At 58.9% G+C, this 55700-nt stretch carries 57 protein-coding genes (2 of these 57 running past the window's edge); 22 read left to right on the top strand and 35 right to left on the bottom strand.

Annotated features, from left to right (window positions below; translation table 11 throughout):
* From B3M52_RS14325 to B3M52_RS14295, 7 genes are all read right to left on the bottom strand, one after another.
* On the bottom strand, positions 1-345 hold the beginning of the coding sequence (locus tag B3M52_RS14325) for an alpha/beta fold hydrolase (protein ID WP_075194218.1). 537 nt of this gene lie to the left of the window's left edge; only the first 345 of its 882 coding nucleotides appear in the window; its start codon is at positions 343-345; its stop codon lies off the left edge, out of view.
* Positions 346-441: 96 nt separating this feature from the next.
* A complete protein-coding gene (modC, locus tag B3M52_RS14320) occupies positions 442-1518 on the bottom strand; it encodes a molybdenum ABC transporter ATP-binding protein (RefSeq protein ID WP_075194219.1) in 1077 nt (358 codons plus the stop codon).
* Positions 1515-2195 carry a molybdate ABC transporter permease subunit gene (gene modB / locus B3M52_RS14315; RefSeq protein ID WP_041332518.1) on the bottom strand — a complete coding sequence of 227 codons (681 nt, stop codon included), beginning with the start codon at positions 2193-2195 and terminating at the stop codon, positions 1515-1517. The genes modC and modB overlap by 4 nt, the downstream gene beginning before the upstream one ends.
* Positions 2195-2995, bottom strand: coding sequence for a molybdate ABC transporter substrate-binding protein (modA, locus tag B3M52_RS14310; protein WP_075194220.1), 801 nt, complete (start codon positions 2993-2995; stop codon positions 2195-2197). The genes modB and modA overlap by 1 nt, the downstream gene beginning before the upstream one ends.
* 23 nt (positions 2996-3018) lie before the next feature.
* Positions 3019-3816 carry an SDR family oxidoreductase gene (locus tag B3M52_RS14305; RefSeq protein ID WP_036210911.1) on the bottom strand — a complete coding sequence of 266 codons (798 nt, stop codon included), beginning with the start codon at positions 3814-3816 and terminating at the stop codon, positions 3019-3021.
* Positions 3817-3880: 64 nt separating this feature from the next.
* Complete coding sequence (locus B3M52_RS14300; RefSeq protein WP_075194221.1) at positions 3881-4798, bottom strand: alpha/beta fold hydrolase; 918 nt, start codon at positions 4796-4798, stop codon at positions 3881-3883.
* A 98-nt stretch (positions 4799-4896) separates the two neighbouring features.
* Positions 4897-5820: a sterol desaturase family protein gene (locus B3M52_RS14295; protein ID WP_075194222.1), complete on the bottom strand. Its 924-nt coding sequence runs from the start codon at positions 5818-5820 to the stop codon at positions 4897-4899.
* Between the two features lie 134 nt (positions 5821-5954).
* Between B3M52_RS14295 and B3M52_RS14290 the strand changes: the two genes are divergently transcribed.
* A complete protein-coding gene (locus B3M52_RS14290) occupies positions 5955-6968 on the top strand; it encodes a helix-turn-helix domain-containing protein (RefSeq protein ID WP_041332521.1) in 1014 nt (337 codons plus the stop codon).
* Here B3M52_RS14290 and B3M52_RS14285 read toward each other — a convergent pair.
* Positions 6958-7695, bottom strand: coding sequence for a glutathione S-transferase family protein (locus tag B3M52_RS14285; RefSeq protein ID WP_075194223.1), 738 nt, complete (start codon positions 7693-7695; stop codon positions 6958-6960). The genes B3M52_RS14290 and B3M52_RS14285 overlap by 11 nt on opposite strands.
* 139 nt (positions 7696-7834) lie before the next feature.
* On the opposite strand from B3M52_RS14285, the gene B3M52_RS14280 reads away from it, so the two are divergent.
* A complete protein-coding gene (locus B3M52_RS14280) occupies positions 7835-8611 on the top strand; it encodes an META domain-containing protein (RefSeq protein ID WP_083637115.1) in 777 nt (258 codons plus the stop codon).
* Here B3M52_RS14280 and B3M52_RS14275 read toward each other — a convergent pair.
* The 4 genes from B3M52_RS14275 to B3M52_RS14260 all read right to left on the bottom strand — a co-directional run bounded on the left by B3M52_RS14275 (position 8586) and on the right by B3M52_RS14260 (position 12734).
* Entirely contained in the window at positions 8586-9452 is an 867-nt protein-coding gene (locus tag B3M52_RS14275; protein WP_036210927.1) for a substrate-binding periplasmic protein, read from the bottom strand. The genes B3M52_RS14280 and B3M52_RS14275 overlap by 26 nt on opposite strands.
* A 104-nt stretch (positions 9453-9556) precedes the next feature.
* The gene (locus tag B3M52_RS14270) at positions 9557-10615 is read right to left on the bottom strand and encodes a betaine/proline/choline family ABC transporter ATP-binding protein (protein WP_036210930.1); all 1059 of its coding nucleotides are present in this window, start codon (positions 10613-10615) and stop codon (positions 9557-9559) included.
* An 11-nt stretch (positions 10616-10626) separates the two neighbouring features.
* Positions 10627-11661: an ABC transporter permease gene (locus B3M52_RS14265; protein WP_075194224.1), complete on the bottom strand. Its 1035-nt coding sequence runs from the start codon at positions 11659-11661 to the stop codon at positions 10627-10629.
* A gap of 104 nt (positions 11662-11765) precedes the next feature.
* Positions 11766-12734 (bottom strand): ABC transporter substrate-binding protein, encoded by a 969-nt coding sequence (locus B3M52_RS14260; protein WP_075194225.1) that lies wholly within the window; start codon positions 12732-12734, stop codon positions 11766-11768.
* A gap of 298 nt (positions 12735-13032) precedes the next feature.
* Between B3M52_RS14260 and B3M52_RS14255 the strand changes: the two genes are divergently transcribed.
* From B3M52_RS14255 to B3M52_RS14240, 4 genes are all read left to right on the top strand, one after another.
* Positions 13033-14133: a M14 family zinc carboxypeptidase gene (locus tag B3M52_RS14255; RefSeq protein ID WP_036210939.1), complete on the top strand. Its 1101-nt coding sequence runs from the start codon at positions 13033-13035 to the stop codon at positions 14131-14133.
* A gap of 2 nt (positions 14134-14135) precedes the next feature.
* Entirely contained in the window at positions 14136-14870 is a 735-nt protein-coding gene (locus tag B3M52_RS14250; protein WP_036210941.1) for an alpha/beta fold hydrolase, read from the top strand.
* A 96-nt stretch (positions 14871-14966) separates the two neighbouring features.
* On the top strand, positions 14967-15584 hold the full coding sequence (locus B3M52_RS14245; protein ID WP_036210943.1) for a glutathione S-transferase family protein: 618 nt from the start codon (positions 14967-14969) through the stop codon (positions 15582-15584).
* A gap of 4 nt (positions 15585-15588) precedes the next feature.
* A complete protein-coding gene (locus B3M52_RS14240; protein WP_075194226.1) occupies positions 15589-16197 on the top strand; it encodes a DUF4202 domain-containing protein in 609 nt (202 codons plus the stop codon).
* A gap of 51 nt (positions 16198-16248) precedes the next feature.
* On the opposite strand, the gene trpC is transcribed toward B3M52_RS14240, so the two are convergent.
* The 6 genes from trpC to rpe all read right to left on the bottom strand — a co-directional run bounded on the left by trpC (position 16249) and on the right by rpe (position 21749).
* Complete coding sequence (trpC, locus tag B3M52_RS14235) at positions 16249-17061, bottom strand: indole-3-glycerol phosphate synthase TrpC (RefSeq protein ID WP_075194227.1); 813 nt, start codon at positions 17059-17061, stop codon at positions 16249-16251.
* A gap of 13 nt (positions 17062-17074) precedes the next feature.
* Positions 17075-18103 (bottom strand): anthranilate phosphoribosyltransferase, encoded by a 1029-nt coding sequence (gene trpD, locus B3M52_RS14230; protein ID WP_075194228.1) that lies wholly within the window; start codon positions 18101-18103, stop codon positions 17075-17077.
* An 11-nt stretch (positions 18104-18114) separates the two neighbouring features.
* Complete coding sequence (locus B3M52_RS14225) at positions 18115-18696, bottom strand: aminodeoxychorismate/anthranilate synthase component II (protein WP_036210957.1); 582 nt, start codon at positions 18694-18696, stop codon at positions 18115-18117.
* A gap of 16 nt (positions 18697-18712) precedes the next feature.
* Complete coding sequence (gene trpE, locus B3M52_RS14220; RefSeq protein ID WP_041332532.1) at positions 18713-20200, bottom strand: anthranilate synthase component I; 1488 nt, start codon at positions 20198-20200, stop codon at positions 18713-18715.
* A 176-nt stretch (positions 20201-20376) separates the two neighbouring features.
* A complete protein-coding gene (locus B3M52_RS14215) occupies positions 20377-21066 on the bottom strand; it encodes a phosphoglycolate phosphatase (RefSeq protein WP_036210963.1) in 690 nt (229 codons plus the stop codon).
* Entirely contained in the window at positions 21063-21749 is a 687-nt protein-coding gene (rpe, locus tag B3M52_RS14210) for a ribulose-phosphate 3-epimerase (RefSeq protein WP_036210966.1), read from the bottom strand. Before rpe ends, B3M52_RS14215 begins: the two co-directional genes overlap by 4 nt.
* A 167-nt stretch (positions 21750-21916) precedes the next feature.
* On the opposite strand from rpe, the gene B3M52_RS14205 reads away from it, so the two are divergent.
* Entirely contained in the window at positions 21917-22936 is a 1020-nt protein-coding gene (locus B3M52_RS14205; RefSeq protein WP_075194229.1) for a DUF3530 family protein, read from the top strand.
* A 7-nt stretch (positions 22937-22943) separates the two neighbouring features.
* Here B3M52_RS14205 and B3M52_RS14200 read toward each other — a convergent pair whose 3' ends face one another.
* The 4 genes from B3M52_RS14200 to B3M52_RS14185 all read right to left on the bottom strand — a co-directional run bounded on the left by B3M52_RS14200 (position 22944) and on the right by B3M52_RS14185 (position 25843).
* Positions 22944-23231 (bottom strand): type VI secretion system PAAR protein, encoded by a 288-nt coding sequence (locus tag B3M52_RS14200; protein WP_007155253.1) that lies wholly within the window; start codon positions 23229-23231, stop codon positions 22944-22946.
* 138 nt (positions 23232-23369) lie between these two features.
* On the bottom strand, positions 23370-24125 hold the full coding sequence (locus tag B3M52_RS14195; protein ID WP_075194230.1) for a DnaJ domain-containing protein: 756 nt from the start codon (positions 24123-24125) through the stop codon (positions 23370-23372).
* A 3-nt stretch (positions 24126-24128) separates the two neighbouring features.
* A complete protein-coding gene (gene murU / locus B3M52_RS14190; protein ID WP_075194231.1) occupies positions 24129-24809 on the bottom strand; it encodes an N-acetylmuramate alpha-1-phosphate uridylyltransferase MurU in 681 nt (226 codons plus the stop codon).
* Entirely contained in the window at positions 24806-25843 is a 1038-nt protein-coding gene (locus B3M52_RS14185; RefSeq protein WP_036210976.1) for an aminoglycoside phosphotransferase family protein, read from the bottom strand. The genes murU and B3M52_RS14185 overlap by 4 nt, the downstream gene beginning before the upstream one ends.
* Before the next feature lie 341 nt (positions 25844-26184).
* On the opposite strand from B3M52_RS14185, the gene B3M52_RS14180 reads away from it, so the two are divergent.
* The 9 genes from B3M52_RS14180 (at position 26185) to slmA (ending at position 34735) form a co-directional block, all read left to right on the top strand.
* On the top strand, positions 26185-28485 hold the full coding sequence (locus B3M52_RS14180; RefSeq protein ID WP_075194470.1) for an LPS-assembly protein LptD: 2301 nt from the start codon (positions 26185-26187) through the stop codon (positions 28483-28485).
* A 64-nt stretch (positions 28486-28549) separates the two neighbouring features.
* A complete protein-coding gene (locus B3M52_RS14175) occupies positions 28550-29872 on the top strand; it encodes a peptidylprolyl isomerase (RefSeq protein WP_036210979.1) in 1323 nt (440 codons plus the stop codon).
* Entirely contained in the window at positions 29869-30873 is a 1005-nt protein-coding gene (gene pdxA, locus B3M52_RS14170) for a 4-hydroxythreonine-4-phosphate dehydrogenase PdxA (protein ID WP_075194232.1), read from the top strand. The genes B3M52_RS14175 and pdxA overlap by 4 nt, the downstream gene beginning before the upstream one ends.
* Entirely contained in the window at positions 30866-31696 is an 831-nt protein-coding gene (rsmA, locus tag B3M52_RS14165) for a 16S rRNA (adenine(1518)-N(6)/adenine(1519)-N(6))-dimethyltransferase RsmA (RefSeq protein ID WP_036210985.1), read from the top strand. The genes pdxA and rsmA overlap by 8 nt, the downstream gene beginning before the upstream one ends.
* Positions 31689-32489, top strand: a complete 801-nt coding sequence (locus B3M52_RS14160) for a symmetrical bis(5'-nucleosyl)-tetraphosphatase (RefSeq protein ID WP_036210987.1) — start codon at positions 31689-31691, stop codon at positions 32487-32489. Before rsmA ends, B3M52_RS14160 begins: the two co-directional genes overlap by 8 nt.
* A 61-nt stretch (positions 32490-32550) precedes the next feature.
* Positions 32551-32871, top strand: coding sequence for a DUF423 domain-containing protein (locus tag B3M52_RS14155; protein WP_226910030.1), 321 nt, complete (start codon positions 32551-32553; stop codon positions 32869-32871).
* Positions 32872-32898: 27 nt separating this feature from the next.
* On the top strand, positions 32899-33099 hold the full coding sequence (gene thiS / locus B3M52_RS14150) for a sulfur carrier protein ThiS (protein ID WP_075194233.1): 201 nt from the start codon (positions 32899-32901) through the stop codon (positions 33097-33099).
* A gap of 55 nt (positions 33100-33154) precedes the next feature.
* Complete coding sequence (locus tag B3M52_RS14145; RefSeq protein WP_036210990.1) at positions 33155-33964, top strand: thiazole synthase; 810 nt, start codon at positions 33155-33157, stop codon at positions 33962-33964.
* A gap of 174 nt (positions 33965-34138) precedes the next feature.
* Positions 34139-34735 (top strand): nucleoid occlusion factor SlmA, encoded by a 597-nt coding sequence (slmA, locus tag B3M52_RS14140; RefSeq protein WP_075194234.1) that lies wholly within the window; start codon positions 34139-34141, stop codon positions 34733-34735.
* Here slmA and B3M52_RS14135 read toward each other — a convergent pair.
* The 3 genes from B3M52_RS14135 to B3M52_RS14125 all read right to left on the bottom strand — a co-directional run bounded on the left by B3M52_RS14135 (position 34726) and on the right by B3M52_RS14125 (position 37728).
* Positions 34726-35550 (bottom strand): inositol monophosphatase family protein, encoded by an 825-nt coding sequence (locus B3M52_RS14135; protein WP_041336399.1) that lies wholly within the window; start codon positions 35548-35550, stop codon positions 34726-34728. The two genes, slmA and B3M52_RS14135, sit on opposite strands and share 10 nt — an antisense overlap.
* 49 nt (positions 35551-35599) lie before the next feature.
* The gene (locus B3M52_RS14130) at positions 35600-36895 is read right to left on the bottom strand and encodes a pyridoxal phosphate-dependent aminotransferase (protein WP_036210999.1); all 1296 of its coding nucleotides are present in this window, start codon (positions 36893-36895) and stop codon (positions 35600-35602) included.
* Between the two features lie 92 nt (positions 36896-36987).
* Complete coding sequence (locus B3M52_RS14125) at positions 36988-37728, bottom strand: substrate-binding periplasmic protein (protein WP_075194235.1); 741 nt, start codon at positions 37726-37728, stop codon at positions 36988-36990.
* Between the two features lie 186 nt (positions 37729-37914).
* On the opposite strand from B3M52_RS14125, the gene B3M52_RS14120 reads away from it, so the two are divergent.
* The gene (locus tag B3M52_RS14120; RefSeq protein ID WP_083637116.1) at positions 37915-38577 is read left to right on the top strand and encodes a response regulator; all 663 of its coding nucleotides are present in this window, start codon (positions 37915-37917) and stop codon (positions 38575-38577) included.
* Positions 38578-38582: 5 nt separating this feature from the next.
* Here the strand turns inward: B3M52_RS14120 and B3M52_RS14115 are convergent, their stop codons facing one another.
* From B3M52_RS14115 to B3M52_RS14090, 6 genes are all read right to left on the bottom strand, one after another.
* The gene (locus tag B3M52_RS14115; RefSeq protein ID WP_075194236.1) at positions 38583-40325 is read right to left on the bottom strand and encodes a hybrid sensor histidine kinase/response regulator; all 1743 of its coding nucleotides are present in this window, start codon (positions 40323-40325) and stop codon (positions 38583-38585) included.
* Between the two features lie 76 nt (positions 40326-40401).
* On the bottom strand, positions 40402-41496 hold the full coding sequence (locus tag B3M52_RS14110; RefSeq protein ID WP_075194237.1) for a lipase secretion chaperone: 1095 nt from the start codon (positions 41494-41496) through the stop codon (positions 40402-40404).
* 86 nt (positions 41497-41582) lie between these two features.
* A complete protein-coding gene (locus B3M52_RS14105) occupies positions 41583-42509 on the bottom strand; it encodes an esterase/lipase family protein (RefSeq protein ID WP_036211008.1) in 927 nt (308 codons plus the stop codon).
* 154 nt (positions 42510-42663) lie between these two features.
* Complete coding sequence (locus tag B3M52_RS14100; protein ID WP_007155520.1) at positions 42664-42987, bottom strand: DUF3301 domain-containing protein; 324 nt, start codon at positions 42985-42987, stop codon at positions 42664-42666.
* A complete protein-coding gene (locus B3M52_RS14095) occupies positions 42984-46067 on the bottom strand; it encodes an efflux RND transporter permease subunit (protein ID WP_075194238.1) in 3084 nt (1027 codons plus the stop codon). Before B3M52_RS14095 ends, B3M52_RS14100 begins: the two co-directional genes overlap by 4 nt.
* Complete coding sequence (locus B3M52_RS14090) at positions 46067-47167, bottom strand: efflux RND transporter periplasmic adaptor subunit (protein WP_036211014.1); 1101 nt, start codon at positions 47165-47167, stop codon at positions 46067-46069. Before B3M52_RS14090 ends, B3M52_RS14095 begins: the two co-directional genes overlap by 1 nt.
* 314 nt (positions 47168-47481) lie before the next feature.
* Here B3M52_RS14090 and B3M52_RS14085 point away from each other — a divergent pair, with 314 nt between their 5' ends.
* Entirely contained in the window at positions 47482-47994 is a 513-nt protein-coding gene (locus B3M52_RS14085; protein WP_075194239.1) for a DnaJ domain-containing protein, read from the top strand.
* A gap of 6 nt (positions 47995-48000) precedes the next feature.
* Here the strand turns inward: B3M52_RS14085 and B3M52_RS14080 are convergent, their stop codons facing one another.
* On the bottom strand, positions 48001-48786 hold the full coding sequence (locus B3M52_RS14080) for a secretin N-terminal domain-containing protein (RefSeq protein WP_036211020.1): 786 nt from the start codon (positions 48784-48786) through the stop codon (positions 48001-48003).
* 361 nt (positions 48787-49147) lie between these two features.
* Here B3M52_RS14080 and B3M52_RS14075 point away from each other — a divergent pair, with 361 nt between their 5' ends.
* Positions 49148-50206 (top strand): 3-deoxy-7-phosphoheptulonate synthase, encoded by a 1059-nt coding sequence (locus B3M52_RS14075; protein ID WP_036211023.1) that lies wholly within the window; start codon positions 49148-49150, stop codon positions 50204-50206.
* Positions 50207-50354: 148 nt separating this feature from the next.
* On the opposite strand, the gene B3M52_RS14070 is transcribed toward B3M52_RS14075, so the two are convergent.
* On the bottom strand, positions 50355-51020 hold the full coding sequence (locus B3M52_RS14070; RefSeq protein WP_036211026.1) for a LysE family translocator: 666 nt from the start codon (positions 51018-51020) through the stop codon (positions 50355-50357).
* Positions 51021-51194: 174 nt separating this feature from the next.
* Here B3M52_RS14070 and B3M52_RS14065 point away from each other — a divergent pair, with 174 nt between their 5' ends.
* A complete protein-coding gene (locus B3M52_RS14065) occupies positions 51195-52637 on the top strand; it encodes a dihydrolipoyl dehydrogenase (protein ID WP_036211029.1) in 1443 nt (480 codons plus the stop codon).
* A gap of 20 nt (positions 52638-52657) precedes the next feature.
* Here B3M52_RS14065 and B3M52_RS14060 read toward each other — a convergent pair whose 3' ends face one another.
* A complete protein-coding gene (locus B3M52_RS14060; protein WP_051947074.1) occupies positions 52658-52933 on the bottom strand; it encodes a DUF2061 domain-containing protein in 276 nt (91 codons plus the stop codon).
* A gap of 227 nt (positions 52934-53160) precedes the next feature.
* Between B3M52_RS14060 and B3M52_RS14055 the strand changes: the two genes are divergently transcribed.
* Together B3M52_RS14055 and B3M52_RS14050 are read left to right on the top strand one after the other, a co-directional pair.
* Positions 53161-53634 (top strand): Dps family protein, encoded by a 474-nt coding sequence (locus B3M52_RS14055; RefSeq protein ID WP_036211032.1) that lies wholly within the window; start codon positions 53161-53163, stop codon positions 53632-53634.
* A 181-nt stretch (positions 53635-53815) separates the two neighbouring features.
* The gene (locus B3M52_RS14050) at positions 53816-55519 is read left to right on the top strand and encodes a choice-of-anchor I family protein (protein ID WP_075194240.1); all 1704 of its coding nucleotides are present in this window, start codon (positions 53816-53818) and stop codon (positions 55517-55519) included.
* A 60-nt stretch (positions 55520-55579) separates the two neighbouring features.
* Here the strand turns inward: B3M52_RS14050 and B3M52_RS14045 are convergent, their stop codons facing one another.
* Positions 55580-55700, bottom strand: partial view of an NAD(P)/FAD-dependent oxidoreductase gene (locus B3M52_RS14045; RefSeq protein WP_036211038.1) — the 3' portion only. Its footprint extends 1010 nt past the window's final position; 121 of the gene's 1131 nt are visible here — the last part of the coding sequence; its start codon lies beyond the right edge, outside the window; the stop codon is at positions 55580-55582.

The raw sequence follows: 55700 nt of genomic DNA, 5'->3' as shown, positions 1-55700 counted from the left end.
TCCGGTGACGGACTCCCAACTCTGGATCGCCCCCCAGTCATGCGCGATCAGGTGGAACTCGCGTCCGGGGATCAGGGTGTCTACCACGGCTTGGAGGTCGTCGGCCAGCAGGGCCAGGCGATAATCCCGGGTTTTTCGGGGCTTGCCGGACTTGCCGGCACCACGGACATCGTAACGGATCACCAGATACTCCTGGCTCAAGGCGGCGCTGACCTTGTCCCAGACCTGAAGATTGTCCGGGTAGCCATGAACCAACACCAGCGGCGTCGAGTCCGGATGGCCTTCGGTAACGGCATGGATAGTGAGCCCGCCGCTGTGCACCCAGTGTGTTTGATGATTGCCCACAATCAATACCTGCCCTGTGTTTGAGAGTCAGGTCAGGGTAACCATCCTGGCGCCGACGCCGGATAGCAGGGCGGGCCAAACACCGGGCCAAAGGTGTCAGTCCACGAGAGCTACGGACTTTATTTGCATCCACACGGTCTTGCCGGGTTCAAGGCCGAGCTGGTCTACGGAGCGGGTGGTCAGCCTTGATAACAGCGGTGTTGGCCCCGCCAGAAGCCGCACAAGGCTAACGCCCGGCGCCACATCCGGATCGACCTGATCGATGATGGCCGGAACCAGGTTCTGGATGCTCTGGTCGGAATGCTCAGCCAGCGCGAGGCTGATATCCCGCGCCAGGACCTGCACACGAACCCTGTCTCCCGGTGTCAGCCGGTCGTCCTGGCGCAACCACAGTTGGCCCCCGTCGAACCTGAACAGGGCCAGATGCCAGCGTGGGTCCAGATGGTCGATCCGTCCTTCCAGCAGAACCCCGGCATCGTCTTCCAGTCGAAAGGGGTTGTTGGTGCGGGCGAGCGTTTCCTGCAGCGGGCCCTGGGCCACCACCCGGCCATCCTCCATCATCACGATGTGGTCGGCCAGGCGGGCGACCTCTGGCGTGGAGTGGGACACGTAGATGATGGGAATCGCGAGGGTGTCCCGGAGCCTCTCGAGGTAGGGCAGGATGTCCTGTTTACTGGCTCGGTCCAGAGCAGACAGCGGCTCATCCATCAGTAACAGCCTTGGACTGGTCAGCAGTGCCCGCGCAATCGCGACCCGCTGGCGCTCACCACCGGAAAGTCCGGCCGGCATGCGCTCCAGGAGGGATTCCAGGCCAAGCCAGCGAACGGCGTCATCGAATCTGATCTGTCGTTCGCCGGCGGGAATGCGACGGTAACCGAACTCCAGGTTCCTGCGGACGTTCAGGTGGGGAAAAAGCTGGGTTTCCTGGAAAACGTACGCCAGGGCGCGCTTGTGTACCGGCCGGACGAGCTCTTCCGTCTGCCAGGGTTCGCCCAGCACGGTCATGGTTCCGGGCGCGTTCTGAAGGCCTGCCATGCACCGAAGCAGCGTGGTCTTGCCGCAACCGGAGTGCCCGAACAGGGCGGTAATGCCGGTACCCGGGAGGGTCAGGTCAACGTCCAGGTCGAACCCCGGAAAGGCACACCGGAAGCGGGCATGGATAGTGGCGGTCATCTGAGAGCTCCCGCGCGGGCTTTGCCGTTAAGCGCGTAGAGGGTCACCAGAACCACAAAGGAGAACACCACCATGCCGGCGGACAGCCAGTGGGCCTGGGCGTACTCAAGGGATTCCACGTGGTCGTAGATGGCCACCGACAACACCTTGGTTTCACCCGGGATGTTGCCACCGATCATCAGGATCACGCCGAACTCACCGATGGTGTGGGCGAAGGTGAGCACGGAGGCGGTCAGGAATCCGTTTCTTGCCAGGGGCACGGCGATAAACAGGAACCGCTCCCACGGGGCGGCACGAAGGGTTGCGGCGGCTTCCATGAACCCCTCGCCTACGGCTTCAAAGGCATTCTGCAGAGGTTGAACGGTGAATGGCAGGGAGTATATGACCGACGCCACCACCAGGCCCTCAAAGGTAAATGGCAAAAGGCCGATCCCGAGGGACTGTGTTATCTGGCCAACCCAGCCGTCAGGCCCCATGACCAGCAACAGGTAGAAACCGAGCACTGTGGGTGGCAGCACCAGGGGCAGGGCGACGATCGCTGCAACCGGCTGGCGCAGCCAGCGCCGGGAGCGGGCCAGCCACCAGGCGATGGGCGTGCCAATGAGCAGCAGCAACAATGTGGTGGTCGTGGCCAGCCTGAGTGTCAGCCAGACCGGGTCCCAGTAGGTTTCAAGCATCAGTCAGCCGTGTCGTAAGCGGGGTCATAGCCATAGCCCCGGATCGTGGCGATGGCAGTGTTCGATTTCAGGAAGTCCATCCAGGCCAAGGCTGCCTCATTGCTGGTTCCCCGGTTCAAAAGGATAGCCTGTTGGTCAATGGGTTGGTAATAGTCCTGGGGCACGTTCCAAAGGGAGCCTTCCTTGTCGTCCCAGGATGTTACCTGAGACAGGGCTACAAAGCCGGCCTGGGCGTTGCGGCTGACCACAAACTGAAAGGTCTGGGCGATGGAATCGCCACGAACCAGCTTCGCCTGCAGTGCCTGCCAATGGCCTAAATGTTCCAGAACCTGTTGTGCTGCAAGGCCGTAGGGCGCGGTCTTCGGGTTTGCCATGGCCAGCCTTGCGAACGTTTGCTGGGCCAGGTAGTTCTCAGCGTCCCCGAAAGCGTCCGGGGTCGGGCTCCAAAGCACCAGCTTGCCCCGGGCATAGGTGAAGCGGGTATTGGGGGCGCCGGCCCGCGCCTTCTCAATAAGCGCCGGTCTGCGTGCATCGGCGGCCATGAACACGTCGAAGGGCGCACCGTTCCGGATCTGGGCGTACAGCTTGCCGGTGGACCCGAAGCTGGCTGAAACCGTGTGGCCAGTCTTGGCTTCAAACTGTTTGGCCAGTTCGCGGGTGGTGTCGGTGAAATTAGCAGCAACGCCGAGGCTGACTTCACCGGCCATGACCGGGAGGCTGGCTATTGAAAAAAACAGCAGCGTGGCAATGCGTAAGAAGCAGACTCTTGGTTGATGATCCGCTGACGTGGATTGGTACATAACCGTTTTCAGTGACTCCAGATTCAGTTCTGCTTGCGCGCCAACTTAAACATCATCTCGGGAGCGACACGCTTGACCCAAAGCGCTGCCATTTCCTTGCCCTTGCCGACGGGAATCTCGCGTTTTCCCTTGGCCAGCGCACTGACGATGACATCCGCGCACTCGCCGACGTCCATGCCACCGGCAATGTTCTCGTCTTCCTCGCCGAAGGCAGAGCCATCGGCCGCCAGGGCATTGCGGGAAATGTCCGTGCGGATAAATCCGGGGGTGATGGTGGAGACCAGAATGCCATCGTCTTCCACCTCGGCCCGCAGGGCGTCGAAGAAGCCCATCACCGCGTGCTTGGCGGCACAGTAGCCGGTGCGCAGGGGGACGCCGACTTTACCGGCCACGCTGGCGGTCACCGCCAGGTGTCCGGATTGGCGCTCCAGCATATGGGGGAGCACGGCCTTGGTCAGCGCAATCTGCCCCATCACATCCACATCCAGTAGCTTCTGGTACACCGACAGCTCGGTATCCTTGCACAGAGAGCGTTGGGAAAGGCCGGCGTTGTTGATCAGCAGGTCGATCTGGCCGAAGTGACTGATGACGTGGTCGGCAGCTACCGGAAGTGAGGGCAGGTCGGTAACGTCAAGAGGCAATACCAGCATGTTTTCCGGGGCGGCGCCGGCATCAATGCAGTGCTGGCGGACCCTCTCCAGCTCTGGCTGGCGTCGCGCCGAAAGAACAACTCTTGCATTTTCGCGCGCAAACCTGGCTGCCAGGGCCTCACCAATGCCGGACGAGGCGCCGGTGATCCACACGACTCTGTTGGTAAACATGGGCTTACTCCGATTAGTTGGGTGGCATTGATCTTAGCGCCCCGGGCCGGTCGGCGTCATGTTTTTACGCGCCGGAGTCTGTCCCGGTACGCAGGCAGTCGAGGATGTGGTGCCAGACCTCGTCAGCATTGGTTTCATTGACCAGTTCGTGACGGGCGCCGGGAAACAGACGGTCGGAGGCAACGAGCAGGCCGGCGCCACGAAGGTTGGCAACATGCCGGTTGAAACCGTGTCCCATCTCGCCAACCGGGTCGCTGTCACCGGCCAGCAGGTGTATCGGAAGGTCCTTGCGCCATGTTTTTGGATTGATGGTCAGCATGCCACCAATGAAGTCGGACCATAGGCCTGCCGTGCAGGGAAAGCCGCAGAGTGGGTCTCTCAGGTAGCGGTCCACCTGTTGCGGGTCGCGGCTGAGCCAGTCATGGCTGGTGCGATTGGGGGAGAACGCCTTGTTGAAGGCACCGAAGGTCATATTGTCGATCAGGCGGCTGTGGTGCCGTTTCCCGCGCAGTGCCCGGAGAGAGCGGACCAGTGCCAGGGAGGCCCGCAACTTCGGTTTGTCGATACGATTGGTCGCGCAGAGGATCAGTCTGTCGATCTGGTCACCATACTGCTGGCTGAAGGCCTGGGCGATGAACGAACCCATGCTGTGGCCGAACAGCGTTAGCGGGAGGTCGGGGTGTTGCTTTCTGGCATGGACAACGACTTGCTGCAGGTCGTCCACTACTTTCTGCCAGCCCTTGTGGTCGGCGTAATGGCCAAGGTCAGTTTCGGGGCAATGCGGTCCGTGGCCTCGATGCTGGATCGCAATCACCGATACCCCCTGCTGGTTCAGCCAGAGCGCCAGCGGCTGGTAGCGGGCTGCATGCTCCGCCATGCCGTGGGCAATGACCAGCACGGCCGACGGGGCCTCCGCCGCCCACGACAGCAACGGAATTCGATGGTGATCGGGGCTGTTGATGAAACTTTCCTGCAGGTCCATGTTGGTCGATTCCGGGCGGGTTGTTGGCGTAAACGGGAGTCTAGCCGGAAATCGGGCCTTAATGTGAGACGGAGCCAGAAAATCCGGCTTTTGTGGCGCTAGTCCGCGTCCCGATCCCATTCGGGTGGCTTCCACAGGTGCTTCAGGCGGGCTTGCAGGCCGCCTGGTCGGGCCATGGCCCGGAACAGGTCCACGTACTCGTGGGTCCACAGCACTAGCAGGTTCCTGGAGTGTATCGGTCGGGTAATGCCGTAGTCCGGTGGTGCCTGTTCGTCTTCGGCGACAAAGGTGCCGAACAGTCGGTCCCAGACGATCAGAGTGCCACCGTAGTTGCGGTCGATATAGCCGGGGTTGCGGCCATGGTGAACCCGGTGATGGCTGGGGGTGTTGAGCACGGTTTCCACCCAGCCTGGCAGTTTGCCAACCAGCGTGGTGTGAATGAAAAACTGGTACACCAGTGAGAGGGCATAAGCCACGCCGATCCACACAGGATTGAAGCCGATCAACGCCAGGGGCACATAGAACAGCCACATGCCGTTAAAGATATTGGTGGCATTCTGGCGCATGGCGGTGGAGAAATTCATTCGCTCGGAGGAATGGTGGACCACATGGGCGGCCCAGAACCAGCGTATGCGGTGGCTGGAACGGTGCATCCAGTAAAAACAGAAATCCACTCCAACAAACGTCAGAAGACCCGTTGCCCAGTTCAGTTCCAGATCCAGCAGGCGGTGATGGTAGAGGAATGCGTATACGGGAAAGGCGATCAGGCCCGCGAACAGCAACTCTGTCAGTTGGTAGCCGGCACCCAGGGCAAAATTCCGCAGGGCTTCCGGTACGTCCATGCGCGTGGGGTCGTGGCGAATCCGCAGGTACTCCCACAGGGTGACGGCAATAAACACCGGCGTAGCGACAACGAATATCAGTTGGCGTTCGTCCAGTGCCAGCCAGGGGGCGAGGGTGTTCCAGAGGGGCAGCAACCCGCTCTCCTCAAGAACCGCCCTCATCATGTCCATCAATGCCATGGTGAAACCGTATTGTGATTGTAGGTGTGACTGTATTCTGCGCCGATGGCGATGCCATAAATTGACAATAAACGCCACAAAATTGATGATTAGTGCCAACAATGAATGACGCAGCGCGTGGAGGACGGTGAACCATGGCCAAGGTAATGCGGGTAACCGGTGCCTGGACGGGACTGCTATCGGACTGGCTTGAACAGGAGGGACTGGAGAATGCCCCGGTCAGGATAGCGCTGGCGCGCTGGGCGTCGGAAGACAACGTACCGGTGCCGGTGTGGCGTGACCTGCTGGCGCAGGGACTGGCTCTGGCGCCTCAGTATGCCGCTCCCGAGCTAAAGGTGGGGGCCTGTGTGCGTCCTGCCCATGTGGGTGTGCTCGGCTATCTGGTGCTGGCGTCCGACACCCTCGGCGAGGCCATGTTGGCCTACCAGCGCTACGAAACCCTGTTTTATGGTGCCAGCCTGGCGGAAATCGAGGTCGTCGGTGATCAGGCGGAAATGCGCTGGCCGCCCTCGGAGAATGAGCTTGGCCAGCAGGCGGACGGCGCTGCAATTGCAGCATTGGTGACCTTTATGCGTCGCCAGATTGATCAGCCCCCTCCGCCCTCGCTAGTGAGTTTTCTGGGTGACGTCAGTGCTGAGGCGGCCAGGGAATACGAACGGTTTTTTGGCTGCTCGGTGACCTGGAACGACAGCCATGTGCGAGTCCGGTTTCCGCTGCATTACCTCAGCCTGCCCATGCCCCGGCGAGACCCGACACTTCGCGAGTTGCTGGACCGGCAGGCCCGTGCCCTGCTGCGGGCGTTGCCGGAGGCGTCACAGGCGGGCTCGGGCATTGATCGCCAGCTACAGCAGGTACTGCTGAAACTGTTGTCTGATGGCGAGCCCACCCTTGCGCGTGCATCCCATGCCATGCACATGTCACCGCGAACGCTGCAGCGACGCCTGGCCCGGTATCAGTTGAGCTGGCAGCAGTGGCTCGATCGGAACCGGGAACAGCTGGCGCGACAGTACCTGGACGACACCTCACTGACGCTGACCGACATTGCTCTGCTGTTGGGCTTTTCCGAGCAAAGTGCTTTTACCCGGGCCTACCGCCGCTGGACCGGCAATTCACCCGGCCGAGAGCGCCGTCAGTGGCTCAGCGATTAGCAGCATAGACCTTTTCCAGCGTGTGGATCTGTGGCTGCCATTGATCCAACCAGGCCTGTATGTCTTTGGGGATTTTCGCCGGTTTGGGCCAGGGCACCGGGTATTGGCCGGGCTGGAACATGGGTGCGAACAAGGAGGCCGCGGCGAGGTCGGCGCGGGAAAAGCTGTCTCCAGCCAGGTAGGGCTTCTCCTGGTAGGCATTCGCCAGTTCGGTCAGGTAGCGCTCCATGGTTTCCCGCGACTGCGCGGCGGTTTTCTCGTTGATCTTCATCCATTTGCGCATGACCTCGTCCACCCGGCTGAAGGCCAGTCTCAGTAGAATCCGATTGTAGAAGGGCGTGCCCGCAGCCAGCATGGGAACGACCACCTTGGGGCGTTGCAGGAAGTGGTGGTAGGAGTAACAGCGCACGCTGGGGCCGGCTTCGTCGTCCAGCCGCTGTTCCCAGGACAGCGCGGCCTCGCGGGCCTGCGGGTCGGTCGGCGTCAGCGGGTCTTCGGGAAACGTGTCGTCCAGATAGTCAATGATGGCTTTCGATCCCTGAACCCGGTGACCGTCATGGTCCAGTACCGGTACCGATGAATCAGCGCCCGTCAGTTTGCGGATGGTGTTGATGTGCTGGCCGGGCAGAAGGCTGATGGCTTCGTAGCTCAGACCTTTGTGATCCAGGGCCCAGCGAGCCTTTTCGCAGTAGTGTGAAATAGCAAACTGGTAGAGTTTTATCGCCATGACGTGGAATGCTCCCGGGTGTTTTGATGGCCTAAGCGTAATGCTTTAAGACAGGAAATGGTAACGGCTCTGCTTTAAAATCGGCAGCCATCATGGATAATCTGCAACTGTTACAACCACAGGGAATGAGGAATAGACAATGAAAGGAATCGCTGCGTTGTGGCCGCTGACGTTGGTCATGCTTGGACTAATTGCCGGCTGCGCGTCTGGCCCTGGTGAGGGTAGTCAGGAGGAAGCGGTCAAGGCCTGTAGCCAGGCGCTGCCCCCGTGTTTTGCTCCGGGACCCATTGAACAGCCTTTTGTTGCCCGGGGGAATGAACCGTTCTGGCGGGTGATCGTCGAGCCAGGGCAACTGGAGGTGGAGCGAATGGGTGTGGAGCCGGTCGCATTGCGTTATGACATGGTTGAGCAAAGCCCCACCGAGCGGACTTTTCGCGCTGAGGGCGATGGCATTCGGATTGAGCTCAAAGCGGCCAGCCAGTTATGTCGCGACTCCATGTCTGGCATGCCTTATCCCCGCCAGGTTCGTCTTGCCATAAACGGCGAGGCAACCAGCGGCTGCGGGGGTGACCCCGAAGAGTTGTTTCTGGGGCCTGAATGGGTTGTTGAGGATATCGGAGGTCGCGGCATTGTTGACAGCTCCCGGGTCACACTGAACTTTCAGGAGGACCAGCGTGTTTCCGGGCGTGCGTCCTGCAATCAGTTCAGCGGCGGATGGAACCTGACTGGCGAGGGCCTTGAGTTTACCCGTATGGCGTCCACCAAAAAGGCTTGTGCCCCGGCGCTGATGAACCAGGAAGACCGATTCCTGTTGCTGTTGGGTGAGGTTCGACGCTTCGACATTGGCCGGCACGGTGAGTTGCTGCTGGTGACCGGAGATGGACGTCTGATCAGGGCATTTCAGTCCACAGACTGAGTCCGTACTGGTCCAGGATCTGCTGTACCCGGCCGCTGTCCATGAGTTGTCGGGTGCCTTCCGTTAAGAGTTTCGCAAGTTCTTTTGCGTCTTCCCGTACCGGGGAAAACGCGACGAAGGCATCGATTTCGTCGACCAACCCTGCTTGCCGTGGCGCGGGGACAGTGTCGTTGTTGTTCATTTCCCACCAGGCCATCACGTAGATATCTTCCGCAAAAATGTCAGTACGGTGTTGGTCCAGCAGGTAGATGGCCCGATCAAGGGGTGACGGCCCCGCGATCACCCAGATTCGTTCCGGGTTGGCCTGATGCTCCTCAATGTACTGGTCCAGCTCATCGGTATAGGAGTACCCATTGATGACCAGCAGCTTCTGGTTATGGAGCGACGCCAGGCCGTCGTATACCCAGCGGTTGTCAGGGTGGGTAAACAGCGCAATGGCTGAGCGCCCCTGGGGGGTGTCTGGGAACACGAAATCCGGGGCATCGGTTGTGAAGGCACCGACCACTGCGTCCAGTTGACCTTCACGCGTTAATTGCAGCGCCCGTGCCCAGCTAACGTTGACGTACTCCACGGTATAGCCGGCTTCGCCAAGGACCTCGCGGGCAATGTCCACCATGTAGCCCTCGCGATCGCTCCCCGCTTCGCAGTTATGGGGGCACCAGGGATCGGATGCGATAACGATCGTCCGGGGCCGGGGTGTCGTATTGGAAAGGGCAGCGGACAGGGCCTCATTGGTTGGCGTCTGCGTGTCGACGTCTGAAGAAGGGCTCTCTTCGTCAGGAGGAGGTGAGCAGCCGTGCAACAGGAGTACGGTTAGTAGAGCCACTGCCAGTCTGGGCATGATCGTTGTCTGGGGCACCGCGAAGCTACGGCGACCTATTTATAATAGCCCGTCTGTCACGCTGCTGTCATCCAGGAGCCCACCTCCACCGGGATGGCCCCCGATCAGTAACGGCTGCGATTGTCTCCTTCCGATGCATCGACCGGCACCAGTGCCTTGACCAGTTCTTTCATCTCGAGAATGCCTACCTGGTTGCCTTTTTTGACCACCCGATAGACAAGGTCGGTATCGCCGTCGGATCTTGCGATCACCGACTCCAGGTTGTCCCGATCGGAAATGTCGCCGGCACTGTCAGCGGGAGGTTCCGTGGTTTTTGCCATCACGGAACGCACTCTCAGAACCCGTGCACGATTGATGTCGCTGATGAAATCCGTAATGTACGGATCGTTGGGATGCATGAGAATTTCCTGGGGTTCGCCCTGCTGGACGATGTGTCCGTCCTTGAGGATAACCAGGTGGTCCGCCAGCTTTAGCGCCTCGTCCAGATCGTGGGTGATGAACACCACGGTTTTCTTCAGTTCCTCCTGCAACTCCAGCAGCAGGTCCTGCATGTCGGAGCGAATCAGCGGGTCCAGGGCGGAGAAGGCCTCGTCCATCAGCATCACGGGCGAGTTGGATGCGAGTGCCCGGGCAATGCCCACGCGCTGCTGCATACCGCCGGATAGCTGGTGCGGGTATTGGTTTTCGTTGCCTTCCAGCCCCACCCGGGCGAGCCATTTCTTGGCTTCGTCCTCGAAGTCCCGCACCGTATGGCCTCTTACCAGCAGCGCCATGCCGGCGTTCTCCAGCACCGTCTTGTGGGGGAGCAGGGCGAATTTCTGGAAAACCATCGACATTTGTTCACGCCGCAGCTTCCGCAATCCGTCCTCGTCGAAGGCGAGTACGTTTTTGCCATCCACCTTGATCTCACCAGCAGTGGGTTCGATCAGCCGGTTGAGATGGCGTATCAACGTGGACTTGCCTGAGCCCGACAGACCCATGATGACGGTGATCTCGCCTTCTCGCATATCCACGTTGATATCCTGGAGACCCAGTACGTGGTTATGCTTTTCCAGCAGTTCGGCCTTTCCCATACCCCGGCGCACATACGCCAGGGCGACATCGGGAATGGGGCCGAAAATCTTGTAGAGGTTCCGGATGGAAATCTTGATATCCCGGTCCACGATTCGCTCCCTTACTGTTTCTGTGAGGCGTTGATGCGCGCCAGTGAGGCCTTGGTTACCCGGTCAAGGATCACCGCCAGAATCACGATGCCAAGGCCGGCAACCAGCCCGACACCCAGCTCCAGGTTGCGAATGCCCTGAAGCACCAGCACCCCGAGCCCCGGTGCCGACACCAGGGAAGCGATAACAACCATGGCCAGGCTCATCATAATGGTCTGGTTTACACCCGCCATGATGTTGGGCAGCGCCAGTGGAATCTGGACCTTGAAGAGTTTCTGGTGGCTGGTCATCCCGAAGGCGTCAGCGGCTTCGATTACATCCTTGTCCACCAGGCGGATACCCAGGTTGGTGAGACGGATGACCGGCACAATGGCGTACAGGATGATGGCAATGCCGTAGAGCTTGGACTCGGTCACGCTGAACAGGAAGATCAGCGGAATCAGGTACACAAAGGGCGGCAGTGTCTGCAGCATGTCGAGCACGGGAATGGTCAGACGCTGCATCATGTCGCTGCGGGACATGGCAATGCCGATGGGCACGCCCAGCAGCACACAGAGGAACGCGCAGACAAAGATGATCGACAGCGTCTCCATCGCATACTGGTAGTAGTCAATAAAGGCCAGCAGAACCAGGCTGCCCGCCACAAATCCCACCAGTTTCCAGGATTTGGTGACGACAAACACCACGGCCAGCAGCGCCGGTATCACGATCCACCAGGGCGTGTTCAGCATGCCGTAGAGTGTCCCGTCCAGAAACCAGCTTAGTGGTTGAGTCAAAGGGTCCAGAACAACACTCAGACTGTCCTTGATGGACAGGAAGCCCTCTTCAAGACCTTTTGTCAGTTCCCTGGATTTGGGGAAGGCCGCGCAGGACTCGTTAAGCGCGTCCATGGATGGAAAAGGCAGGTCCCATAGTGACTCTGCTTCGGCGTCCGTTCCTTTGGTTTTTTGCAGCAACGCCGCCATTGACATGGGGGCATCACTTTGGCCGTCAGAGCACCAGTCTTCCAGACCCAGTGATGAAAACACGAAATCGTAGGTCGCCATTTGCGGTCAGTTCCCAGAAGCGTTCAGATGAAAATGGGTAATGTGAGTTCGCCTGTTCGGTTTGACAGGGCCGGGAGACGGCCCTGTCAGGGTAGGTGGAGAGATTACTCTCCCAGCACCGAAGCCAGGCGTTTCTTGGCCGAATCGTTCAGCCAGCTTGACCACTCGTCGCTGTTGTTGCTCAGGAAATACACGGCCGCTTCTTCTGCCGACGCGTTGTTGGAATCCATCCACGCCAACAGGGCGCTCATGGTGTCGGTTTTGAATGTCAGCTTGCTGAGCATTTCCGCAACTTCCGGCTCACGATCCTTGAAGTCCGTGGTCACGGACGTCAGTACGGTGGCGGCGGGAAATTCAGACACGCCAGGGTTGTCCGCATCCTGGGTCTGGTTACGGGTGTGAACCTCCGGCTTGTAGTCACCCAGTTCGACGCGGGTCATGTCGAACTTGCCGAGCGGGACAGTGGGGCCCCAGTAATAGCCAAACCAGGGCTCTTCAGACTGCACGGCAGAGGCCATGGACGAGGCCAGGGTTTCACCGGAACCGTGGTTGAACACCTCAATGCCAGAGCTTTCCAGGTCGAGCGCCCTAACCAGGTTGTCACTGACCACACGACAACCCCAGCCACTTGGGCAATTGTTGAAGCGGTTGTCCACCAGTTCCGGATTAGCCATGACACCTTCGATGGTGGTCAATTCGGGGTACTTCTCGGCCAGGTAGGTTGGAATCCACCAGCCTTCAACGCCACCGGGCTCCAATACTTTGGTCAGACGCTCGATCTTGCCCTGTTCTTCCAGTTCCAGGTAGGCCTCACCTGCGGAGTTGAGCCACAGTTCGGTAACGATGTCCGGTTCACCATTTTCGGCGACCGAGGTAACAGCGGGGACGGTGTCGGAGGGAACCACGGTGACATCACAGCCGTACCCCTGCTCCATGATGAATTTGGCAACGCTGGTGACAACTGTGTTGGATGCCCAGCCCATTTCGGTGATGGAAACTTCACCGCAATCGGCCTGGGCAAGTGCAGGCACGGACATCGCGCAAAGCAGCGCGACTGGCGTTAGCTTTCGCATGATTGGTTCTCCTTATGGATTTTGAAAATACGCGGAAACAGATCCGCTGGAGCGGTTCTGAAGACCGCTCTAGAGGTGAATACGCCGTATTGATACTGCGTTTTCAGAGGGCAAGACAAATGTTGTGACCTCGGTTACTACGTATATTTAAGAGTAACGCCCTGAGCGTGAGTTACAAGCCATTCATGTAAAATGTCGCCAGAAAATGCACATGCTTTCCGGTGTTTTGAGCCCCAGTGTCAACGAATTGAAGCAATTCAGCAGTAGTTTGAAGGGTTGTCTGAAACGGGAGAGCCCCATGACCGAATTGCGCAAACTGACCCCCCATTCTGCTATTCCTGCCGAACAGGCCCGTCGGGATAGCCGCCAACGCCATCTGCTGAGAACCTTTCTGCCGGAGATGATTCGTCTTGAGCGTGTGCTGGCGGAAGCGCCGGGACAGGTTACTGTGAAGACGCTCTCTCGGGTTGCGATGAAACACATTGACCTGCCGATCTACCGGGTTGACCTCGGCAGCGAGGCACCCGATGCGCCAGTGGTGATGCTGGTGGGTGGCGTTCACGGTCTTGAACGCATCGGCAGCGAAGTCGTCATGGCCTGGTTGCGCAATCTGCTGGCAAGGATGTCCTGGGACGGGCATCTCCAGGCCCTGCTGAAAAAAGTGCGGGTTACCCTGCTGCCCATCCTCAACCCCGGCGGCATGTATCTGAATCAGCGCAGCAATCCCAACGGGGTCGACCTGATGCGCAACGCACCGATCACCGCCCAGGACCGCAGTGCGTTCCTGTTGGGCGGGCAGCGCTTCTCCCCGCGCCTGCCGTGGTTCATTGGTGATCCCGAGCAGGGTATGGAAGCGGAGAACCAGGCCCTTGAGTCGGTGATCTCGGAGCTCCTGCCAGGCCGTCCTTTCAGTGTCGCGCTGGACTGTCATTCCGGTTTCGGCTGGCAGGACCAGATCTGGTTCCCCTATGCCTACCGTCGTCGCCCCATGCGACGGATCGAATCGGTGATGGCATTGAAGCTGATCTGGGAGCAGGCATGGCCGGAACACAACTATCGCTTCGAGCCCCAGTCCCGTCATTACCTGACCCACGGTGATCTGTGGGACTATTTCTACAAGAAGATCAACCGCAGCGGTGAGGGCGCCTTTATTCCCCTTACCCTGGAACTGGGCTCCTGGCGATGGATCAAGAAGCGCCCACGACAGTTGCTGCGACTGGACGGCTTTTTCAATCCGCTGGTACCCCATCGCCATCGGCGCGTACTGCGAAGTCACCTGACCTTTATCGATTTCCTGGTCAGCGCCGCCGCCCATCACGAAAACTGGTTGCCGCACTCGGATGAGGCGTCCATGCTAAGGGAGGCCGCCATCGCCCACTGGTACAGGGATCATCACTGACAATGCACTGGATTCTGTTGCGCGGACTGACCCGGGAGCAGTCACACTGGGGCTCTTTTCCCCACAGGCTTGAGGAAGCCTTTCCCGGTCATCAGTTCCATCTGGTTGATCTTCCGGGCACGGGCGTGCACTTCAAGGATCCCAGCCCTGACCGTATCGCGGAGATCCGGGAGAAGGTTCGCCGCAGTGTTGGTCACATTCCAGCGCCATACAATCTCATCGCTTTGTCCATGGGCGGGATGGTCGCCCTGGACTGGGCTCAGCATGTCACCGAGGGTGAAATTCAGAACCTGGTGCTGATCAACACGAGTTCCGGATTCAGCCTGCCCTGGCGACGGATGCGTCCGGGGGCCTGGCCTCGTATCGTTCGCCTCCTGACGCGCCGGGAACTGTTCGATCGTGAGGTGGATATTCTGCGGTTGACGAGCAATCGACCGGTCGACCTCGATGTCATGAAACACTGGTACAGCATCCAGCGCCAGCGGCCAGTCAGCTATGCCAACGCCTATGCCCAGATGAAAGCGGCGATGGCCTACAAACCCCTGCCTCAACGCCCTCTGCCGAACGCACTTGTACTCGCCAGCAAGGGTGACCGTATTGTCCATTGGAGCTGCAGTAAGGTGTTTGAGCAGCGTTGGCAATGGACGCTGAAAGTTCATTCGTCCGCCGGCCATGACCTGCCAATGGACGACCCTGAATGGGTCATCCAGCAGATAAAAAACTGGCTGCCCAAATGATTACGGTTGCTTGACGCAACCGGTGTTCCGCGGCAGTCTTCTACACAATTCCTCAGATTCACCCCGAGATACTTATTTGGATTGGAGTCGATAACAATGAAAATCTTTGAGACCAAGACAGCGCCCAACCCACGCCGGGTAAGGATGTTCATGTCTGAAAAGGGCCTGTTGGACAAGGCCGAGTTTGTTGAGATCGATCTGCAGAAGGGTGAGAACCTGACGCCGGAGTACGCGGCCAGGAACCCGATGAAGAAAGTACCCGTGATGGAACTGGACGACGGCACCTGCATCGCCGAAACCATGGCAATTTGCCGCTATTTCGAAGAAAGCTATCCGGATGCGCCAACCCTGCTCGGGGACACGGCGTTGGAGAAAGCGCAGGTGGAACAGTGGCTGCGGTGGATCGAGTTCTCCTTTTTCCTGCCCACCGGTATGTGTTTTCAGCACACCAGCGGCTATTTCAAGGACCGCATGAACCCGATCAAGGAATGGGGTGAGGAGTGCCGCACCTCGGTGGAAAAATTCATGCACTTCCTGAACAAGCATCTGGATGGCAGGGAATACATCTGTTGCGACCGGTTCACGGCCGCGGATATTAATGCCTTTACCACGGTGGCCTTCGCCCGTGTGGTGGATATTCGCATCAAGCCGGAGCAGGCCAACCTCCAGGCCTGGTATGATCGCATCAAGCAACGTCCTTCCGCCCAGGTATGACCCGATGACCCAACAGACCCCACTGGCCTGTGCTCTTGATAGAATCGATACCGCCAACCGTGCAGACCCCAACATCGAGCAGGTTGGCGGAATACCCTTGCCCAAGGAATACGCCTACAGCCAGCACATGACCCGCTGGCTGTTTGAGCTTGAGCCGCAGCCCTCCGAACGCATGCAGATTGCCTGCCGCGCCCAGCACATCGAGCGCTGGACCATCCCCCGTAGCGATTTCCCGGAAGGTCGCAAGGCCTATTACGAATGGCGCCAGGCCTGCGGCCGCATGCATGGCCGCCGGGCCGCCGGAATCATGGAGGAATGTGGCTACCCACAGGAAGAATGCCAGAAGGTGGAAACCATCCTGACCAAGCGGGAGTTGCGCAAGGACGCAGACACACAGCTGCTGGAAGACGTTGCCTGCATGGTATTCCTGGAACGCTATTTCGCGGATTTCTATGAGGAAAAAGCCGATTACGACCGGGAGAAATGGCTGCGCATTGTCCGCCGTACCTGGGGCAAGATGTCTCCGCGTGGGCATGAAGCCGCGCTGAAGCTGGCCGAAGGGATGCCGGCGCATTTGCTGGCGTTGCTGCAGGAGGCGTTGGCTGAGGATTAGTCCGTGCTCAACCCATGCCCGCTGACTTGTTCGAGCTTTGCGTAAGCCCTCCTAAAAAAACAGCTCCTGCAGTTTCTTGCCAGGTTCTTCGGCCCGCATGAAGGACTCGCCCACCAGGAAGCCGTAGATACCCCGGTTGGTCATGGTCTCCACATCGGCCCGGGTCATGATGCCACTTTCGGTGATCGTCAGGCGGTCGGCCGAAATCCGTTCATGAAGGTCGAAGGTGGTATCCAGTGAGACCTCAAAGGTGTGCAGGTTGCGGTTGTTGATGCCCACCAGCGGTGTTTTCAGGGTGAGGGCATCGTCCATTTCCTCGCCGTCGTGAACCTCGACCAGCACGTCCAGGCCAATTTCATGGGCAATGCCTTCCAGCTCCTGCATCTGGTCCCTGGTCAGGCAGGCGGCGATCAGCAGGATGCAGTCGGCGCCAATAGCCCGGCTCTCGTAGACCTGATACGGCGCCACCATGAAGTCCTTGCGGATGACCGGCAGGCTGCAGGCGGCGCGGGCGGCTTGGAGGTAGTCTTCATGACCCTGGAAGAAATCCTTGTCAGTGAGTACTGACAGGCAGGCGGCACCGCCTTTTTCATAGCTTTCGGCGATGGCCTCGGGAACAAACGGATCGCGGAGAATGCCTTTGCTGGGGGAGGCTTTTTTGATCTCGGCAATGACCGCAGGCGTTTGCTGTTCGATGCGTCGGCGAAGGGCGCTCGCAAAGCCCCGCGCTGGCGGTTGATTGCCAGCCATGGCCTTCCGATCGCCAATAGAAACCCTGCGCGTACGCTCATCAATTTCCTCCCACTTCCGATCAACGATCTTTCGCAGGATGGTAGGCGTCTTGTCCAGATGTCTGTCAGTCATTGTCAGGCTCGTATTAGAAACACTGCGAAAAGTCAGCAAGCTCGGACATCTTGCCGGCTGCCAAGCCTGAGCCCATGGCGTCCAGCGCCATCTCCACGCCTTCCGCCGTCGTCTTCGCCAGGCCTGCCACATAAATTGCTGCGCCGGCGTTCAGGGCGATAAGATCCCGCGCTTTCTCAGCCATTTCATCATGACCACGACCGAACGCGGCACGGATGAGTTTCAGGGAGTCCTCGGCGGTATCCACCGTGAGACCAACCAGCGCCTGGCTCTTGATGCCCAGGTCTTCCGGCGTGATGTCGTACTCAGTGACTTCGCCGTTTTTCAGCTCCGCCACATGGGTGGCGCTGGCCAGGCTGATTTCGTCCAGGCCATCCTTCGAGTGCACCACCATAATGTGTTCGGCGCCCAGGCGGTGCAGAACCTCCGCCATGGGGCGACACAGCTCTTTCGTGAACACACCGATCAACTGGCGCTTGACGCTGGCCGGGTTGGTCATGGGGCCAAGAATATTGAATATGGTACGGCAACCCAGTTCCTTGCGCGGGCCAATGGCGTGTTTCATGGCGCCATGATGGGCCGGGGCGAACATGAAGCCAACGCCGATCTCCTCCACGCAGCGTGCAACCTCCTCAGGCGCCATCTGCAGGTTGATACCCAGCTTTTCCAGCAGGTCCGCGCTGCCGCTCTTGGAGGACACGGCACGGTTGCCATGCTTGGCCACAAAGCCACCGGCTGCGGCGACCACAAAAGACGCCGCGGTGGATACGTTGAACAGATTGGCACCGTCACCGCCGGTGCCCACGATATCCACCAGTGGGTCGGCGTTGACCGTCACGCGGGTGGCCAGTTCCCGCATGACTTCGGTGGCGCCGGTGATTTCGTCAATGGTTTCGCTCTTGATGCGCAGCCCCATGAGAAAGGCCCCAATCTGCGCATCGGTGGCTTCACCCTTCATGACGATGCGCATAACGCCCTTCATCTCCTCCGTGGACAGGTCCAGGTTGGAGGCGATGCGGTTCAGTGCTTCTTTCATGTCCATGTGGTGGCCTCTTATCGTGTCTTCAGAAAGTTGCGCAGCAGCTCATGGCCCTGTTCCGTCATAATAGACTCTGGATGGAACTGTACACCTTCGATGGGCAGTGTTTTGTGCCGAACACCCATTATTTCTTCCACCGAGCCATCGTCATTGCGAGTCCATGCAGTGACTTCAAGGCAATCCGGAAGGGTGTCTTTGTCGATCACCAGGCTGTGATAGCGGGTCGCCTTCAGCGGGTTGCTCAGGCCACGGAAAATGCCCTGGTCCTTATGGTAGACCGCAGATACCTTGCCGTGCATCACCTGCCCGGCGCGAATAACCTTCCCGCCGTATACCTGCCCGATGGCCTGGTGGCCGAGGCAAACGCCCAGAATCGGCAACTTGCCGGCAAAGTGGCGAATGGTGGCCATGGAAATGCCTGCCTCGTTGGGCGTGCAGGGGCCGGGAGAGACAACGAGGCGCTCCGGTTTCAGGGCTTCGATGCCCTCCACGGTGATCTCGTCGTTGCGGTAGACATGAACATCTTCGCCCAACTCGGCCAGGTACTGCACCACGTTGTAGGTGAAGGAGTCGTAGTTATCGATCATCAGCAACATAATCTTATCCTCCGCCTCAGTGGTCGAAATCGTTGTAGGTCATGGCGACGGCGCGGAAAATCGCGCGGCCCTTGTTCATGGTTTCCTTCCACTCAAGGCGGGGCACCGAGTCGGCCACCACGCCGGCCCCTGCCTGAATATGCAGGGTGTTGTCTTTGATTACCGCCGTGCGGATGGCAATGGCGGTATCCATGTTGCCATTAAACGACAGGTAACCCACGGCACCGCCGTAGACGCCGCGCTTCACCGGCTCCAGTTCGTCGATGATTTCCATGGCGCGAATCTTGGGGGCACCGCTCAGGGTGCCGGCGGGTAGGGTGGCGCGCAGCACGTCCAGGCAACTGGTGTTGTCTTTCAGGCGGCCGGTGACGTTGGAGACGATGTGCATCACATGGGAATAGCGCTCCACAATCATCTTGTCCGTCAGCTTTACCGTGCCGGTTTCAGACACCCGGCCAGCGTCGTTGCGGCCCAGATCGATCAGCATCAGATGCTCGGCGATTTCCTTGGGGTCGGCCAGCAGTTCGGCTTCCATGGCCCGGTCCTCGGCATCGGTGGCGCCACGCTTTCGGGTGCCGGCGATGGGGCGCACGGTGACTTCATCATCTTCCACCCGCGCCAGGATTTCCGGCGATGAGCCGACGATCTGGAAGTCTCCCAGATCCAGGAAATACATGTAGGGGGACGGGTTCAGCACCCTCAGCGAGCGATACAGGTTCAGCGGTGGTGCCTCGAATGGAATCGACATGCGTTGCGAGATCACCGTCTGCATCACGTCGCCGTCCAGCACGTATTCCTTGATGTGGCCCACGGCCGCTTCGAATTTTTCCTGGTTGAACCCGGAGATGAAGTCGCTCTCATCCACGGTTTTACCGCGCAGATGTTCCGGTGTGCGGGGCGCGTTGGCCGTCTGCCGGTGCAAGCGGGACTCCAGGTCGTCAATTCGCTGCAGTGCCTGTTCGTAAGCGCCCTCCTGATTTGGGTCGGCATGGACAATCAGGTGCAGTTTGCCGCGCAGATTGTCGAACACCACCACGTCGTCGGACACCATCAGCAGGATGTCGGGCGTGCCGATCTTGTCCGGCGGGCAGGTGTTGCGCAGGCGCTTCTCGATGTAGCGCACGGTGTCATAACCGAAATAGCCAACCAGGCCACCATTGAAGCGGGGCAATTCCTCCAGGTCCGGCGCGTTGAAGCGGGCCTGATAGTCTTCGACGAAGGCCAATGGATCGTCGACCGTGGTTTCTTCGATCACCTCGTCGTCGCGGGTAATGGTGACGGTGTGATCATGGACCTTTAGAACTTCCCGGCTTGGCAGACCAATAATGGAATAGCGGCCCCACTTTTCACCGCCCTGGACGGATTCAAACAGGTAGGAATAGGGCCCGCTGGCCAGCTTGAAATAGGTGCTCAGGGGCGTGTCCAGGTCGGCAAGGACTTCGCGGTATACGGGGATACGATTAAAGCCGGCCTTGGCGAGCTCGGCGAATTGCTCGGGTGTCATGATAACGGTTCCTGAATCTGATCTGTATGGAGGACGTTCGGGCGGCATTCAGCCGGTGCGCCATCGCCACCATCGTGTTGCGCGGGTTGTCAGTATGCCCTGCGCTGTTATCAGACTCAGTCCCTGCACGGCAGGAATCTCCCGAATTGAAGGTTTCAAATCAATATCCTGTGAGATTACAAAAGCTGGGCCAGGGAATCAACAACGGCATCCGCACCGAGCGAATCCACGGGCGCCCCATAATTGTAGCCGTAGCGTACCGCCACCGAAGGAATACCCGCCGCCAGGGCCGCGCTGATGTCGGTGACCGAATCGCCCACCATCACCGTGGTGCCCCGGGTGCCGCCGAGCTCGGTCATGGCATGGATCAACGGTTGCGGGTCTGGTTTGCGCACCGGCAGGGTGTCTCCACCGATGCTGATATCGAACCAGTGTTCAATGCCCATCTGCTCGAGCAACGGCGCCACAAACTGTTCCGGCTTGTTGGTGACGATGCCCATGCGGCAGCCGTGGTCGGCAAGACGGGTCAGACATTCCTCCACGCCGTCGTAGAGCACGGCATGCTGGCCGTTAAGGTTTTCGTAGGCATGGTAGAACATCGCCAGGGCGTCATTGAACAGTGCGTCGTCCTTCGGGGTTGCAGGTTCCCAGTCCGCTTGCCCGGCAAGGGCACGCCGCACCAGCACGCTGGCGCCATTGCCCACCCATTGGCGCACATTGTCAGCGCCGGCTTTGCGGCGACCCAGCTGTTCCAGCATAGCGTCAATGGCCGCTGCCAGGTCGGGGGCGCTGTCAACCAGGGTGCCGTCCAGGTCGAACAGGGCCACTCCCGGCCAGCGTTGGCTGAACAACCCCGCCAGGCTCATCGGTTCGAACTCTGCTTGGCCAGTTCCAGCTCTGCCCGCATTTTGTCGATGGTGGCTTTGTAGTCGTCAGTGTTGAAGATGGCGGAGCCGGCGACAAAGGTGTCGGCGCCGGCTTCGGCGATCTCGCGGATGTTGTCGGTTTTCACACCGCCGTCGATTTCCAGGCGAATGTTGCGACCGCTGGTATCGATGCGCTTGCGGGCTTCGCGCAGTTTGTCGAGAGTGCCTGGAATAAACTTCTGGCCGCCGAAACCAGGGTTTACGGACATCAGCAGGATCATGTCCAGCTTATCCATCACGTGATCGATGTAGTGCAGTGGCGTGGCTGGATTGAACACCAGGCCCGCCTTGCACCCGCCTTCACGAATCAACTGCAGGGAACGGTCAATGTGATTGGAGGCTTCCGGGTGGAAGGTGATGTAGCTGGCGCCGGCATCGATGAACATCCGGATCAGGTCGTCTACCGGTGATACCATCAGGTGCACGTCAATTGGAGCGGTAACCCCGTGTTTACGCAATGCTTCGCAGACCATGGGGCCGATGGTCAGGTTGGGTACGTAGTGGTTGTCCATGACATCGAAGTGGACAATGTCGGCGCCGGCGGCCAGTACGTTATCGACTTCCTCGCCCAGTCGGGCAAAATCGGCTGACAGGATGGACGGGGCAATCTGGAAAGGGTTCATGACGGCTCTCTTGAACGGTTTGATAGTGATATCGACGATGGCGCGTACAGCGGTTTTCTCTGTAAAAGCCTGCAAAAGGCTGCAAGAGTCTGCAAAGGCTGCTGGGCCGCAAAGCTGCTAGTCTACCAGTTTGATGGTGATTTTTCGCACGGAATGAGTGACAGCCTGTGAGCAAATGGATTAAAAAACCGGTTGTGCAATGTCGGGTCATCCTGGCCTGCCTTGTTGCTTTCTGGGCCTCGTTAGCGTTGGCGCAGGCACCGAAAGAGGCGCAGAAAGGCGCGCAGAACCCGACCGGGAAGGAAACCGGGAAACCCTCCGGGGCGGCTGTTGAAAGGCCGTTGATATCAACGGGGCTCGATTCGGATGCAATCGCCCGGGCCTGGCCGGACTCGTCTGTATGGCTGGAGCCACCGGAAGAAGAACCGGTGCTGGCCCTGTTTGAGCCGGAAGCCGAGACGCCTGCGAAGGGCGCAGTGCTGATTCTGGCCGATGAGGGGCAATCACCCGCTTCCGGATTGGCCGCTGCCCTGCGACGGCCGATGGCACGTGCCGGTTGGGCGGTGATGGTACTTGGGCTCGAGATGCCGCCATACGAGGTACAGGAAGCGCGTCGACAACGGGGCTTGGAGGCGCCTGAAGAGGCGGGCGCGCCGGACACGGACGCCGCCGATGAAACGGGCGATAAACCTGGCGAGTCGGTGATGATCGATGTGATGGCCAGTGACGATGTTGAGGCATTGGCAAACCAATACCAGGCACGCATTCAGAAGACCCTGGCCGCGGCGGCTGGCAACCTGGTTGGTCGTGGTTACAGCCGGGTGGTCATGGTGGGTGTCGGCCGGGCGGCTGGTCACGTCACCCGCGCGGCCACTGCCAGCGGGGGGCAGGATGTGTCGGCGCTGGTCTGGATTGCGCCAGCGTTTAGTCAGAGCGATTCGAAAGCCCTGACGGAGTCGCTTGGTGAGTCTGGTGCGCCCAAAGTCCTGGAGCTCCACAGTGCCCGCAGTTCATTGGGCGCTGGAGGTATGGCTCAAAGGTCACCAAAGCAACGGGAGGCCGCATTCAGGCGGGCGGGGATTGCAGGCTACTCCCGACAACCTGTCGCAATGACTGAACAGCCACAACCCAGAGAGGCGCAAGCGCTTACCAACCGCATTTCAGCCTGGCTTGACTCCGAACGCTAGAAAACCATCAGCCACCCACGGCGGTGGATGAGCCGATGACAACGCCACCACAGCTGACGGCATCGCCGGTCAGGGCGGCAGGTTTGCCTTCTATCATCACCGTCGGGCTGCCAGCTGCGATGGCGCGGGGATGTGGTGGATGCTTGGGCTTGGAGTGCATGGCAAGCTGGTCGCCCAGCCTCGCAACGGGCTTGCCGTCGATCAGTACAGTAGCGCTGCCGGTAATGACAGGGGTCGGGGGAAAGCCTTGGTGATCGGTTCCGATGTCGCCGAGCAGGACGAGTTTTTTACCCATGGGAATGCTCCTTTTCAGTGGGTCTGCAGGCCGCTGGTCCGTGGGCCTTTCTTTTGCACTTTTGTGCTTTTGCACTTCTGTGGTGTGGTTCTGATCTCGGAGTTTAGCAAGCTTGGCGCTGAACTCAAAACGCCGGATTCAAACCGACAGGCGCTGGCTGATCAGTTCCCAGGCTTGCTGGTAGCGTAAAAGGCGGTCCTTTGCCCTGGTCAGTTCCGCCGGGCTCAGCTTCTGTTGTGCCAGTTTGTCCGGGTGGCATTCCGACACTTTTTTTCGGTAGGCCCGTTTGATCACCTCGCGGGTGTCACGGCGGGTAACGCCGAGAACCTGGCAGGCCTGCTCGAAGGTGGAGGGGCGGGGCTGGCTCTCCGGTTCGGTGATCCAGACCTTGCTGGCGTAACTGTCGAGAATGTCATCGCTGACCCTGATCGGCAGCCCCATCTGGTCAATGGCGTCCTCGCAACGATAGCGGCGGGGCTTCTCCGGGCGTCCCTGCAACTGCGCTGCGTGGCAAAGGCAGATGGCAACACGCAATGAGGGAGAGGGCCAGATTCTGTGGGTCAGGCGCAGGCCCAGCGCTTTCAGGGCAGGGATGCGCTCTGCAGTCTTACCCTTGCGGAAATGGCCAATGGCCTTGCGCCGCTGGCGGCCGGAGAGCTTCAGTGCTTTCATCAGGGTTTCGGCGAAACCGATGTCTTTCTCCGTTACCCGCCCTTCCGATTTGGCGATGTAGCCCAGAAAAAAGAACAGGCTCCGGCGACACCAGCGCGGCAGTCGGGTTCTGACCAGCAATTCGGTGGCCTGGTGGCCGCAGGCGGTCAACTCTCCAAGGAGCTCACTGAACTCTGCTTCCATTCGTGCGGGCAGGTTATTGTCTCTGGTCTCAGAGGTCATGGCTCAGCCCCCGCCTTCCATAAGCATCCGGTCCAGCTCCCGTAGCCGTTCCGGGGTACCGATATCCATCCAGTGTCCGCTGTGGCGAATGCCTTGCACCCGCCCCCGGGTCATAGCATCCCGCAGGATGGGCGCCAGTTTTCGGGCACCCGGTGTCAGCCCCGAAAACAGGCGACGGTTTAGCAGGCTGATGCCGGTAAACGTCAGTGTTTCAGGGCCGCTCTCAATCACCGTGCCATCCGCCCGCAGGCAGAAGTCGCCCGCCGGGTTGTGGTCAGGGTTGCCTGTCATGACCAGTAATGCGTCGGCATGTTCGGGTGGCGTCAAATGGGACAGATCAAAATCACACCAGATGTCGCCGTTGATCACAACGAACCAATCGTCGTCGCTGCTGGTCAACAGGGGCAGTGCCTGAATAATCCCGCCAGCAGTCTCCAGGGGATCGTTTTCCCGCGAGTATTCAATGACCAGCCCGCCGTTACTGCCATTACCCAGCTCCGCCTCGATCTGCGAGCCCAGCCAGGCGTGATTGATCACGATCTCCCGGAAACCAGCGGCTTTCAGCCGTTCCAGATGGTGCACGATCAGCGGCTTGCCGCCGGCAGGCAGGAGCGGCTTCGGGGTGGTCAGGGTCAGCGGCCGCATGCGCTCGCCTTTGCCGGCTGCGAGAATCATCGCTTTCACTGGCCGAATGTCTCCACTGGGCCGATCTGCTGCTCAATGGGCGGTACCACGGTGTCTGTGAGCCATTCGTGGAAGTGGCGCAGGGCGGCCTGACGGCTGCTGGCCTCCACCAAATAGCCCACGGTGCGGGGAACATCCTTCAGGAAACCGGTCTTGCCGTCACGTATGGCCAGCCGGGCAAAGATGCCCGCGGCTTTCAGATGGCGCTGCATGCCCATGAGCTCCAGCCACTGGCGGAAGGTGTCCCTGTCAGCCTTGTGGAGGCCGGCCTCGGCACTGAGCACGCGGAAATGGTCTGTCCACTGGTCGATGCGTTCTTCCGGCCAGCGGATATAGCAATCTTTCAGCAGCGATACCAGGTCGTAAGTGACCGGGCCGCGCACGGCGTCCTGAAAGTCGATCACGCCGGGCCTCGTGGTGCCTGCGCGGACCAGCAGATTGCGGGAATGGTAGTCGCGGTGCACCGCCACATTCGGCTGGGCCAGGGCGCTCTCCCGCAGGAAGGCGAAAGTGGTGTCCAGTAGCGCGCGTTCTCCGTTTGAGAGCGTCAGTCCCAATTGTTGTGTCAGCAACCAGTCCGGAAACAGAGCCATTTCCCGGTCCAGCAAGGCGATGTCGTAAGCCGGAAGTGGGTAGTCGGGAGCATCGTCGGCCTGCTGTATGCGGACCAGCTCGTCCATTGCAGCGCCATAAAGCTGGTCGGCGTTGGTGTGGTTTAAGGCGCCGAGCATCAGGGCGTCACCGAAGTCTTCCAGCAGCAGGAAGCCTCGGGTCAGGTCTTCGTGGACGATGTCCGGCACAGCGATATCAAGGCTGCGCCAGTGATGGGCGATCGCCACGAAGGGGTGGCAGTCCTCATGCTCGGGCGGCGCATCCATCACAATATACGGCTGGGCCCCGGTGCCATGTGGGTTGCCGCTGACGCGGAAGTAGCGGCGGAAACTCGCGTCGCCGGATACTGGCTCGGGTGTCGCCTGGTCAAAACCGGGAAGGTCTCTGACCCACTGGGTGAGCATTGTCAGGCGGGTATCCATGGAATTGGCTGTTATCCTGGCTCAGAAGTTATCGGTGACCTGGCCGCAACGAACCTGCGGGCTCATGGCCGAAAGTTAGCAGATCAGTATAGAGGCGGTAAAACGGTTTTGCAGCAATGGTCGGTTTCCGTTAACAAAGGCCGGTTTCCGTTAACAAGGCAAAGGGCGCCGTGTAAACTAGGCCGCTGTTAAGTGTCTCCGACAGCCGCGAATCCATTCTGGACAGGAACCCGCTCACCGTGCCAGCCCCAACAAGGAAGCTGCGAATGCCAACGCCCCGCATGCGGCACCGTCTCGGGTTGCTGTTCGCGTCCGCTACGGGTTGCACAATGTTGGCACCAATGCCGGTGGTTTATGCCCAGGAAGCCGCCCCTTCGGCTGCCGAGATTGACTGGCGGCCGAAGTCTGACTTGCCGGAGGATGTCCGTCGTTCCCTGCCGGACTTCTGCGAGGGCGGCTATTTGCCTTCCGCAGTGCCGGGGACGGTTAAAGGCGGCGCTGGAGAGCCAGCAGCGAAACATGGCCAGGCGCCCCTACAGGCCAGTGGGCTCAATGCGCGGTATGAACTCGACAACGAACTGTTTCTGCGGGGAGACGTTCGTCTGCAGCAGCCGGGATTCCAGGTGACGGGCTCCGAGGCCCGCTACAACCAGGCAACCGGTGCGGTGGCCATAGAGGGGCCGCTGACCAGCCGCGGTGACGGCTTCCTGCTGACCGGAGAACGTGCGGACTACGACGTCAACAGCGGCCGGGTGGACATCAATACCGCGACCTTTCTCCTGCATGGCCCGGAAATGCGGGGTTCGGCCACTCAGCTTTCCCGCACGGCGGAAGACCAGGTACGAATTCGTGGCGGCTCTCTGACCACCTGCGCCCCGGACAACAACGATTGGTCCATCGTGGCGTCCGACATCCACCTGGACCAGGGCGAAGGTGTGGGCACCGCAAAGCACGTACGCCTTGAGATCAGTGATATCCCGGTGTTCTACTGGCCCTATGCCAGTTTCCCCATTGACGATCGCCGCAAGACAGGCTTTCTCTATCCGTCTTTTGGTACCTCCAACGCGGGTAGCGGCGCTTTCCTGTCGGTTCCCTACTACCTCAACCTGGCGCCACACTACGACGCGACGCTGACGCCCCAGTACATACATGGGCGTGGATTGTTTACCGAGGCGGAGGGGCGTTACCTCAGCAGTCTTGGGGAATCGGTGCTTCAGCTAGGCTACGCGGGCAACGACACCGAGTACGAGGAGGAGTTTCCCTCGCAAGGGGGTGAACGCTGGGGGCTTGATTTCAGTACCCAGGCGAGATTCGGATACGGCTGGACCGGCTACGGGGATTATTCCGTGGTTAGCGACGACGACTACCTCAGTGATCTCAACCGCAACCTGGAGATCAATCGCGCAACCCATCTGCGTCGCCGGGGTGGTATCCGCTATCGGGATTCCTCCCAGTATTTCGAAACCTATCTCAACGGCTACCAGACCCTCAGCGATTTCATTGCCGACGAGAACATTCCCTACTCGCAGTTACCAGAAGTATTGTACGGCGCCACCGTGGATGCGGGGCCGGCGGAACTGAATCTGGAAAGCCAGTACACGTATTTCTACCGCGATAATGATGACCTGACGGGGCTCGACCGGGCCAACGGCCAGCGCTTTCGCGCCATACCCGAGCTGGCATTGCCCATGCGGGCGCTCTGGGGCTATGCCAGACCTTCCGTCAGTGTCGATTACACACGCTATGAGCTGGAGGACTACACCACACGGGACCCTGGCTTTGATCGTACCGTTCCGGTCGCGGAGTGGGATTCCGGCCTGTATTTTGATCGCCAGTCCAGCCTGTTCGATATTCCCTATAACCAGAGCCTGGAGCCCCGGCTTTACTACGCCTGGGCTGATGCCGATGCTGACCAATCGTTCATTCCGGATTTCGACACCGCCATTCGCTCGTTCAGCTTCGACCAGTTGTTCCAACGCAATCGTTTCAGCGGCGGTGATCGGGTAGGTGATAGCAATCAATTGACCGTGGCACTAACCAGCCGCTTCAATGATCTGCTCACTGGCGCTGAACGTGCCCGCTTCAGCATTGGCCAGGTTCACTATTACGATGACCGGGAAGTGACGCTCGATGGGGAGGGGGCCTCTGACGCCAGTGACTCCCCGCTGGCCGGTGAAATGGTTTTGCGACCGGTGGACGGCCTGGAAATTCGAACCTCCGGCCTGTGGGAGCCAGACACCAGTAAGACGCAGGAAGGTCGCAGTCAGCTGATTTTCCACTCCGATGATTACCGTTATCTGGCCAGCCTGGGGCACAGTTACCGGCGAGACGAATTCGAGCAGTCGGATATCGGGGGCGTTTTTCCTGTCACAGACCGTGTTAGTCTGATCGGCCGCTGGGTCTACGATTCCGAGCTTGATCGTACGGTCGGTTCACTGGCCGGGCTGGAATACAATAACTGTTGCTGGAGTGTGCAGCTGGTGCACCAGAATTACCTGACGGACGATGAACAGCTTGAGAGTCGCATGCTGTTTCAGATCCAGCTCAAGGGACTGGGCGGGAGCGGCGGATCGTCCAGCCAGATTTCCGAAGCCATCTATGGCTTTGACGAAAGGGAACGTCGCCGTTTCGGTGATCGCTGATGCCTGACAGTCAGGCTCGGGATGCCGGGGTGACAGGCAGTATTCTTCCATACTAGAGGTGACTATGAAGGCGAACCTTCGCCATTGCGCACAAATGATGCTGGCACTGATGGTTGTGATGGTATCCGCAACCGTACAGGCGGACCGTAAACTGCTTGATCAGGTGGTGGCAGTCGTCAACGACGACGTTATTCTTCAGTCCGAGCTCGAGGCACGGATCAACACCATCACCGGGCGGCTGCGCGCTCAGGGCACCGGATTGCCCCCAAGGGATATTCTGGAAGAACGGGTTCTGGAGCAGTTGATCAGCGAGTCCATCCAGTTACAGATGGCGGACAGGGCCGGAATGCGCATCAGCGACAACGAGCTCAATGAAACCCTGGCATCCATCGCCCAGCGCAACAATATGACGCTGGCCCAGTTCGAGCAACAACTGGTCCAGGAAGGCGTCACCTATCGCGAGGCCCGTGAGCAGATTCGCAACGAGATGATTACCAGCCGGGTACAGCAGCGCCAGGTTGGCAATCGCGTGCGGGTTACGGATCGGGAAGTTGAGAACTACCTTGCGGCAATGGAGGGTCAGGGCCGTAGCAATGCAGAGTATGAGCTTGCCCATATTCTCATTGAGGTGAACGATTTCAATGACGAGGACGAGGTCAGCGCTGCCCGCGAAAAGGTGGAGCAACTGCGTGAAGAAATTGCCGAGGGGCGGGACTTCCGCTCTGTTGCCGTTGCTGAATCCGATGCCAGCAATGCCCTCGACGGTGGCAACATGGGATGGCGTGCCGAGAACCAACTGCCGTCACTGGTGGCCGATGTGGTCCCGGATCTTGAAACCGGAACCGTCTCCCCGGTACTCAGGAACAGCAGTGGCTTCCACCTGGTGATGGTGATGGATCGCCGCGGCGGTGATAAAGCACAGTTCATCGAGCAGTCGAAAGTCCGTCACATCCTGGTACGCACCTCGGAAACCGTGTCGGAAGCCCAGGCGGAAGCAACCATTCGCGATCTCTATCAGCAAATCGATAATGGCGCCGATTTCGCCGTCATCGCCCGGGAGCACTCTGATGACCCGGTTTCCGGCTCTGACGGTGGTAACCTCGGATGGGTCAGCCCCGGACAGATGGTGCCGGAGTTCGAGCAGGCGATGATGGAAGCGGATGTGGGCGAGCTCAAGGGTCCGTTCCGCTCCCAGTTTGGCTGGCACATTCTGCAGGTGCAGGACCGTCGTCAGCAGGACATCAGCAGTGATGTACGGGAATCCGAGGCGCGGCAGGCCATCTACCGCCGCAAGTTTGATACCGAACTGCAGAACTGGCTGCGGGAGATCCGCGACGAGGCGTTTATTGAGTTCAAGAGCGGCTACGGAGCTGACAGCGAATCATGACACAGCCGGTCATCCTCGCACTGACAGCGGGCGAACCTGCGGGCATTGGCCCGGAGCTTTGCTTGCAACTGGCCCTGAAAAAACGCGGGCCCGGCATTGTGGTGGTGGCCAGCAAACCTCTGCTGGAGGCGAGGGCCCGACTGCTTGGGTTGAATGTAGAGCTGGAAGACTGGGCGCCGGGAGCACCAGCCACTGCTGAACCGGGCCGGCTCTCCGTGCTTTCCGTTGATGGATTGGCGTCCACTACGGCCGGCCAGCTGGATCCGGCGAATAGCGCCTATGTTCTGGAAACCCTGCGAGTAGCCGCCCAGGGCTGCCTTGATGGTACGTTCGATGGGATGGTGACGGCACCGGTTCACAAGGGCGTTATCAACAACGCCGGCATCGCCTTTAGTGGCCACACGGAGTTCCTGCAGGAGCTCTGTGGTGTTGAGCGTGTGGTGATGATGCTGGCCACGGACGAGTTAAGAGTGGCACTGGTGACCACCCATTTGCCCCTGAAGGACGTCTCTGCGGCGATTACGGCCGAGCGCCTGGCCCAGGTCACCCGTATTCTGGACAATGACCTGCGCAAGTTCTTCGGCCTTCAGCATCCCAGAATCCTGGTTGCAGGGCTTAACCCCCACGCTGGTGAAGGCGGACATCTGGGGCGGGAAGAAATCGACGTCATCGAGCCGACCCTGGACAAGCTGCGCCGGGAAGGCATCGACCTGACTGGCCCATTGCCGGCGGACACCCTGTTTACCCCTCATTGGCTCGATAACGCCGACGCGGTACTGGCCATGTACCATGACCAGGGCTTGCCGGTTCTCAAATTCCAGGGCTTCGGCCGGGCGGTCAATATCACCCTGGGCCTGCCCATTGTGCGGACCTCCGTCGACCACGGCACCGCCCTTGATCTGGCCGGCACGGGCAGGGCAGATGCCGGCAGCCTGGAAACGGCAATCCGGGTGGGTGAACGAATGGCAACTTCAGCGAAAGAGATCCTATCGAGTGAGTAGCAAACACGGCCATCAGGCCCGGAAACGCTTCGGTCAGAACTTTCTTCACGACCCCGGCGTGATTGAACGCATTATTCGCGCTATCCATCCCAAGCCGGACGATGCCCTTGTGGAAATCGGGCCTGGCCTGGGCGCTCTCACCGAGGAAATGCTTGCCGTTAACTCGAACCTCCAGGTGGTGGAGTTGGATCGGGACCTGATTCCGGTGCTCAGGACCAAATTCTTCAATTACCCCAACTTCCGCATTCATGAAGCGGATGCGTTGAAGTTTGATTTCGGCGAACTGGTTGCCGACAAGCCCCTGAGGATCATCGGCAACCTGCCGTACAATATTTCCACGCCATTGATTTTCCACTTGCTGGGGCATTCCGGCGTGGTGCAGGACATGCATTTCATGCTGCAGAAGGAAGTGGTTCAACGAATGGCGGCGGTGCCCGGAGACAACAACTACGGCCGGTTGGGGATCATGACCCAGTATTTCTGCCGGGTGCAGCCGTTGTTTGAAGTCGGCCCAGGCGCTTTCCGGCCAGCGCCGAAAGTGGATTCCGCCATCGTTCGGCTGGTGCCCCATAAGACGCTGCCGCATCCGGCAAAGGATTATAAGCTGCTGCAGGCGGTGGTGCGCACCGCCTTCAGTGCCCGGCGAAAAACCCTCCGAAAGGCGCTGGCCGGCATGGTTTCCGTGGATCAACTCAACAGCGTTGGCATCAACGATGGCCTGCGCCCGGAAAACCTTGGCCTGGCAGAGTATGTTGCGATTGCCGATTTGTTGGCCGACAGTAAACCTGAAAATTTCGGTGCTGATGAGGTAAGTCATGACTGATTACGCCATTGGCGATATCCAGGGCTGCTATGAACGTCTCCTGGATGTGCTCGCCAAGGTGGATTTCTCACCGTCGCGGGATCGGCTCTGGGTGGCCGGCGACCTGATCAACCGCGGCCCGTCTTCGCTGGAAACCCTGCGCTACGTTGAAAGCCTGGGTAGCTCTGCAGTGGTGGTGCTGGGCAATCACGACCTGCACCTGCTGGCGGTGGCCATGGGTGGCCATGCTCTGAGGAACAAGGACACGCTCGCCGATATACTCGAAGCGCCGGATCACCAACGGCTTTTCGATTGGCTCCGGCAGCAGAATCTCTGTGTTCATGATGAAGACCGCAATCTGGTGATGGTCCATGCCGGGCTGCCACACATCTGGTCTGTGGAAGAAGCGGTCGGCTACAGCCGGGAAGTGGAAGCGGTGATTCGCGGGCCCGAGGCCGAAAGCTACTTTGCAGATATGTACGGGAACTGGCCTGAACGCTGGCACCCGGACCTCAGTGGTATGGATCGGTGGCGGGTCATTACCAACTATTTCACCCGTATGCGGTTTATTGCCGAGGATGGCACCCTGGAACTCGCCGCCAAAGAGTCGGCCGCGTCGGCGCCGGATGGCTATGCACCCTGGTTTCGCTTCCCTCGCCAGGATGATGTGCGTGTGGTGTTCGGACATTGGGCAGCACTGGAAGGCCAGACTGAAAGCACCCGTTATTTCGGGCTGGATACCGGTTGTGTCTGGGGTGGAAAGCTTACCCTGATGAATCTTGATACCGGGGAAAAGATCCATTGTGACTGCTAGACAGATAGAACCCCTGCGCCCGGCACTGGTGTTGGGCGCGCTGTTTGCCCTGTTAGCGGTGATGGCAGGAGCCTTTGGTGCACACGGGTTGCGTGGTGTAATTGACGAGCGGGGGCTTGAAGTTTTCCAGACTGCCGTCACATATCAGATATACCACTCATTGGCGTTAATTCTTGTCGCGATACTCCCGGTTGCGGGTCTGTCGCGGCGTTTGCTCGGCGTTGCGGCCGGCTTTTTTGTTGCTGGAATCCTGTTGTTCAGTGGCAGCCTGTACCTCCTGGTGCTAACGGACCTTCGCTGGATGGGGCCGGTTACGCCGGTTGGAGGAATCGGCTTTATGGTGGGCTGGATATTGGTTCTGATGGCGGGATTCAGGCGTTAGAGACAGATGTTTAAGGCAGGTAACGTTATGCAGGTACAGGTCAACGGTGACGCCATGGAGCTTCCCGAAGAAGTCACTGTCGCGGTATTGATAGAGCGGATGGCATTGGTTGGCAAGCGATTCGCTGTGGAAGTCAACGAAGATATTGTTCCCCGCAGCCAGCACGCCACCTTCAGCCTCAGCGATGGCGACAGGGTAGAGGTGGTTCACGCTATTGGCGGCGGTTAATAACCGCCTTGCCATTCCTTTTCCACGATTCTTTTAATGAGTTCAGGTGTAAAGCATGAGTGACAGTTCTGAAAGACCGCTTCCCGAAGACAAGCCGCTTGAAATCGCCGGTCGGGTATACCAGTCCCGGTTGCTGGTAGGCACAGGTAAGTATCGGGACATGGCTGAAACCGGCCATGCGATTGAAGCCAGCGGTGCGGAGATTGTCACCTTTGCCGTGCGCCGTACCAATCTGGGCCAGAACCCGGATGAACCGAGTTTGTTGGACGTGGTATCCCCTGAGCGCTACACCATGCTGCCTAACACCGCTGGCTGTTACACCGCAAAAGATGCCGTGCGTACCTGCAAGCTCGCACGGGAGCTGCTGGATGGCCATGACCTGGTCAAGCTGGAAGTGCTGGGTGAGGAAAAAACCCTGTACCCGAACATGACCGAAACCCTGGTGGCCGCAGAGGAACTGATCCGCGATGGCTTCAAGGTGATGGTGTATTGCTCGGACGACCCGTTGCTGGCCAAGCGTCTTGAGGAAATGGGCTGTATCGCCATCATGCCGCTGGGCGCACCAATTGGTTCCGGCCTGGGTATCCAGAACCGCTACAACATCCGCCTGATCGTCGAGAACGCCAATGTACCGGTGTTGGTGGATGCCGGTGTAGGTACTGCTTCTGATGCAACCCTGGCAATGGAGTTGGGTTGCGATGGCGTGCTGATGAACACCGCCATCGCCCAGGCCCAGGACCCGATCCGCATGGCCAAGGCAATGCGCCTGGCTATTGAATCTGGCCGCGATGCCTATCTGGCGGGGCGTATGCCGAAGAAGCTTTATGCCAGCGCATCGTCGCCCCTTGATGGTACTTTCTTCTGATCAGGTCCAGAATTTCAACTGATGGTGCCAGTACAGGCGGGCGCATCCATTCGGGACACGCCGTGAATACGTCCCTGTAGGCTCGTAAAAAACATCCCTGTTTTTTACGGTCCCGAATGGATGCGCCCGCCTGCACCCAAATTCCGTAGATAAACAGAGCGCTGTAGTCCTGTTATGACAGAACAAAAAATCAGTCGCCGTGAAGCGATTCTTCATGCCCTCGTGGAGCTTCTGGAGAAAGATCCGGGAGCACGAATTACCACTGCTGGCCTGGCCAAGTCGGTGGGTGTCACCGAGGCGGCCTTGTATCGCCATTTCCCCAGTAAACGGAAAATGTTCGAGGCGCTGATCGAGTTTGCCGAGGAGGCGGTGTTTTCCCGTTGCCAGGTCATCCTGCAGGAACAGGAGGATGTTCGGGTTCGGCTACAGCAACTCGTGCATCTGGTGCTGGTGTTTGCCGAGCGCAATCCGGGGCTTTGCACGGTGCTGACCGGTGATGCCCTGATGGGGGAGAACGAAGCCCTGCGCAAGCGAGCGTCGCAGTTCTTCGAGCGCCTGGAAACCCAGGTACGCCAGGCACTCAAAGAAGGCGAGATTCGCCAGGGTTTGCGCCCGAGAACCAGTTCAGCTCGAGGCGCGGACTTTGTACTGGTGTTTATGGAGGGCCGGGTTCAGCGCTATGTCCGTTCCTCCTTTTCCCGATTACCCTCCAACGACTTTGAAGAGGCCTGGGGCCTGGTTTCAGAAGCGGTCTGGGGCGTTCAATCGTAGCCCGACGCCTTGCGCAGGATGTCACGAACCGACTCCCAGACCGCCGGGGCTGATATCAGGATATCCCGCCCCCACAGGTCCGCCGGATAACCCTCCGGCACCTCACTGAAATGTCCCGCCGTCGCACCCGCCTCCAGCGCAATCAACCGTGCAGCGGCAAAGTCCCATGGGCTGACGTTCTCGTAGTAGATGTCCAACCGCCCGCAGGCCACCCAGCAGATGTCCAGCGCCGCAGAACCGATACGGCGCAGATCCCGGCATTGATGAATCATCGCTTCCAACCGACTTATCAGGGGTTCAAGGCTGTCCTTGGTGTAGGGGAAGCCGGTCGCGAACAATGATTCCCTTGGCCGTGTCGCCCCACTGTGTTTGATGGGGTTGCCATTCAGGGTGGCACCGATGCCCCGCTTGGCACGGAAGGTTTCACCAGAAAACGGAGCGTGTACCACGCCTGCCTGCACCCGCCCCTTTTCCGCATAGGCGATGGAGACTGCCACCTGGGGGTGGCCGTAGGCGTAATTCACAGTGCCGTCGATGGGGTCGATGATCCACAGCGGAGTGTCCAGGTGTTCGGCCTGGCTCAAGTCCGGCATGGTTTCTTCGGAGAGGATGCGATGGTCGGGGAAGCGCTCGCGAATGGCGCCGGTGATCATCTCGTCGGCCATTACGTCGGCGTGGGTGACCAGCTCCGACTGCTGTTTGTAATCGGTACGAAGGGTGTTCTGTTCTCGTTCGTGCTTGATCAACTCACCGGCCTTCAGGGCCAGCTCTTCGGCGAATTCCGCAATGGCGGTAATGGCTTCCGGGTTAGACATGATGGCGCCCTCCGATCTGAAATGAGGGCGCCAGTCTATCATGACCCTGTTACAGGCCGGTGAGCCACTGCTCCATCTTGTCCATGGCTGTCACCAGTCGCGGACAGGCCTGTTTGACGAAATCGTCACTCAGTTCCTGTTCACCGTACTCTTTTCCGGCCAGCGCCAGAGCCTCAGCACCGTCAAAGTCCACAAACGCGAGACGTGCGGCAAGGTGGTCCGGGACAAAGCCGAAATCACTGGCCGGCAGGATGGCCACACCGGTATTTTCCAGTAGCGACTGACACAGAGCCTGACTGGTTTTGATGTCGCGACGGGCCAGTGCTTCGCGGAAGTTGGAAAAGTCCGGGAACAGGTAGAACGCACCCTCGGGCTTTTGCACCACGGCCCCCATATCCGTCAGGCGGCGATGGAGGTATTCGCCTACTACCTTGAGCACCCGGCGTGACTGCTTCAGGTACTCATCCAGGTCTTCGCCACCATTAAACGCAGCAATGGCCGCATGTTGGATCGGAGCGCTGGTTGCGGTGTAGGTTTCGCTGGCGATGATCGCCATGGCGTCCTGCAAAGGGCGCAGCTCGGGCGGAAAAATAAACGTGCCGAGGCGCCAGCCACCCGCGCCAGCCCACTTGCTCAGGCCAGTGCTGATAATGGTGCCTTCCGGGTAATAGCGGGCGATGGACTTGTGCCGTCCCTCAAAGTGCACTTCGCCGTATATTTCGTCCGACAGCAGGATCAGTTTGTACTTGCGAGCGACGTTGGCGATAGCCAGCAACTGGTCGTCTGTGTAGGTACAGCCCGTTGGGTTGGACGGATAGTTCATGATCAGGATACGTGGTCGTGACGGGTCGTCGCGGCAGATGATGTCCAACTCTTCCGCGGTCAGCTGCCAGTTGTTTTCCGCGTGTGTTGGCAACCAGTGTACTGAGCGGCCGATAATGCGTGCCTGCGGCGCGTAGGATACCCAGCTTGGGCGCGGGATCAGCAAGTCGCCATAGTAGGCGAGCTGCAGCATGAACAGCAGCTCCTTGGAGCCGGGGCCAATCAGTACGTCTTCCCAGGTGCAGCGCATGCGCTCACTGCGGTTGATGTAGCCCGAAATCGATTCCCGCAGGGCCTTAAGGCCCTTCACCGGAAGGTAGTCCTTTTCATGGGCATGCTCGCGCAGGGCATCGACCACACGGTCGGGCACCGGAAATGGCGACTGGCCGAGCCCCAGCTTGATAATGTCCCGGCCTTCGGCGCGAAGCTGATTACTGAGTTCGTTGATTCGGAGGGTGGCGGAGGGCTGGATGCCTCTGACGTTCAGGTTGATGGCGTAGCGGTGATCAGTCTGGATGTCCATGGTCCCGGTCTGTTGGTTGAGGGGTACAGCCCGCAGTATAGGAAACCTTTATGCGCCTGTGTGGTTTCGCAGATAGGTGATTGCCGCAGACGCTAGTCGGAATTGCGGGTTTTCAGCTCGGCCAGCACCTTGTTGAATTCGTCGCGGAGCGCCTCCCCCTTCGGATGCTGGCGGGAGAATGCCGCCCGAAACCCCCGCACTTCGCCAACGGTTTGTGGCATTGCGGATACATTTGCCAGCTCCGGACGGTCGGCGATGTGTTTGTCGATCAGATACCGGCAGACGGTTTCCTCGCAGATGAACAGGTCGATACGGCCAAAGGCAATCATTTTCAGCCCCGTGAGTTCCGGGGATTCCTGGCTGATCTGAACAACCCGGGCGTTGCCGGCGACCAGCCATTCCATGAACTCGGGGGCATAACTGTAGGACGCGGATAGCCCAATCCTCAGGCCGGCGAGATCATCCAGCTCCTGCCACTGAAGGCCCCGGTCGGAAAGGCTGAAAAATACATCCCGGGCCTCGCTGATGGGGTTGGTGAAGTAGTAGTGGCGGGCGCGGCTTGGCGAGTATGTCAGGGAGTAGATCAGGTCGGCGGTTCCAGCACGAGCGCTCGCTTCCGCCCGGGCCCAGGGTACAAGCCGGAAAACGGGGTCATAGCCCATCCTCGTCAGGACCTGGCGAAGGGTTTCCGTGTGGGTACCCTTCACCTCACCGTTATCCAGGTATTGGTAAGGCGGATAGATCGACGTGACAACCGTCATTGTGGGGCGGTCGGCATGGGCAATAACGGGAATGAGCACAGCGAGTAGAAGTGCCAGAAAACGTCCAGACATCAGTGCCTTGATCCAAGCAGATGAGAAAGTGTCGTGGCGCCAGTATAGCGATTACACCCTGCACCTGCACAGGTGGTGGAAGGGGCATGCATCAAAACTGTTAAACAGCGAACGGTCGATTCCGGTTTTCATCCGTATAGTATTCCGCACCGCAGTAACAATAACAGCCATTTTGCGGAGAAACCCATGGACACCAGAACGGCTGAAAACGCCGACTGTGCGCTACTGTCATCCGGAGACTGCCTTCCCCTGGCCCGCGTGCTGATCGTGGATGATCATCCATTTTTCCTGTTTGGAATTACGGCGATTCTTGAGCAGGAGCAGCTCGCCCGGGAGGTTGCAACGGTAGCCTCGGTCGCGGACGCGGTGGACGATCTCCGTTCGCGGCCGGAAACCTCTCTTGTCCTGCTGGACCTGACATTGCAAGGGGAGGCGGGCCTGTCGTTGTTTTCCGAGCTTGAACAGATCGGGCTGCCGATTGCCGTGGTGGTCATCTCCAGCCGCGAGGACGAGGCCTCAGTACGAGCGGCACGCTCTGCGGGCGCCGTGGGGTTTCTGCCCAAGTCTGCTGGCCGCCGCTCGCTGCTTCGAATGGTCCAGCGGGTCAGCATCGGCCAGTTGTTCTATCCGTCGTTGCCGTTTCCTTCCCTGAGCCCGGAGCACCTGACCCCGCGCCAACTGGAGGTTCTTACACTCTTGGCGGATGGGCTTCCCAACAAGCGGATTTGCCAGGCCCTCGACCTCACCGAGCACACGGTGAAGACTCACCTGAAAGCGATTTTCACCCATTTAGGTGTTCACAACCGGACCGAATGTGTCGCCGAGGCAAGAGCGCTGGGACTGCTCTGACGCGATCAGTCAGCAAGACGATCCAGTTGGGTAATCGCGGCTCGCAGTCTCATGGGTATCAGCGGTTTGTGCAGTACCCAGAGTCGGCGTTCAGAGTCGTAGCCCTGGGGAATCGTTGTATCAGCCGTCATCAGGATGCCACCGCGGACCGACTTGCGAGCGAAAAGCCGATCGTAGAGGGCATCGCCAGACATTTCCGGGAGGTGGACGTCACTGACCAGAATAGCGTTGGACGATGCGCCCCAACGGGTGATTGCCTGTTCCGCGCTGGCAACGCCTCTCACGCTGTAGCCCCAGGACGCCAGGGTTTCGCAGGTCCAGTGACGAGCCTCATCGTGATCCTCCACAACCACCAGTGAGGGTGAGTGAGCGGAAGGTGGAACAGCCGCTCCGGAAACGGACTCTGTTGTCTGTGGTGCGGGCGTTGCCGGCAGGAAAACCCGGAAACAGGCGCCTTGCCCTGGCGATGAACTGACGTTGCAATGTCCCTCCATCATGCCCGTCAGCTCATGGACAATGGCCAGCCCGAGCCCCAGGCCGGGGCAACTACGCTGGCGCTGACTGTTGCGAAAAAAGGGAGTGAAGATCTGCTTGAGGCTGCCGTCATCGATGCCCCGGCCATCATCCTGTACCTCGAAGCACAGCTTTCCGTTGTCCTGATGGGCTCGAAGATCAATGCGGGTGGCGTCGCTATGTTCCAGGGCATTCGTTACCAGGTTCTGGAGCACGCGGTGCAGCAACTGCGGGTCGGCAAACACCCCACTGCCGGTGGCGGGTTTATGGATGACTAGCTGCGCGCCCGGGCGTTGTACCTGCTCGCTAAACGTTTCAGATACCTGCCGTATGACCTGCCACGTACAAAGCCTGGTGGGCTCAGGGGAGATCATGCCCTCCTGGATGCGGGAGATATCCAGAACCGAGGCCAGCAGGTTGTTGAAATGGGTGACCGAGGATTTCAGTCGCGACACCAGCGACTGCTGTTCACCTGGCAGACCGTCAGCGGTGAGGTTTTCCAGAATCAGGCTGATGACATTCAGGGGTTGACGAAGGTCGTGGCTGGCGACAGTAATAAGTCGGGTCTTGCGGTGATTCTCCTGTTCGGCCTGTTGTTTGGAGGCGTTGAGCATCTGGCGATCCAAAAAGTGGGCTCTCTGACGGTGTTCACTGAGCCAGGACCCTACCATCCCGATGATGTTGGCAGTGCCTATGAAAAACCCGTTAATCATGAGTTGGTGAGCCTCTGAACCGGTGGCGTACTCCACCCAAAGATAGGCAATGATGACCAGCAGGGAGGCGCCGGAAACCGTGCGAAACGGGATGCCCATCACGAAGTAGCCAAACATCAGCATCAGCAGGATGCCTTCATAGGGCAGTGGGTGGTTCTCCAGGCGTGCAAGCCCAATAATGCCCACCACACTGAGGCCGCCAACCAGATAGGCGAGCGCATAGATCTTAACGAAATGATCGTCGCGAATGTCTCGATAGGACAGCCACCACACGCCGATGATGACCGGGCAGGTGACCATAAGCCGAACTGCGATGGTATCCCGTGCGATGGCCGCGGGCAGCATCAGGGAATCCAACAGGGTATATACCAGGAACAGCGTCAGCGCACTGGCGGAGACCAGCCGTGCGCGTGACCGTATGCCTTCGTCCCTGGCTTTGCGATAGTGGGCTTCCAGCGCAGGCTCAAACCGCAGCCGTCGAAACCCGTTGGCCCGTTGATCCCGAAGCTGGGAAAAATTCATCGAGGACTGTCCGGTTGTCGTTGTCGTTACCTCCAGTTTACGCCGGCCAGATAGTCAGGAATGGCATTGGAGCACACTATGGTGATTGTGACTCCAATACCCGCAGTCGGGCCCAGGTGCGGGTCTGTTCGGTATCAAAGTGCTGTTTCAGTAACCGGTTCTCCTGGGTCGTCCTGTCCTCTTCCGCCAACCCTGAGTTGTCCAGACTCGCCAGTGCCTGCTGGAACTGCTGGTATTGGCTGTCGAACTGCTCCCGTTCCTCCATGTAGGCGACCACTTCTCTGGCCTGGGCATCATCAACGCCCAGTTCCCGGAGTCTGCGTCCGGCCTCGGACGGTGAGTCGGCGTCGGATAACGCCTGTTGTCTTGCCCGGTGGTCCCCGCTTTCCTCAATCATGCGGGTTTCGGTGCGGCGGATGACCTCAGGAAGCTGCTGTCGATGCCATTCAGCCAGTGTGTTTTTTGCTTCGGCGGACAGGTCGGTGCGCTGCTGGATATCAAGGGTGGCGAGCGTATAGTCGCCGTAGGCCTCCTCCAGCCCGAAAAAGGCCTCGTGAGTGTCGGCGGAGAACATGCGCCGGCGCAGCTGTTTCATGTCGGCCAATGCACCCTTGAGCATTTCCAACTGGTAGGCGGGGTCGTGCTGCCGGGCGGGGTCAAGGCCCTGGTTCCCAAGTGCCAGTGAGGCATCCTTGTACGCCAGGTACCGGTTGAGCAGGGCCATGGCTTCGCGGGCGGCGCTTTCCGGCAGGCTCTGTTGGGCCAGGGTTCTGATCTGGTCCAGTGCCTGCTCGGCTGATACCTCACCAATGGTGTTCAGGAAGTAGTCGAAGAAGTCGCGGGTTTCCAGATCAACGATCAATTCGCCGTTGGCGTCGGCCCGTAAGTTGCCGTCGATATTGGTACCCGCGAGGGAGCTGGCAAACGGTTGGTCTCCCAGGCTATCGGGTGTCTGGTAGGGGATGGGCGTATCCTCGCCAACGGCAAGTGGCGCCTCGGTAATACCGGGTTCTGGTTGTTCTGAGGTCGTGGCGGGAGTGCTCGCCGCCTTTGTTATTGCTTCACCGCGTGGCTCGTCCGCCAACAGGAACCACACACAGGCAAACACCACCGGAACGGTCATGATCAGGGGAAGTAAAGCCTTCTTGTTCAGTCTGTCGCTATTGTTCATACCCATTATCCTGCCTTGGCAACTGTCGTCGCCGGGCACGCATCAGCGGGGCGCCCGGCGACGGTTCAGACTCGAAAGCGCGAGGGTTACAGCCCGCGATTTTTCAGGCGGTTGGCATGGCTGCGATAGAGCGAGACCGGATTGGTCCGCCACGAACGAGCGCCGAACAGGTGATTGATGGCGTCTACGTGGTTCATGTCGTAGTGGGTGCCGATGACGTTGCCCATCTTGGTGGAACATTCGCCGACCAAGCCATCATTGGGCTCGTTGCCGAAAGCCAGCGAGGTAACACCCAGGAACGGGTCGGTGATGTCGGTCCAGTTGGTCCAGACCGATGTGCCGGTCCAGGAGAAGAACTTGATCCGGTTGCCGTTGATCCACACGTCTTCATTGGTGCCCGCGCATGACCACCGGTTCACCCCTTTCCAGCCGAGGGCGTTGTTCAACTGCGTGGTGCCCGGTGTGGTCAGGGTTTCCAGAGCGGCAATACCATCCTGTGGGTTGTTGGAGCCAGACAGTGCGTTGACCAGATCGCCAAGCGCGTTGGCAATGGCGCCGGCTCCACCTTCGACATAGCTGCCGGGTGGAATGATTCCCCGCGCGACGTCCGCGACTTTTGAGCCTTTGTTGACGCCATTGATAGATGTTACCGAGGCAACTTTGTGGGGAATAAGCGAGGCGGTCACGCGGGAGGTGGGCGCGCCCTGGCTGTGGGCCATGATGTTGACCTTCGAATGCCCAAGCCCGTTGATGTAATTGGCGAGTTGCTGGCCACGCTGCTCGCTGCTGTTCACAAAGGACACACTGGCGGAATATACCCGGGCGCCGCTGCGCTCAAGGTTCCAGGGAACGTTGTGGAAGTAATTGATCAAGCCACCGATGGTGTTGAAACCGGTCACACCGTGGACCAGAACGATGGGATGCTTTGTTTTGGTATAGCTGGCATGGCTGAGTGTGGGTGCTGCAAGCACGGCACAGCTCATGATCACCGCGAAAGTGATGAGTTTACGCATGGTTGACTCCTGTTGTTTTTGTGAGAAAGCACACCCTGTGAGGGCCGCTTATTGTCGCCAATGCGTGGAGGATTATTTGCGATTGGGGCGGGAGTAAGAATCGCCCATTTGGGGGAGGTGATCTGTCGCGTCGACGGGGGGATGTGCCCGGAGGTTAGAGGTCCGGGCCGAAACGGTGGGGGTCCAGCTCCATATGGATGATGCGAGGGCCGAGCATGATGATTCTGCCGAGGTAGCGTTCCTCTCCGGTTGATGTGAATTCAAACAGGAAGCGGCGCCACACCCGGGTACGGCCGTTGTCGTCACGCTTGAACCATACGCCACGCAGGTACACGGCGTCGTCCAGCAGCATCACATCCATTTTCTTACAGTAGTTCCTGGCTGCCTGAAGCACAAAGTCCTTGATGGCCTTGGCCCGCCACCAGTACCAGGTGGCGAAGCCGGCTACAAACAGCCAGAAGAGCGTTCCGAGGGTCACTGGGCGTGAGCCGTATTCCCAGTGCTGCCATTTGCGTCGTCATCCGCCGTGGAGCCGTGGTGGTCACGGCCCAGGAGGATGTAGAACGCGGGCAACACGAAAATGGTGAACAGCGTACCGATGCCCAGGCCTGCACTGATGGTCAGGCCGATGGCGAACCGGCTTTCCGCGCCCGGGCCTACTGCAATCAACAGTGGAACCATGGCGAAGATCAGCGCCAGGGAGGTCATGACGATCGGGCGCAGACGGATGGCCGCCGCTTCCACGACTGCCTCGCGCTTGTTCAGGCCCTTGTCCACCTGCAGCTGGTTGGCAAACTCCACGATCAGTATCCCGTTCTTGGACACAACACCGATGAGGGTGATCAGGCCCACCTGCGTGTAGATGTTCATGGTGGCAAAGCCGAGCACAATGAAGGCCATGGCCCCAGCCACCGACATCGGTACTGATACAAGGATGATGAACGGGTCGCGCCAGCTTTCGAACTGGGCTGCCAGCACCAGGTAGATCACCAGCAATGACAGGAAGAAGGTAACCACCAATGCGCTACCCTGATTCGCGAACTGACGCGACTCCCCGGTGTAGTCGAACGAGAAACCCTGCGGGAAACTGTCTGCGGCGGCATTCTCCATGAAGGCCATGGCATCGCCCACTGTCACTCCCGGCGTCACAACGCCCTGCAGGGTCAATGAGTTCAACTGGTTGAACTGGGTGCGTTGTGACGGCTCCACGTCTTTCTGGAAGCTGATGACGCTTGATAGCGGAACCAGGCTGCCGCTGTCGGCACGAATGTAATAGTCATTGAGCGCCTGCTCGTCCAGGCGGAAATCCTGGTCGACCTGGGGAATGACCTGATAGGAGCGGCCCTGCATGTTGAAGCGGTTGATGTAGCCACCGCCCAGCATGCTGGACATGGCACGGCCAACGTCCTGCATCGACAGCCCAAGATCCGCCACCCGGTCACGGTCGACGTTGATGCGGGTAACCGGGCGGTCAAAGTCGATGGATTTCTGCAGGAACATGAAGTTACCGCTTTGCATGGCCTGTCCGAGCAGGTCATTGGCAACGTCATTCAGGCGCTCGTAGTCCTCGCCCGTGGTGATCACAAACTGGAATGGCAGGCCGCCACCGGAACCCGGAAGGGAAGGTCTGGGGAAAACGGCGGTCTGCAGGCCGGTGACGTTTTTCAGTTCCTGGTCAAGCTGTGGCTGAACCTCGAACTGGCTGATGTCACGCTCGGACCAGGGCTTCATCTTGAAGCCGCCGAACACGGCGTTGGGCCCGGTAATGCCGAGAATCATGAAATCCTCATGGTAGCCGGGTACCGTCGACATACGCTCCTGCACCTCATCTCCGTGTTCCTGGAGATAGTCGAGGGTGGACGTCTGGGGACCAAGCCCCTGATAGAACAGGATGCCCTGGTCTTCAGTGGGTGCCAGCTCGTTCTGGCTCATGGCCACCATGAAATAAATCGATCCCAGCACCACGATGGCGAAGAAAATCACCACGGACTTGGTGTCCATCAACGACGCAAGAGCACGTTTGTACCCATTGGCCAGGCCGCCGAAGGAGCGCTCCACGACCTGCTCGAACCGCCCTGGATTGCCGTGGGGCTTGAGGATCTTGCCGGACAGCATTGGCGACAGGGTCAGTGCCACGATGCCGGAAATAACGACGGTGCCGGCCAGGGTAAATGCGAACTCGGTGAACAGTGAGCCAACCAGTCCGCCCATGAAGCCGATTGGGGCATAGACCGCCACCAGGGTTGTGGTCATGGCGATGATCGGCGTTGCCATTTCGCGGGCACCGTTCAGGGCCGCGTTGAAGCGGGACTCGCCCTCTTCAATGTGGCGGTGGACGTTTTCCACCATGATGATCGCGTCGTCCACGACAAGACCGATGGCGAGTACCATCGACAGCAGTGTCAGCAGGTTCAGTGAGAAGCCCATCATCAGCATGAAAAAGGCGCCGCCAACCAGAGACAGAGGCACCGCCACGGACGGAACCACGGCTGCCCTGACTGAGCCCAGGCAGATGAAGACCACCACCAGAACGATAACCAGCGCCTCCAGCAGTGTCTGGATAACCTCTTTAATCGAACTGTCGATAAAGTCGGACGCATCGTAGGCCAGGCGGACATTCATGCCGGAAGGCAGTTGGCTTTCAATCCCCGGAAGTTCATCTTTGACCAGCTTTGCAACCGTCAACGGGTTAGCGCCGGGTGACAGTTCAATGGCTACGTAGGTTGCTGGCTGGCCCTTGTACAGGGCCAACTGATCGTAGGTCTCGGAGCCCAGTTCAACGCGGGCAATGTCCCGCAGGCGGATCAGTGAGCCGTCGGATTCCTTGACCACCAGATCCTTGAACTGCTCCGGATCACCGACGTCGGTGTCGCTGGTCATGCTGATCTTGGTGTATTTGCCCTTGGTGTTGCCTACCGCCGCCTGATAGTTGTTGCGCAGCAGTACATCCACCACTTCCTGAGGAGTCATATCGACAGCGGACAGACGCTCTGGGTCCAGCCAGACCCGTAAGGCGAACTGGCGACCCAACAGGTCGGCCTTGCCCACGCCGGACAACGCCTGCAGCTTGGGCTGCACCACCCGCGTCAGGTAGTCCGTGATCTGGGGTACCTCCAGCTCATCGCTGTAAAAGGCGATGTACATCAGCGCGGTGGAATCGCCGGTTGTGGAGGTTATTACCGGGTCCTGCGCATCGGCGGGCAGCACGTTGCGCTGACTGGCCACTTTTGCCTGAATCTCGGCCAGCGCTGCGTTGGCGTCGTAGTTCAGCACCATCTTGGCTTCAATGGTGGATTGCCCCTGGGAACTTGTGGACGTGAGGTAGTCGATGCCACTGGCTTCAGCGATGGCCTGCTGCAATGGTGTGGTGATGAACCCTTTTACCAGCTCAGAGCCAGCGCCGGGGTAGGCGGTTGTCACCGTGACGGTGGTGCTTTCAAGTTCCGGGTACTGACGGATTTCCATCTCCATCGCTGCCCGGGCCCCGAGCAGCAGGATCAGCAGGCTGACCACCGTCGCCAGGACGGGGCGCTGTATGAATATGTCGGTGAAACGCATTACTTGGACGCCTCCGCCGGCTGCTCATCTTCCTGGACTTCAACGCGCTGGCCAGCCCTCAATCTCAGCAGGCCCTTGGCGACGACCTGCTCACCTTCTTTCAGGCCTTCGAGCACCGCAACGCGACTGTTCCGGGTGTTGCCGGTCTGGACGGTGCGACGATTGACGACCAATTCACCGTCATCATTCTCTTCGACAACAAACACGAAATCGCCGTAGGTATTGTAGGAAATGGCGGTTCTCGGCACGGTGACAACCTCCTGATCCTGGGGTTGCCTGGTTGCGACCGTGGCGAACATGCCCGGGCGAAGCTGGTTCTCCTCGTTGCCAAGCGTGGCACGAATCCGGACGGTACGGGTTTGCGGATTAACCGACGTGTTGATGGCGCTGACCTGGCCGGCAAAATCACTGTCGGGGATGGCCGCAACGGTCGCCACTACGTCGTAGCCCTGTTGCACCATGGGCAGGTCTTTTTCCGAGAGGGTGTAATCCACGTAGATCGGATCGAGCATGTTGATTTCGACGATCGGCGTACCGGTACCAATGTATTCGCCCTGATCCACCAGACGGAGGCCAAGCTTGCCGTCAAAAGGCGCGCGGATGATTTTCTTGCTCAACTGGGCTTCGGCTTCATTGACCCTTGCCCGTGCTGCGTCGAAATTGGCCTTGGCTTCATCGTACTGGGATTGCGACACGGCGCGCTTGGGAAGCAGGTCGGACACCCGCTTGAACTCCTGCTCCGCGAGCTGTGCCTCGGCACGGCGTGTGCGCAATGCGGCTTCATCAATGGCGGCGTCCAGGCGGATCAGGATGTCGCCTTTTTTCACCGTATCACCTGACTCGAACGCGATGTTCTCAACCACACCGGGAACTTCGTTCGCCACTTCAATACCATTGATGGCTTCAACGCTGCCAACGGCTTTGATCTCAGGTGTCCACATCTCGGTGCTGGCCATGGTCGCGGAAATTTTCGCCGGCGGCTGTGGCTGGGAAAATTGTTCCTGCATCTGGCCGAACTGGTAGAACTTGTAACCAAAAATGCCGCCGAGCACGACACCGAGAAAGATGAGTACAATCAGGAAGCGGGAGGCAGTGCGCATAATTCAGGTCCTGGGTCGTATGTCCGTTACAGGTAATCGTGTTAGCTTTGCAGGCTCCTGATCCCGTAGGGATGGAGTTGCCCGGCTCGTCGGGGGCTGTGTTGGCAAGGACTCGTCAACAAACCGTAAAGAATAGCATCCTATACAAGCGAGAGGGTTGCTGTCACTGATTTGTCAGTGAAAATGCGTACAATTACTGCGCTCCAGGCGCCTTCGCCTGCCTTGTCCAGGCGGGTCCGGGAGCTCGTCCCGTTCACTAGGTTGCCAAACAAGAATGACAGATTTACGACTCGGTCATCTATAAGGATTGGCGAATGCAATGGATTCTTGGTATTGCACTGGCGGCAGCCGTATTTATTGTGCTGAAACAGTGGGGCGCGTTATCGCCGGAGAAGAAAAAGGCCGCCACCTGGAAAGTCGTGTTGGTGGCTGGCGCCGCGGTGCTTCTATTCATGGTGTTGACGGGGCGGGTGCATGTGCTGACCGCCGCAGTGGCCGCCCTATTACCACTACTGAGAAAACTGCCAGCCTTATTGAAGTTTGCCCCAACGGTCAGCCGCCTGTTCGGGCAGAACCGTCAGAGTGGGTTTGGTAATGACGACACCGCCACCCAGCATCAGCGCAGGCAACAGAGTGCCAGTTCCGGAAATATGTCTGTCAGCGAAGCCTGTGAGGTTCTGGGGGTTGCGCCAGACTGCACAGACGACGAGATTGTGCAGGCGCATCGACGTTTGATCCAGAAGCTCCATCCCGATCGAGGCGGCAACGATTACCTGGCCGCAAAGATCAACGAAGCCAAGAGTGTCTTGCTGAAACGCCGTGCCTGACCGGCCTTAAAGAACCTCAACCTTTACCTCGAAGGTCTGATTCTGACGGCGACTGTTCCCGGTTTGGTAGGTGATGCCGGACTGCTCACCTACTCGTTGTTGGCGCGTGCTGCCGAGTTCCACCCATTCACCGGGTTCTACCCGGCGTATGGTCATCACCGCCTCGGTGTCGTAGCCGGGCGGATTGCCCTTCGGGTCTTCCTCAAAAGAAACGATGTTCAATTCGACCGCCTGATCTGAAATCACTTGCGGGCTGACCAGGAAGCCGCTTCGGGTTTCGACCTGTCCCAGAAACGCCGCTGGATTACGGCCCCCGCGGATGGCGATCGGTACGGTGCGGACCTGGCCAGAGGCAATATGAGCGGATTGCCCATCCTGAACGATCAGCGTGCGTTCCTGATTCCGCCGTGTCGTGGTGACCTTGCGTTCTGCCTGTACGCTGACCTGGTTGTTGTTGACGGAAAACCCGCCGCCACCGGTTTTGGCATCCACGTTGTGTCGGGAACGAACCGTAATGCGCATCTGTGAGGGGGCGACGTCCATGGTCTCCACCAGCCTGCCGATTTCATCCAGCACCTCTGGTTCACCACGAACCACCATTTGCTGTCCGCGAGCGGTGATCGACACCTGGCCATCCGGATAAAGTTCGCGGATCTGTTGTGCCACACCCGCTGCGGAGCGCTGTGCCATCTGGTAAGTACGGGCCTCAGGCGCCGCTGCTATAGCGCCTGAAAAAAGCAGCAGGATCAGCAACAAAGAAAGCGTGGGCCGACAATTCATCGCTGTGTTCATGAGTGACTCCGGGACTGGTAGGGCCGCAATACCTGCAAAAAACCGAATTTACGGGTTGCAAAGCCGGAAACCGGGGATATATATTGGAAAGCATGAAGACGACACACGCGACCTGTCAATTGAATGTTCTGCAAGCTTTCGGTGAAAAATCGATCGCTGCGGTCGCTGCTGTGTTTTTTTGGTGGTTTGGTTATGGCTATTTTAGCCAGAGCCCGGGCCGCCCATAAGATCTTCATCGACCGAATAACGAGGAAGGCAGCCCGGCAGAAACCCAGGCTGCCACCGGACTCAAAAAGCCCCGACTGGTAGCCACCAGCCGGGGCTTTTTTGATTCTGACACAGGGAAACGGGAACACTGACCATGAACATGTCGCTGAACATCGAGACACTGAACGAGACCCAGCAGCCATCAGAGGCTGAGCCGGGAACCCGGGAAGTGCCGCTGCCGACACCTGCCGAACTGCGAGCCAGCCTGCCGGTTCCTGCTCACATTCAGGCGCGGATTCGCCAGCACCGGGATGCTGTTCGCCGGATACTCAACGGCGAGGACCCGAGAACGCTGGTGGTCGTTGGCCCCTGCTCCATCCACGACGAAGTGGCGGCACTGGAGTATGGCGAGAAGCTCAAAGCGCTGGCGGATGATGTCAGCGACCGTTTCCTGATTGTGATGCGTACCTACCTCGAAAAACCCCGAACCACCGTTGGCTGGAAAGGCCTGCTCTATGACCCGGAGCGCACTGGCAGCGGAAATCTCAACGAAGGCTTGCTGCGTTCCCGGCGCCTGCTGTTGAACCTGTCAGACATGGGCCTGCCATTGGCCACGGAAGCCCTGAGCCCGTTCGCCATGGATTACCTTGGTGACCTCGTTAGTTGGACCGCCATCGGTGCCCGCACCACTGAGTCCCAGGTTCACCGTGAAATGGTCAGCGGTCTGCCGATGCCGACCGGTTTCAAGAACGGCACCGACGGCAGCATTGGCGTTGCCATCAACGCCATGAAATCAGCGGCCCATCCCCATCACCGGTTCGGCATAGGCAGTCATGGCGCACCCGCGATGATTACCACCGAGGGCAACCCCGATACACACCTGGTATTACGGGGCGGGCGAGGTATTACAAACTACGATGCGGAGAGTGTCCGCGAGGCCGTGGATGCCTTGTCCAGCGCAGGTGTTTCTGCTTCGGTGATGGTCGATTGCAGTCATGATAACGCTCAAAAGCAATCATCGCGGCAACTGGAGATAGCGAAGGAAGTCATGTTCCAGAAGCGGTCGGGTAACCGAAATATTGTTGGATTGATGCTGGAAAGTTTTCTTGAAGAAGGGCGTCAAAATGACAGCGACGATTTAATTTACGGATGTTCCCTAACGGATCCCTGCATTGGCTGGAAGCAAACGGAAGAATTGCTCAGATCGATTTAACGGGAGATATCACCCAGTTCCGATGTGCCGGGCGGGTAGCCTTGGTCAGGACCGTGGAGCGCCAGGGATGGCGCGACCGAGCCCCACATGGACGTGCTTGTGGGCGTGTCCTGGCCAAGGCTACCCGCCTGGCTCAGGCAATCGGCTCTCAGTCCTGGCCGGGGTTAAGGGCCTCGCCCCCGTCCCCAGACACTGTTGAAAACAGCAACTGCCCCGCCAGTAACAACAGAACGCCCCCCATCAGCCGGTCAAGCCAATAGCCGAAACGGTTAAACCCCCTGCGGATCTGCGGCAGGGTGAAGAATACCGCCACGGCCATGAACCACAGGCCGGTGGCCACTGCCATATAGACGCCATAAGCCGTTTGAATCGCAATCGGCGTACCCGGGCTGATGATCACGGAAAAGAGTGATACGAAGAACAGCGTGGCTTTCGGGTTCAGGGTATTGGTCAGAAAACCCAGCCGATAGGCCGCGAAACCGCTTTGCCGACCACCGTTTGCCGTTTCGACATGAATGCCGCCGGCTTTCGAGCGCAGACACTGTATCGCGATCCAGGTGAGATAGAGGGCGCCAACCACTTTGAGAATGCTGAACAGCACCAGCGACTGCTGGATGATCAGGCCAATGCCCAGCAGGGAATACCCCACGTGAATCAGAATTCCCGTGCCAATGCCGAAGGCCGTCAGCAGGGCGTTGCGACGGCTTTGGCACAGCGCCTGGCGAAGCATCACGGCAAAGTCTGGCCCTGGGCTGGCTACGGCCAGGAAATGAACGAGGGCGACGGTGATGAATTCCGGCCAGTAGTTGTGCATACCTTTTATCTCCAGGAAAGCTCCGTTACAGGGCGCCAGTCTAGAAGGCGCGGTTGAAAAAGTCCCGCATCGAATGCTGCGACGTCTTTGGTTGGCAACTGAACGGTTTCCCGTATTCACTCCTATACTGAGGCAGAACCATGAAATTTGTAGGCGGTGAGGGGAGTTGTAGACGTGGAAAAACGCAAAGTGGATGTCGCTGTTATTGGCGCGGGTACCGCTGGCATGAGCGCCTATCGCGCTGCCCGAAAGCATACGGATAATATCGTTTTGATTGAAGGGGGTGCCTACGGTACCACCTGTGCCAGTGTCGGCTGTATGCCCAGCAAGCTGTTGATTGCGGCGGCCGACAGTGCCCATCAATTGCACAAGGCACCTACGTTTGGTGTTCATCCCGGTGACATCCGAATTGATGGCAAGGAGGTGATGGCGCGTGTCCGCAGGGAGCGGGACCGGTTCGTCAGCTTTGTGGTGGAGGCTGTAGAGGGGTTTCCCGAGGCTCACCGGCTTCGCGGCCAGGCCCGGTTCCTGTCGCCTCACCGAATTGTTGTCGGCGAGAAAGTGGAGGTGGAAGCCGCCCGTGTGGTCATTGCCACCGGTTCCCGGCCGAACATCCCCGGCTTTCTCAAGGACGCCAAGGACCGACTGGTGGTGAATGATGACATTTTCGAGTGGGACGACCTGCCTGGGTCCGTTGCCGTGTTCGGTCCCGGCATAATCGGCCTGGAACTGGGGCAGGCGCTCAGTCGGCTGGGGGTTCGGGTGCGGATGTTTGGTGTCAGCGGAAGTCTTGGGCCGCTTCAGGAGGAAGCGATTCGCAACTACGCGCTGAAAACATTCAATGAAGAATTTCCGTTGGATACCAGCGCCAAGGTCCGGTCGGTTGAGCGAACGGACGACGGCGTGCGTATTCGCTTTTCGGGAGCGGATCGCAGTGAAACCACGGAAACTTTCGACTATCTATTGGCAGCCACCGGGCGTCGCCCCAATGTCGACAGTCTGGATATACAGAACGCGGATATTGCCGAGGATGATCATGGCTCACCGCTGTTCGATCATTACACGCTTCAGTGCGGTGACAGTCATATCTTTATCGCTGGAGATGCCAACAATGAAGTGCCACTGCTCCATGAGGCGGCTGATGAGGGGCGAATAGCCGGCGATAACGCGGCTCGATACCCGGATGTGCGGGCGGGGCTGCGCCGGGTGCCATTGGGCATCGTGTTCACCGATCCACAGATCGCCACGGTGGGGATGACCCTCAACGAAGTCGATGAGCGTTGTAAGGGTGGTTATGCCGTTGGTGAGGTTTCTTTCGAAGGGCAGGGGCGCAGTCGCGTTATTGGCGCTAATAAGGGCTTGCTGCATGTCTACGGTGAGCGGGGCAGTGGGTTATTTCTGGGCGCGGAGATGTTTGGCCCCGCAGCCGAACACATCGGACACTTGCTGGCCTGGGCTCTGCAGAAGCGCATGACGGTGAGCGAGATGCTGACCATGCCGTTCTACCACCCGGTAATTGAGGAAGGAGTTCGTACGGCATTGCGTGACCTCAACCGCAAGCTGGATATTGGGCCACAACCGATTGAGCATTGCCTGGATTGCGGCCCGGGTGGTTAGAGTCTGGGAAATGGCCCTGATCAGAAACTCCGGGCAACCGGGATTGCCTCCGCACCAGAGACGCCCCTTGCAATCTGCTGCTTCCGCGCCCATATCTTTTCATGAAAGAAATAGGCCACCGTGTTAATCGCTGGTTCTACCATGGCAATCAGGCTGCCAATCAGTATGTCGCCGGTCAGCAGGTAAGCAACGGTAAAGGCCACGGTGAAGTGGGTAATGGCGAATGTGATGGTTTTCAGCAACGAGTTGTCACCCTTTGAACCATGGTCATGGAAAAACATCTTCAGGGCACTCATAGTCAGTCAGCTCCGCAAGTGCGATGGATATGGGTCCATTCAACAGCAATTGAGAATCGTTGTTAAATAAATAATATGCAGATTTTTGATAGCCCTTAGCTATTACTTGGTCTTGCCAAAGATTAGTAAGAGCTATCAAGAAGATTGGATAACTAAACTTTATCTATTCACGATTCCTGGTTAGATTAGCCACCAGTACATTCCGGTAACTGTCAAGGAGACACGTTATGAGCAAGAACTTTATTGGTCTGGACACTGAAAAGACCCAGAGCCTGGCGAACGCACTGAACGATCTGCTGTCCAACTACCAGATCTTCTACATGAACGTTCGTGGCTATCACTGGAACATCAAAGGTGACAACTTTTTCGAACTGCATGCCAAGTTTGAAGAGCTTTATGACGACCTGCTGTTGAAGATTGACGAGATAGCCGAGCGGGTGCTGACCCTCGGGCACAGGCCTGCACACGCCTACAGCACCTACATCGAAAAATCCGAGGTGCCTGAGCGAAAGGATGTGGCCGATGGTAAGGATGCTGTTGAAAACATCGTGGAGAGCTTCGCCAAGCTGATTGGTAAGCAGCGGGAGTTGCTTCACCTAGCTGGCGATGCGGACGACGAGGGCACCGTTGCGTTGATGAGCGACTACATCTCTCAGCAGGAAAAGACGGTATGGATGTACCGTAGCTACCTCGGCCAATAAAGCCCTTGAAGCTCTCAATCACTTGAGCAAGTGTTGATAATGGCGACCGCACGGTCGCCATTTTTTTGCTGATACCACCTTCCCTGAGCAGTTCTGACTTAAAAGTGACGCATTTCTGTCACCTCTTCTCCATAAAGTGTCGTGTACAACCACACGTGTAACGACAGAAGAAGAGGCAAACATGACATTCCAGAACTCACTCCTTACGGCAGCCATCCTCGCATCCACCCTGGGCCTGGCGGCCTGCGACGGTGATGACGGCGACGATGGCAGTACCGGTTCGCCCGGCACCAGCCAGACCCTGATTGAGCTGAATACCCTCGGCACCTATGCAAGTGGTGCTTTCGATGAAGGCGCAGCGGAAATCGTGGCTCACGATCCCGCCAACCAGCGTCTGTTTGTCATCAATGCCAACGATTCGACCGTGGACGTGCTGGACATCCAGGACCCGGAGATGCCGGTCAAGCTCAGCACCATTGATGCCACCGCCGAAGGTGCTTCTGCGAACAGCGTGGCGGTATACGGCGATCTCGTGGCCGTCGCCATTGAAGCCAACGTCAAGCAGGACAACGGCAAGGTGGTGTTCTATAACAGCACTGACCTGAACAAGGTGGGTGAAGTAGAGGCGGGCGCCCTGCCGGATATGCTGACGTTTACCCGCGATGGCCACAAGCTCCTGGTGGCCAACGAGGGCGAACCCAGTGATGACTACAGTGTTGACCCGGAGGGTTCCGTTAGCATTGTTGACCTGTCCAACGGCGTGGCTGCGGCGACGGTCACCACGGCCGGGTTCGCCAGCTTCAACGGTCAGCTGGCCGAACTTATGGAACAGGGCCTGAGAGTGTTCGGGCCGGGCGCCACTCTGGCACAGGATCTGGAGCCGGAATACATAGCGATCTCTATCGACGGTGAAAAAGCCTGGGTCGCGATGCAGGAGGCAAATGCCGTTGCCGAACTGGACATCGCGGCCGGGGAGATTACCGCCATTATTCCGTTGGGTTTCAAGGATCACAGCATCATCGGCAACGAATTGGATGCCAGCAACGACGACAGCGGCATCAACATTCGCAACTGGCCGGTGAAAGGCATTTACCATCCGGATGCCATGACCAGCTACGGTTTTAACGGAAAAACCTATTACATCACCGCCAACGAGGGTGATTCCCGGGATTACGACGGCTTCAGTGAGGAATTCCGCGTCGCCGACCTGACGCTGGATGCCATGGCCTTCCCGAACGCTGCCGAGTTGCAGGAAGACGCTAACCTGGGACGCCTGAACGTCACATCCACCCTGGGTTTTGGCAATTCCTGCGCGCCCAGCGATCCTGCCAACGTCATTCTCGTGGGCGGTGAGTATGACCGGAGCTATGTGGAGAATAACTGTGTCTACAGTGAGCTCTACGCCTACGGTGCGCGTTCGTTTTCAATCTGGTCGGAAACCGGCGAGCGGGTCTTCGACAGCGGCAGTGAATTCGAGCGCATTACCGCGAGCCTGATCCCGGACAATTTCAACAGCAATAATGACGAAAATGCGTTCGACAACCGCTCCGACGATAAGGGACCAGAGCCTGAGGCGGTCACCGTGGGTACCATTAATGGCCAGACCTTTGCCTTTATCGGCCTTGAACGGGTTGGGGGCATCATGGTCTATAACGTGACCAATCCGCAGAACCCGGAATTCGTCCAGTACCTCAATAACCGCGACTTCTCTGCCTCCCAGACCGATCTTGAGAGTGGAATGGCGGGTGATCTTGGGCCCGAGGGGCTTGCCTTTATCGCTGCTGGGGACAGCCCCAATGGCAAGCCAATGTTAGCGGTAGGCAACGAGGTGAGTGGCACGACCACTCTGTATGGTATCGATGTGATTGAACTGGCCGCTGACTGACCGTCGGCGTGATAAGGAGAACCGGACCGGGTACTGCCCGATCCGGTTCTATACGTTCTCTCAACCCTGGGAGACCGTCGCCAGTGGTGGCACCTGCTGATGCAGGAACCATTTTTCGGTGACCACCTTGCGGGTAAACCAGTGAGACCGCATCAGGGTACTGGCCAATGGCATTTTGACC

It is taken from the genome of Marinobacter sp. UBA2688 (assembly GCF_002352785.1).
GTDB lineage: Bacteria > Pseudomonadota > Gammaproteobacteria > Pseudomonadales > Oleiphilaceae > Marinobacter > Marinobacter salarius.
This window is presented reverse-complemented; position numbering and strand designations above follow the sequence as displayed.

What these genes read in the sequence shown, in the direction of transcription:
- modC (WP_075194219.1), bottom strand. Translation starts at nt 1,518, where the DNA reads ATGACCGCCACTATCCATGCCCGCTTCCGGTGTGCCTTTCCGGGGTTC.
- modB (WP_041332518.1), bottom strand. Translation starts at nt 2,195, where the DNA reads ATGCTTGAAACCTACTGGGACCCGGTCTGGCTGACACTCAGGCTGGCC.
- modA (WP_075194220.1), bottom strand. Translation starts at nt 2,995, where the DNA reads ATGTACCAATCCACGTCAGCGGATCATCAACCAAGAGTCTGCTTCTTA.
- B3M52_RS14305 (WP_036210911.1), bottom strand. Translation starts at nt 3,816, where the DNA reads ATGTTTACCAACAGAGTCGTGTGGATCACCGGCGCCTCGTCCGGCATT.
- B3M52_RS14300 (WP_075194221.1), bottom strand. Translation starts at nt 4,798, where the DNA reads ATGGACCTGCAGGAAAGTTTCATCAACAGCCCCGATCACCATCGAATT.
- B3M52_RS14295 (WP_075194222.1), bottom strand. Translation starts at nt 5,820, where the DNA reads ATGGCATTGATGGACATGATGAGGGCGGTTCTTGAGGAGAGCGGGTTG.
- B3M52_RS14290 (WP_041332521.1), top strand. Translation starts at nt 5,955, where the DNA reads ATGGCCAAGGTAATGCGGGTAACCGGTGCCTGGACGGGACTGCTATCG.
- B3M52_RS14285 (WP_075194223.1), bottom strand. Translation starts at nt 7,695, where the DNA reads ATGGCGATAAAACTCTACCAGTTTGCTATTTCACACTACTGCGAAAAG.
- B3M52_RS14280 (WP_083637115.1), top strand. Translation starts at nt 7,835, where the DNA reads ATGAAAGGAATCGCTGCGTTGTGGCCGCTGACGTTGGTCATGCTTGGA.
- B3M52_RS14275 (WP_036210927.1), bottom strand. Translation starts at nt 9,452, where the DNA reads ATGCCCAGACTGGCAGTGGCTCTACTAACCGTACTCCTGTTGCACGGC.
- B3M52_RS14265 (WP_075194224.1), bottom strand. Translation starts at nt 11,661, where the DNA reads ATGGCGACCTACGATTTCGTGTTTTCATCACTGGGTCTGGAAGACTGG.
- B3M52_RS14260 (WP_075194225.1), bottom strand. Translation starts at nt 12,734, where the DNA reads ATGCGAAAGCTAACGCCAGTCGCGCTGCTTTGCGCGATGTCCGTGCCT.
- B3M52_RS14255 (WP_036210939.1), top strand. Translation starts at nt 13,033, where the DNA reads ATGACCGAATTGCGCAAACTGACCCCCCATTCTGCTATTCCTGCCGAA.
- B3M52_RS14250 (WP_036210941.1), top strand. Translation starts at nt 14,136, where the DNA reads ATGCACTGGATTCTGTTGCGCGGACTGACCCGGGAGCAGTCACACTGG.
- B3M52_RS14245 (WP_036210943.1), top strand. Translation starts at nt 14,967, where the DNA reads ATGAAAATCTTTGAGACCAAGACAGCGCCCAACCCACGCCGGGTAAGG.
- B3M52_RS14240 (WP_075194226.1), top strand. Translation starts at nt 15,589, where the DNA reads ATGACCCAACAGACCCCACTGGCCTGTGCTCTTGATAGAATCGATACC.
- trpC (WP_075194227.1), bottom strand. Translation starts at nt 17,061, where the DNA reads ATGACTGACAGACATCTGGACAAGACGCCTACCATCCTGCGAAAGATC.
- trpD (WP_075194228.1), bottom strand. Translation starts at nt 18,103, where the DNA reads ATGGACATGAAAGAAGCACTGAACCGCATCGCCTCCAACCTGGACCTG.
- B3M52_RS14225 (WP_036210957.1), bottom strand. Translation starts at nt 18,696, where the DNA reads ATGTTGCTGATGATCGATAACTACGACTCCTTCACCTACAACGTGGTG.
- trpE (WP_041332532.1), bottom strand. Translation starts at nt 20,200, where the DNA reads ATGACACCCGAGCAATTCGCCGAGCTCGCCAAGGCCGGCTTTAATCGT.
- B3M52_RS14215 (WP_036210963.1), bottom strand. Translation starts at nt 21,066, where the DNA reads ATGAGCCTGGCGGGGTTGTTCAGCCAACGCTGGCCGGGAGTGGCCCTG.
- rpe (WP_036210966.1), bottom strand. Translation starts at nt 21,749, where the DNA reads ATGAACCCTTTCCAGATTGCCCCGTCCATCCTGTCAGCCGATTTTGCC.
- B3M52_RS14200 (WP_007155253.1), bottom strand. Translation starts at nt 23,231, where the DNA reads ATGGGTAAAAAACTCGTCCTGCTCGGCGACATCGGAACCGATCACCAA.
- B3M52_RS14195 (WP_075194230.1), bottom strand. Translation starts at nt 24,125, where the DNA reads ATGACCTCTGAGACCAGAGACAATAACCTGCCCGCACGAATGGAAGCA.
- B3M52_RS14185 (WP_036210976.1), bottom strand. Translation starts at nt 25,843, where the DNA reads ATGGATACCCGCCTGACAATGCTCACCCAGTGGGTCAGAGACCTTCCC.
- B3M52_RS14180 (WP_075194470.1), top strand. Translation starts at nt 26,185, where the DNA reads ATGCCGGTGGTTTATGCCCAGGAAGCCGCCCCTTCGGCTGCCGAGATT.
- B3M52_RS14175 (WP_036210979.1), top strand. Translation starts at nt 28,550, where the DNA reads ATGAAGGCGAACCTTCGCCATTGCGCACAAATGATGCTGGCACTGATG.
- pdxA (WP_075194232.1), top strand. Translation starts at nt 29,869, where the DNA reads ATGACACAGCCGGTCATCCTCGCACTGACAGCGGGCGAACCTGCGGGC.
- B3M52_RS14160 (WP_036210987.1), top strand. Translation starts at nt 31,689, where the DNA reads ATGACTGATTACGCCATTGGCGATATCCAGGGCTGCTATGAACGTCTC.
- B3M52_RS14155 (WP_226910030.1), top strand. Translation starts at nt 32,551, where the DNA reads ATGGCAGGAGCCTTTGGTGCACACGGGTTGCGTGGTGTAATTGACGAG.
- thiS (WP_075194233.1), top strand. Translation starts at nt 32,899, where the DNA reads ATGCAGGTACAGGTCAACGGTGACGCCATGGAGCTTCCCGAAGAAGTC.
- B3M52_RS14145 (WP_036210990.1), top strand. Translation starts at nt 33,155, where the DNA reads ATGAGTGACAGTTCTGAAAGACCGCTTCCCGAAGACAAGCCGCTTGAA.
- slmA (WP_075194234.1), top strand. Translation starts at nt 34,139, where the DNA reads ATGACAGAACAAAAAATCAGTCGCCGTGAAGCGATTCTTCATGCCCTC.
- B3M52_RS14135 (WP_041336399.1), bottom strand. Translation starts at nt 35,550, where the DNA reads ATGTCTAACCCGGAAGCCATTACCGCCATTGCGGAATTCGCCGAAGAG.
- B3M52_RS14130 (WP_036210999.1), bottom strand. Translation starts at nt 36,895, where the DNA reads ATGGACATCCAGACTGATCACCGCTACGCCATCAACCTGAACGTCAGA.
- B3M52_RS14125 (WP_075194235.1), bottom strand. Translation starts at nt 37,728, where the DNA reads ATGTCTGGACGTTTTCTGGCACTTCTACTCGCTGTGCTCATTCCCGTT.
- B3M52_RS14120 (WP_083637116.1), top strand. Translation starts at nt 37,915, where the DNA reads ATGGACACCAGAACGGCTGAAAACGCCGACTGTGCGCTACTGTCATCC.
- B3M52_RS14115 (WP_075194236.1), bottom strand. Translation starts at nt 40,325, where the DNA reads ATGAATTTTTCCCAGCTTCGGGATCAACGGGCCAACGGGTTTCGACGG.
- B3M52_RS14110 (WP_075194237.1), bottom strand. Translation starts at nt 41,496, where the DNA reads ATGAACAATAGCGACAGACTGAACAAGAAGGCTTTACTTCCCCTGATC.
- B3M52_RS14105 (WP_036211008.1), bottom strand. Translation starts at nt 42,509, where the DNA reads ATGCGTAAACTCATCACTTTCGCGGTGATCATGAGCTGTGCCGTGCTT.
- B3M52_RS14095 (WP_075194238.1), bottom strand. Translation starts at nt 46,067, where the DNA reads ATGCGTTTCACCGACATATTCATACAGCGCCCCGTCCTGGCGACGGTG.
- B3M52_RS14090 (WP_036211014.1), bottom strand. Translation starts at nt 47,167, where the DNA reads ATGCGCACTGCCTCCCGCTTCCTGATTGTACTCATCTTTCTCGGTGTC.
- B3M52_RS14085 (WP_075194239.1), top strand. Translation starts at nt 47,482, where the DNA reads ATGCAATGGATTCTTGGTATTGCACTGGCGGCAGCCGTATTTATTGTG.
- B3M52_RS14080 (WP_036211020.1), bottom strand. Translation starts at nt 48,786, where the DNA reads ATGAACACAGCGATGAATTGTCGGCCCACGCTTTCTTTGTTGCTGATC.
- B3M52_RS14075 (WP_036211023.1), top strand. Translation starts at nt 49,148, where the DNA reads ATGAACATGTCGCTGAACATCGAGACACTGAACGAGACCCAGCAGCCA.
- B3M52_RS14070 (WP_036211026.1), bottom strand. Translation starts at nt 51,020, where the DNA reads ATGCACAACTACTGGCCGGAATTCATCACCGTCGCCCTCGTTCATTTC.
- B3M52_RS14060 (WP_051947074.1), bottom strand. Translation starts at nt 52,933, where the DNA reads ATGAGTGCCCTGAAGATGTTTTTCCATGACCATGGTTCAAAGGGTGAC.
- B3M52_RS14055 (WP_036211032.1), top strand. Translation starts at nt 53,161, where the DNA reads ATGAGCAAGAACTTTATTGGTCTGGACACTGAAAAGACCCAGAGCCTG.
- B3M52_RS14050 (WP_075194240.1), top strand. Translation starts at nt 53,816, where the DNA reads ATGACATTCCAGAACTCACTCCTTACGGCAGCCATCCTCGCATCCACC.